Origin of the sequence: Solibacillus silvestris (assembly GCF_051967575.1) — a bacterium.
Lineage (GTDB): Bacteria > Bacillota > Bacilli > Bacillales_A > Planococcaceae > Solibacillus > Solibacillus silvestris_B.
In genome coordinates this window covers 1-57,671 of sequence record NZ_JBQCJW010000018.1, presented here as the reverse complement: position 1 = coordinate 57,671, position 57,671 = coordinate 1, and the positions used below count along the sequence as shown (strand labels likewise).

The following is a 57,671-nucleotide window of genomic DNA, read 5'->3' as shown; positions in this document are numbered from 1 at the left end:
ATATCGTCCGCAGCTTATTGCGTTAATGTTCGGTCAGTTTGTTCCGATGCTGACGGCGTTTCTGTATTTGATAGGAGCGACACCTGCAGGAATTGACCCGGTTCCAATGGTTTTATGGCTTTCTTCGCTGCTGTATTTATGGTCTATCAGCACATCCCGGCTGTTTACAATTATGCCGATTGCCAAAAACACGATATTCAACAGCATAAATGATGGCGCTATAGTGGTGGATGAATCATACAGGCTTATTGAGTTCAATCAAGCTTGCAAAGCAATATTGCCACAGTTGGATAAATCAATGCTCGGCAGGAATTTCGGTGAGATTTGGACGGAGCAGACAGGAGATGCCCTGCCATTCAAATTAGGGACCGATATTGTGCACAATCAGGAATTAAGACTGGCATCCGATGATTCAGAGCGTATTTATCAGGTGCGTACTACATCATTGGACCAAGCGAACAATAGCAAAGGTCTGTTATTAGTCTTTACCGATATGACAGAGGTCAAAAGGCTGCAAGTACAATTGGAGCAGCAGGCTTATTATGACGAGCTTACAAAGATTTATAATCGGCGCGCATTTTTGCAGCAATGTGAGCAGGATTTTATGGCGGCAAAAGAAATGTCCTCTCCATTTACAATCATGTTAATGGATATCGATTTTTTTAAGCGGGTGAATGATACGTATGGCCATCATGTTGGTGACCAATTGCTCGTGCACGTCGTAAAGGTTTGCCAAACTCAATTGCAGGAAGGGCACTTCTTCGCTCGTTACGGCGGGGAGGAATTCGTCATTGCAATGAAGGGATACAAAGAATCAGAAGGCGAGGCATTAGGAAACCGACTTCGCAGAACCGTGGAGATGGAGCCGCTTATTACTACAGAGGGAAGTATTTCGGCTACTTTAAGCATTGGAATTGCTGAAGTAAAGGAATGGACAGGGGAAACACTCTATCAGCTGCTGCATAAAGCAGATACAGCTTTGTATGCAGCGAAGCAAGAAGGGCGCAATCGAGTGAATGTCTATGCGGATAGCCATTGAAAAAATGAAACCTCGCAGTAAACATAAGTATAGGTACGAGTTTAAACCGACATGGAGTCAATATTCTTCATGCCGGTTTTTTAATAGAGCTATATGACAAAGTTTATAATGCAACGGGCAACAGAATTAAAAAGATTGCAGAAACTGATGAATAAGCTAATATGCACTGATGCGAAATTCATTTACAGCAAATGCGCTTTTCATTAATTAAGCAAATTTAATATTTTTCTTAACGGCTATTTCACATAAGGCAAAGAGTAAACCGGCAACACCAAAAAGAATAATTGAGCTAATAATATTTAAATTGTATGCTTCTATAAAAAGATTATTATATTTTATTGCAAAAACAACCGCTCCTATAAATCCCCCGAATAAAGGAAATAAAAATAATTTCAATTCCGGTTTTCTGACGTATTTACTTGCGATAAATGTTAGCGGGAAAAACGAAACGGGATAGACGATTATGACGAAAGCTGCCTCAATGAAGAAATGAAAGACGGGCGCATCATTCAGTCCTATATATTCCGACGTCTGAATTTTATCGCCTTCTAATAATTCTACTCCGATTGTTGCTAAGGAAAAGAATACTGCAAACGGTATCCACATTATTAAACAATGATAAACAGTTTTCATCTGATACCTCTCCTTATGTGATTGACGCAGTTATTATAACAGCTTATTCAAAGCACCATCAATTCAAAATAGCGTTCGAATTAGTTTCCTTAGTAAATACAACGAAAAAAGTGGAATAAAGTTACGCTTCAACTGCCAGGGGTCATTCTGCATGAAGGATCAGCACATACGATAAGAGGCTGAAAAAATGCATCGATGGAGAAGAGATTGTTTAGTAAGGATGATAAGAGTACTGCGCTCGAATAAAATGAAGAATAAGTATAACAATTGGAATGGGAAAAAATGCTATGATTATATTTGTAGCATCATTAGAAAATTGCTGCTTCGAACATGGACAGCAGAGGTTTAATTTTTGAGGAGCCGCTATTTTGATTATGAAGGATTTTCATTGCAGCTTTTGCGCGTTGTTCAAGTTGGCCTTTTTTTCTCGGCCCGCTACAATAAATATAGCGGCATCAGCACCTTTAATTAAAGAAAAAGAGAGGTGGAAATTAATGAGGAACATATTTATAGGGATTGGCATATTCACAGGATTGATAACTGTATTTCTATTTTATAATCACAAACAACTACCTGCAGAAGAGGATGTATTTCAAAATACGGAAAACTGGTCTTCAGTAACAGAAGAGGTCTATTTTGTAAAGAAAATAGACGGGGACTGGTTAACGATATTTAGAAATAGAGATGCAATTATGATGGGCCGGCTAGAGCAGAATTGGTTAGGGTATTGGGAACTAAGAGGTGATGAGGGATATAAATCTACATTAATTTCAACATATTATCCACCTATGGAAGATGATGAATTTACTTGGAGTGCATCAGGTTCAAGCGGAGAAACCAGTTCATACTATTTTGGTCAAATCATCAATCCTATGATTAACAGGATAGAGGTTGAAACGAAGAAAGACTTCTTTGAAGATGCTTTAATCATTAGTGATGGAGGTGCACAATTTTTCTTTGTTGAATCAGAAGACGAGATGCTAATGCCTGTAAATATTCGGGCATTTACTGAAACTGGAGAGTTAATATATTCCACGATTAAACCAATATATCGTTAGTGTTCGACCGCTGTATGAAGAGATGTAAAAATCCTACCCCCATTGTTAATATTACCCTAAAAAGTGATTTTTTTATTGGATTATGAATATAGTAACCGATAACTAGGGTAAGGAGAAGTATGATCTATAAAATAAGAAAGCGGGAGGGGGCGTACACGGAAAATCCATGAAATATGTTTTTCCGTATATGAAGATCGTTCATAAATATATTTGAAAAGGATGTAGATAATATGAATCAAATTTTTAAAAAAGATGAGTATATTATTATTCCTTTCTATAAAGGGCGCAAACAGGAATTTATGGTTGTCAATACGAAGAAGGAGTTCAAAAACGGACATACCCACTTAAAGTCATTTAAGATGGCCAAGTATTTGATCAGTCTTGCGCGATGCAAAAAAATAAATTCCGGATTGAGACCATATTTATTAACGAGCCTTACAAGAATATCAACGGATTCTGAATATATTCAGAAATTGGAAGAGCTTCTTGCTGTAAAGAGATGTAAAGGAAACAAGGCCTCTTATTATAATAGAGCGATTTGAAAAAAGAATGTGATTATACCTGAAAATAGACAATGAAAAAATGGAGACCGCTTTTTCGGGTAAATGAAAGAGCGGTTTTTGTCATGAAAGAATTTAACGTAACTTTAGGCCAGGCATTTTTGCGGAGGGAAATTTGCAGATAGCTCCGTATTTGGCTATCCAACCATTTTAGATCATTTTTAATAACGCTTCTTCACCAGTCATGCCTTCTTCGATGCCGTACGCTTTCGCCTCGTATGTGACGGATTCCAATGGCGCTTTTAGCAAGTCATCGATTGTTCTCACACCAACTGCACGGCCAGCAATGATTTTGCGATCGGCCAATTTCTCATTTAACAGCCCGACATCCAGTGCGCCACACATAATGTAGCCACGTTCATTCGAAATCGTCAGCAATGTTGTTTTAGGTAATTGAACGGTCACGGCAGTAAATGAATGACCTTGAAGATCAATCGTTTCCGTATAGACGATAACCTTCTCCCCCTTTCATATAAATCATATGAAACAATTAGAAATAGGTACTTGTTTTTCGGTGAAATTGTGTAGAGTGTATCAAAAGAGCCGCTCTGTTCCACTTTCGCCGGTCTTTGTTCCACATTCAAGGCGCTGAGTTCTACTTTCGGCCTGGCGTATTCTACTTTCAAGCGGAAATCTTCTAATATCGCGGAAGCGTTCTACTTTTGAGCCGCTTTGTTCCACTTTCTCCGGTCTTTGTTCTACATTCAAGGCGCTGAGTTCTACTTTCAGCATGCCGCGTTCCACTTTCAAGCGAAAATCTTCTAATATCCGGGAAGCGTTCTACTTTTGAGCCGCTCTGTTCCACTTTCTCCGGTCTTTATTCTACATTCAAGGCGCTGAGTTCTACTTTCGGCCTGGCCGGTTCCACTTTCAAGCGAAAATCTTCTAATATCCGGGAAGCGTTCTACTTTTGAGCCGCTCTGTTCCCCACTTTCTCCGGTCTTTATTCTACATTCAAGGCGCTGAGTTCTACTTTCGGCCTGGCCGGTTCTACTTTCAAGCGAGAATCTTCTAATATCCGGGAAGCGTTCTACTTTTGAGCCGCTCTGTTCCACTTTCTCCGGTCTTTGTTCTACATTCAAGGCGCTGAGTTCTACTTTCGGCCTGGCCGGTTCTACTTTCAAGCGAGAATCTTCTAATATCCCGGAAGCGTTCTACTTTGAATGAGGATTGATGTATGAAGCTTTAACTTACTCATCGCCGACCTTTATCAAATAAATCCCTTTCTCAAATCCGCCGCGCTTCTCTTTCTTTGCAATCCGAGTTTTTTCAAGATCTTCAAAAGTGGCTTCGTGAATAAGAAGAGCAGCATGGATCAGTTCCAAAATATCGGCTAGTTCCTCCAGGGCATCCCGGGCATTTGTTGTCTCTTGATATTCATGCACTTCTTCTTCGAGTTTCTTCTTGATTTCAGTTAAATGTTCAGAAGTGTGTAGAATACGTGCAGTGAATTTACTCCCTGATTTTTCAATGATTTGTGGTATTTGGTCGCGTACGAGTTTGTTGTAGACTGGCATTGGACATCCCCCCCTTTTTATTAATTATAGAGAAAATCAGAAAGTTTCCAAAGTATGATTTAATATTATTCTGATTATTCTCCCGAAATTTCCATGTTAAAATAGTAAAATCAACGCTCGAAAAGGGGGACCACTATGGTGACTCGTCTGAAGCAGTCTTTAACGGCCCGACTCATTATTACGATCAGCGGGATTGTTTTTGCGATTTGTGTGCTGTTTTTATTACTGATCAATCATTATTTGAATGAATCAATTATAGAAGAGATGGGGGAAAAGGCGTTAACGAGCGCGTATTTGATCGCTGAACGCCCGGATGTCAATACCGCGTTTTCAATGAAAGATCCATCTTCAATTCTTCAGCCGATCGCAGAGGATATACGGCAGCAAATCGGAGCTACATTTGTTGTGATTGGGAATAGGCAAGGGATTCGCTATACACATCCGGACCGTGAAAAAGTCGGCCAGTCGATGGTCGGCGGGGATAATGATTCAGCGCTTATTGATAAAGAGTCTATTGTTTCCAAAACAACGGGTTCAATGGGAGAATCCATCCGCGGGAAGGTGCCAGTTATCGTCGATGGTAAAGTAATAGGGGTTATTTCGGTCGGATTTTTAACGAAAGATATTAAGAAAGCAATTGATACAGCCTTTTTGGGATGGCTTCAAATAACGGTACTTGTAGCGATTTTAGGTATTATTTGCGCAGTGCTGCTATCACTTTATGTAAAGAAGCAATTGCTCGGTATGCAGCCTGCACAGATCGCAAAGCTTTATTCGGCCTATCATACAATTCTAGAGGAAACGACAGACGGGATTATATTAACGACGCGGGATAATGATGTGGTCATATGCAATTCCCGTGCAAAAGAGCTTCTTTCAGCATTAAAAGAAGATTTATCGCTGGAAAAAGTGCTTCCTGAACGGCTTTTTGATGAAGAGGTTATTCGGGCCCTGGAAATTCCTCTGCAGCAGCAGGAAATTATTATTTCAAAGGCACCTTTAAAGCATGGGGAGCGACTCGGCTATTTATATTTTCTGCGTGCAAAGCTGGAATATGAAACAGTGACGAATGAGCTGATGCTTGTGAAGCAGCAAGCGCAAATGCAACGTGCGAAAACACATGAATTTGCCAATAAACTGCATGTAATCCTCGGGCTGTTAAAGCAATCCCACACGGAAGAGGCAATCGCGTTTATAAGGCAGGAGCAGCAGGATACGACGAAACAGCAGCAGGCACTTGCAGCACAGCCTTCCATCCTGATACAGGCATTATTAGAAGGAAAAATTTCGGAAGCAAAAGAGCGCGGTATTGTAATTGCAATTGAAACAGACGACGTTTTAATTGATTATAATGATGAAGAAGTTGATGCATTATTGACAGCGTTAGGCAATGTGCTTCAAAATGCGATGGATGCGTTGCATAATGCGAACATATCGAATAAGCAAATCAACCTGTCTATTCATCAGTACAAACATGAGCTCATCATTGAGGTGCATGATAATGGACCAGGCATCGATGCGGAAATGGCAAAGCAAATTTTTACGCTCGGCTATACGACAAAGGATGGCTATGAACGAGGCTATGGCTTAACGATAAGTGAGCAGGCACTAAAAAAAGTTGGCGGCTCATTATTATTGGAAGAAAGTGATTTAGGCGGGGCTTGCTTTTTAATCATTTTGCAAAGGAAGGGATTCAATGGATATTTGGCTAATTGAAGATGATTTTCGCATTGCGGCTATTCATGCCGATTATATAAAGGCGATTCAGCCGGAAGCACAAGTACAGCAATTTTTAAGCGGTGCCTCATTAAAAGAAGCACTCCTTCATACAGCAACACCGCCAACTGTTCTTTTTATGGATTTATTCATTCCGGATGTAACAGGCTATGAACTCGTTGCCTATGTACGGGCTCATTTTCCGGGCATATGCATTATCATGGTGACAGCAGCGGCAGAGCGTGCGCATGTTGAAGCATTATTTTCATACGGGGTTTTTGATTATATTGTGAAGCCGTTTGATGAGGCAAGACTTCAAAAAGCATTTCAGCAGCTTCACCTTACACGGTCGGCTTTGCAAAAGAAAACACACTTTACACAGCAAGATCTGGATTCGCTGTTTTACCGGCAAAATAATTCGGCGCCAGAAAAGGCGTTGCCGAAAGGGATTGACACATTTACGCTCGAACGGGTCATTCACTTATTTAATGAACAAATGTACACTACTTTAACGGCTGCACAATTAAGTGAAATCATCGGGACAAGCCGATCCACTGCAAGAAGGTATTTAGAGTATTTAGTTGAAATGAATATTCTTGAAACGAAGCTGCTTTATGGAACAGTCGGTCGTCCGGAACGCAATTATGTCCTCTGTGAAACTTATGAACAAAATTGATTTTATTTTACTTATTGAATAAATGAACACATTATTCCTCCATTCTTGTAATTGTCATAAAATTATAAGAATTCTAAGCAATGGGGGTTGTTTAATGTTAAGTATTGTAGGAATTATAACGATTTTGGTTATTGTCGGCCTGTTGATAAGCGGGCGTGTATCACCGATTGTTGCAATGGTCGTTCCACCTGTGATTGCCATGTTTATTGTCGGGTATTCGTTTGATGATTTGGGCGTGTTTTTCGAAGATGGGATTAACTCCGTAATTAGTGTCGCGATTATGTTCATTTTTGCGATCATCTTTTTCGGGATTATGCAGGATGTCGGGTTGTTTGAACCAATCATCAATAAAATGGTAGCGCTATCAAAAGGGAATGTCGTGCTTGTTGCGATTGTAACGGTAATTATCGCTGTCATTGCACAGCTGGACGGTTCTGGTGCATCCACATTTTTAATTTCGATTACAGCACTGTTGCCGCTGTATGTCCGACTTGGCATGAACCCGTACTTGCTTTTATTATTGGTCGGTGGTGCTGCGGCGATCGTAAACATGATTCCGTGGGGCGGGCCTTTAGGGCGTGTTGCGTCAGTTCTTGATACAGATGTGACAGAGCTTTGGCATCCATTAATAAAGATCCAGATTATCGGCATTGTGCTCATGCTTATACTCGCTGTATTTATGGGTCTCCGTGAAAAACGCCTAATAGCAAAGCGAGCGAAGACAGGGGAAGTGTTAAGCTTTGATTTAAGCAACAGTATACTAAATAATGAAACTGATGAATCTTTGAAACGTCCAAAGCTGATTTGGGCGAATGCGATTCTGGCAATTGTTGTTCTTGCTGTGTTAATGTCGGGGCTTTTACCTGCTGGACTAGCATTCTTAATCGGTGTTGCAATCGCTTTACCGTTGAATTACCGTACACCGAAGGAACAAATGGGGCGCATTCAGGCACATGCATCGAATGCCTTAACGATGGCTTCGATTATCATTGCTGCCGGGCTGTTTTTAGGAATATTAAATGGTACTGGAATGCTGACGGCAATTGCGAATAATGCCGTTAATATTCTGCCAAGCTTTTTAGCGCAGTATTTACATATTATTATCGGGGTGCTGGGCGTACCATTTGACTTATTGTTAAGCACAGACGCCTATTACTTTGCCTTGTTCCCGGTCGTGGATCAAATCGGCTTAACTTATGGAATCGATTCGTTATCGACAGCCTATGCGATGATTATCGGCAATATTGTCGGAACATTCGTATCTCCGCTTGCGCCGGCTGTGTGGCTTGCGCTTGGTTTATCAGGCTTGGAAATGGGCAAACACTTGAAATTCTCGTTTTTATGGATGTGGGGATTGAGTATTGGATTACTGGTGATCGCGATTTTATTAGGTGTTGTGCAAATTTAGGGTAGTGGTTTTGGGCAGGCTGGCAAATGGCTTTCTGAAGCAGCCTGAACCATATGAATAATGAATGCTAAGTGAAGTTTCTTTTATAAGGAGCTTCATTTTTTTATGGGAACTGTCGTATTGCTTGAATGGAAGAGACCAGGATTATCTCGAAATAATACAATCCGCAATATATTTCAGAAAATGAACGAATATGAGTGCCTTTGTCGATTTCGAGTCATAATTGAAGGAGCTGGTACGGTTATTTTAACAGGATATCGGGAAGTCGCAAAGCCTGGGCCTGGCCTCTAGTATCGAGACATTTGAATAGCTTGTACAACCGGAGCAAATCCCGATAGAATAATAGAAACCATCCGAAACGAGGCGTTGTCATGGAAGAGCAATTATTTGGTGCTTTAAAACATAATTCAAAAGAAGCAATTGAACATGGACAGTCAACGAGCGAGGTTACAATCAGAAAGTTGAAGAATGAAGAAAACGAGCCAATGGAATTGCTGTTGCTGGCGGATCCTTCCGAAGAAAGTATTTCAAAATATATAGATATTAGTGAAGTATATATCGCCATTGAAAGGGAAGAAATCATCGGTGTGTATGTTTTAAATGAAATTGCGCCATCAAGAGCTGAGCTGATGAATATTGCGGTTGCAGATTCGCATCAGGGGAAAGGCATAGGAAAAGCTTTGGTTTATCATGCAATTCGAGCAGCAAAGGAAAAAGGCATGGAGTCGATTGAGCTTGGCACGGGCAACTCAAGCATTCAACAGCTAGCGCTTTACCAGAAATGCGGTTTTCGAATGAAAGGGATTATCCATGATTATTTTGTTCAAAACTATGAGGAACCGATTTTTGAAAATGGGATTCAGTGCCGGGATATGGTGAGGTTGGTGCTCCGTTTCATCTAGTTTCCTTAGTTTTTTCTTGATTTTGCGTGTGGCATGACTGTTACAGAAGGTTTGAAACATATTGGATAGCCATAAGGAAAAGTAGAGTACATTATTCAATAGATTTGAAATCAAATTCAAGAAACTTTAACAACCAGGAAAGAGGGGAAAAAAGTGACATTGCAGCAATTAAAATATGTGATCGAAGTAGCGAAGAGTCGATCGATCAATAAGGCGGCACAGAGGCTGTTCATTAGTCAGCCGAGCCTCTCGAATGCTTTAAAAGAGCTGGAGGAGGAAGTGGGGATAACGATTTTTCTGCGTTCCAATAAAGGGATTGTGATTACTCCTGAAGGATCAGAGTTTTTAGGATATGCCCGGCAAGTGGTGGAACAGGCTGAACTTCTCGAGAACCGGTATACGAATACAAGTTCCCCGCAGCAGTTTTTTTCTGTATCTGCCCAGCATTATGCATTTGCGGTGAGTGCCTTTGTACGGCTGTTAAAGGATTATGATATCGAGGAATACGAGTTTAGTTTACGGGAAACAAAGACATATGAGATCATTGATGATGTCAAAAACCTAAGGAGTGAGATTGGGATTTTATATGTCAATGAATTCAATAAAAAGGTAATCCACAAGTTTTTGGGGGAAGGCAATTTACAATTCCATGAGCTTTTTACAGCAAACCCGCATGTTTTCATCAGCTCGACAAATCCGCTGTCTACAATGGAGTATGTCACCTTATCTGATTTGGATCCCTATCCGTATCTTTCCTATGAACAGGGGGATTATAGTTCGTTCTACTTTTCGGAGGAGATTCTCAGCACGCTTTCCAGACCGAAAAATATTAGGGTTACCGATCGCGCGACTTTATTTAATCTGCTGATTGGGTTAAATGGCTATACGATTTCAACTGGTGTCATTAGCCATAAATTGAATAGCAAGGACATTATAGCCGTGCCTTTAAAAGTGGACGAGAAAATCCATGTCGGATATATTACACATAAAAATGTAGCAAACAGTACATTGGCCAATACGTATATCCAATATTTAAAAGAATCGATTGCCGAAGAATTACTTTAGTTATAGGAAGAAGCTATAACGAGGGATAGGTTTTATGTGTTACGTTATAACAGTTTCCCTGTGCTAACCTTACATTAAGAAAAAAAGTTTTAACAAAAAGGAAAGCAGGGGATTGTATATGACAAAAACATTAGTAAAAGCACCGTTTAGAGCAGATCATGTAGGTAGTTTATTGCGTCCGGACAGCATCCATAAGGCAAGAAAGGATTTCCGGGAGGGCACTATAACGAGCCAGCAACTGCATGCAATCGAAACAGAGGAAATCAGGAAAATTGTTGATAAGCAAATTGAAGTCGGTCTTCAAGCTGTAACGGACGGTGAATTTCGCCGAAGATTTTGGCACACGGATTTCCTTGAACATCTAAATGGGGTAGAGGGTTACGTTCCGGATTCGGGCTTTGCATTCAAAGGTGAAGAAACAGAAAGATATGATGTTCGTGTAATCGGAAAAATCTCGTTTAACCCAAATCACCCGCATATTAAAGATTTTATCGAATTTAAAGAAATTGTCGGGGACCGGGCTGTTGCGAAACAAACAATTCCAAGCCCAAACCAATTATTTAACGCAGGAATTCGTAATGTGGATATTTACCCGGATATTGAAGAATATACAAAGGATATTATCCAAACATACCGCGATGCCATCCAAGCCTTTTATAATGCAGGCTGCCGTTATTTACAGCTCGATGATGTCTATATTGCAGGCCTGAACGCTCCGGAAATTCCGTTCAATGATAGCGGATATTCCCGTGAAGAGTTAATAGATCTGGCTCTGCGTGTTGTAAATGGAATACTGGAGGATAAGCCGGAAGATCTGATTGTAACGACGCACCTTTGCCGAGGAAACTACCGCTCAAAGTGGGCATTTGAAGGCAGCTATGCGAAAATTGCACCAATATTATTTGCAAAAGAAAAAGTAAACGGATTTTTCCTGGAATATGATGACGACCGCTCTGGCGATTTTGAACCGCTGGATTACATTCCGAATGGCGGACCGCAAGTAGTGCTAGGTGTATTCACTTCGAAACATGGTGAATTGGAGGTGAAAGAAAATATTAAAGCGCGTATTGAAGAGGCGACAAAATATGTGCCGCTGGAGCAATTATGCATCAGCCCGCAATGCGGATTTGCCTCTACGCACCACGGAAATATTCTGACTGAGGATGAACAATGGGCAAAGCTGAAATATATTGTTGAGATTTCGAAAGAGATTTGGGGATAATTTCTAAGGCGAGCACGATTAATTCATAGTTACAATAAATTTTGAACCGGTTTAATTTTGCTGCAATTTCAAATTGATCAGCGAAATGTAAATAAGGCAAGATAAAATACCCATACTAACAACAATTCATTGACTTCTGAATTTTTGAAGCATACAATGAAGGTAGTAAGATTCCATCCGGGAATCGCATGCAGTACAGCGCTTGGTTGACCGCCAAGCGTTTTTTTTTATTTTATTTGAATAGGTAGAGGCATTGATTCTAAATGGAACCAATGCCTCTTTTTGCATTACAGCATCATACGAAAGAATCGATAAATGGTATCAGCAAATCGGAATAGATCCGCTGCGTATCGGAGGATGACCAGTCCTTCGATACGCTTTTTCTTCCGCTCAGCCTTTACTCTTTCCATCCGGGAAAAGCGTTGCATGCAGTACACCTCCTTCCGAAAAAGGAGTCAGCTGAAAATGCTGCCTACATATTGTAGCATGAAACCCATTGGGGAAAATAGGAAGGCATAAAAATGGGGCCAGTAAATTTTCAATGGGTGATTTTATCTTATTATTTTATCTTATTATTTTATCTTATTGAAGGAATGATTGAAGCAATGTTTGATGCGATTGAGCATTCGTTTTATCGGGCAGCATGAGTATGGCTATCTGATTGATACGGGAGAGCACATCCACTACTTGAAACTTAATGTGGTGAAGCAGTAGGGCAGAAGGCAACCTTGAGATGGAAACTGATATACAGTCGCCAATCCAACAAAAGTTCGGCAAAGTCGCTTACACAGATCCTTGCATTTGCGGCAGTGGGAAAAGTACGAGAAGTGCTGGGAATAGGTTCCTTGAAAACTGTTTGTTGCAGTTGTCGCTTGGCATTGTGAAACATGTCATTTACATAAAAAGAGTTTATACTATCTATAAGGAAGGTGATTGCATGCTGCGTCCAGAGATAAAGGAACAAATCATTGCAATATTAAAGGAAAAATTAAAGCCTGATTTTATTATTCTTTTTGGTTCTTTCGCAAAAGGTACGGTTCATAATGAAAGTGATGTTGATCTTGCTTATTTCTGTAAGCAGCAGCTTTCATCGTATGAGCGATTTTTGATAGCTGGGGAGCTTGCGCTAGTTTGCGGGCGAGAGGTGGATTTAATTGATTTAAAGACAATCGATACAGTATTTGCGATGCAGATTTTTGACCAGGGGATTCCGATAGATGTTCAAGACGAAAATGAGTATACACGTCAAAAAATGAAGGCATATAGTATGTATGCAACATTGAATGAGCAGCGTGCGCCAATTATAGAAGCCATTAAAGAACGGGGAAGTGTATTTGGATATGAATGATGTTTTGCTAAACAAATTAACGACAATCGAACGCTGTGTGAAACGAATTCATGATGTGTATGATGGAAAACGTGAAAATTTAAACGATTTTACAAAGCAGGATAGTATTATTTTAAACATTCAACGTGCTTGCGAGTCAAGTATCGATATTGCGATGCATTTAGTAAGTGTAAGGAAATTAGGCGTTCCAAGGGCAAGTCGAGAGGCGTTTAAGCTTTTGCAGGATGCAGAAATAATTGATGCAAATTTGGCAAAGACATTGATGAATATGATTGGATTCAGAAATATTGCTGTGCATGATTACCAAGAGCTTGAACTTGATATTTTAGAGGCGATTTTAGATAAGCATATTGAAGACTTCAAGCAATTTGCAAAGGTGATTACTCAGTTAGAACAGTAATCGAAAAATAGTTATAGCAGTTCACATTGGTGAAGGCGCCATATATGCATATAAAGAAGACCGAAGCCGTTAATATGTAAGGGTTTCGGCCTTTTTGTGCTATGGGTGATTTTATGATGTAGCATTCAATAGTATTTGTGTATGGGTTTCGATTTATAAAACACTTTATTGATAAAGGACTAAATTCCCATGAGAAATCGAGAAAAAAGTTATCTATCTGGTAAAGCCATTCTTGAGCGTAATACGATATGCGAGAAGGGAATGTGGTCAAGATATTTTACGGGATAAGTTCGGCAAGCGCTGCCGCAATGATCCTTGCATGTGGGGCAGCGGGAAAAGTACAGAAAGTTCTGCGGCAAACCTTGTTTCCATGTAACTGTAATAGTGACGGCACCGTTCCACGCTGAATTTTTTGAACGATAGCGCCTGAACCTGGCTATTGGCGTCAGAAGATGAAATCCAGTTTTATAGGCTGCGAAGTATGGCAATATGCTAGTGCTTCGCGCTTTTTTAATGGCAGATCAAACTCCCTCTTTTGCCTTAACAAATGCCGCGGATTATAATAATGAGATAGTAAGGACTTAGAAGGAGTGTTTTTGATGAATACACGATACAAAATTACACGTCATGATGCACAGGGAAATCCAACGTTAAGCTTGGAGGAATGCCGAAATTTCTTTGAGGCTAAATCGGATTTCGAATACAAGGATTTCTTTAGTGCGAGCCAGGATGGTGTGAATATGAAGATTAAAGGCCACTTTTTTATGTGGCAATTGGAAAATGCGCAAGTACCGTTCCGATTTTTTGATGGCGAAATTTATGTAGCAGTTTCACATCCCGTCATTTTAGAAAAAACAATGGAAATTGCCCGCCAGCTAGAAGCCAATTATATTGAAGGATAATTGGAACATAAACAAGGCCAGGCATTGCAATGCATAAGTTTTCAAATGCTAAAGTACTTCGTTAAGCCGCTATTTTTTTAATCTTTGAAATGGGGAGATTGTGCCGATGAAGAAACGTTTTTCGAATTTAGACCAGGATGATAAGCTTGCTTCGTTTTTGGACGTGTTTAAATGGCAATTCACTAAATCCAAGAAAGTGGTGGATTGGCATGTGCCGCAGTGTGCGCAAAAAGATACGGATTTTCTGAAATCAAATCGTTCGAAGCAGACAATTACATGGATTGGCCATTCGACCTTCCTTATACAAAAGGAGGGGATGAATATTTTAACAGACCCTGTATGGGCAAAGACGATGGGTTTTTCAAAACGACTGACGGAGCCTGGCTTAAATATCGATGAGCTGCCTGATATAGATGTGGTGCTCATTTCGCATGCCCACTATGATCATTTACATATCCCCACATTAAAGCGATTAAAAGGAAATCCGCTCTATCTTATTCCGGAAGGGCTTGGCTATTTACTGAAGCGGAATCAACTTCACAATTTCGTGGAGCTGGCATGGTATGAAATGCATAAACTTGGGGATTTGGAAGTTCATTTTGTGCCGGCGAAACATTGGACGAGACGCCTGCTGTGGGATACGAATACATCGCACTGGGGCGGTTTCGTATTGCAAGCTGCCAGTGACGAAAAAAGCATTTATTATGCGGGGGATAGCGGATATTTTAGAGGTTTTAAAGAGATAGGCGAACGCTTCAGCATTCATACTGCATTGATGCCAATCGGCGCTTATGAACCGGTGTGGTTTATGCATCCTTCACATGTTACACCTGAAGAAGCGGTTCAAGCGTTTCAGGATGTCAGGGCGATTGTGTTCATACCTATGCACTACGGCGCATTTATGCTTGCTGATGACACACCAAAGGAAGCGGTTGACCGATTGCAGATACACTGGAAAAATAGCGGCTTGGCAGCTGAGAATCTTAAGGTTTTGGCTTTAGGCGAGACAGTCAGAAGCGGAATATAGGGTAATTACATGTATTTGGAGGATTATGTATATAGTTGTGTAAAAGTGAAAAGTCATATCCATTTCTGAATAATTGATTGTGCAATTAAATATGCTGTGGAATATATTGTTGATTGTGAGGGTCAAATTTTGCAGATTGACGATTAAATTACAATTTTAGGGAGTTCTATAAGCTTTACTGTCCTTCTGTTTCAATTAAATGGGGTTAGTAACAATTCCTTGAATATTTGAGATGAGAGCTTGTATATAGTTGTTAGTTGCTTTTATATTAAGCCTGAAATTATCCTATATTTGGCATGTAGAAGTGTAAAGCTGGGTGTTTTTGATTTATAAAATATCGAAAAAAGAAGGAGATGAGCTTACACTGAAACAAAGATTAAAGAAAAAGCTAGGTAACCGGTACAATGTATTAAAGAGAGCAAAGAGAGAAAAGTTTAAAAGACGAGGATACAAATGCATTAAGTATGCCATAGAACCGATTGGAATCAATGATAAGCTAGAATTGGATCGGGAAGGATATTTACTCGATTATCCTTATGCAACACACTGGCTTATTCAACTTACCTATACGAAAGAAAAATTCCCAATTAAAAACGAAAATTATTCATTTCACTATATTATTACTGTATTTCCTTGTAATAAAATTGGCGGAACCCATACAAATGGTCCAATACATATTTACTTTTCTCAAGCAGTAGAGCTAGATAGAATTATTTCTGTTTTTAATCAGTATTTGGATAATATGATAAATGATTGTTTTTGGAAGAATACTATTTAAATATAGGTATTAGAGATTATGTAATTTAAATGAAAATAATATATTCCATAAAGCGAGCGCGATTCTGCAATAAGGATCAGCGCTTTTAGTTGTCCAGATCAAGTAAGTTTATTACTTTTTATTCAGTCATGTCCTTCATATGGGAATTGATTAAATAACCTTAGATTCTCCAATGCTTTTTGCTAAAGCATCTATTTCGTTTTCAAGTAGGAATAGATGTTTTTTTGTATTCAATGAGTCTATGAATGTATATATTACCTGGAAATTAACATATTCAAGGGGAACTGGGCCTCATTTTGCCATGCGTTTGAAAAAATGAAGATTAACTCGTGTTTTTTCGGGAAAATTGAAAAATATGAGCGAAAATAAATAGGCCTTATAACTGGCAGGTTAGAAAGGTCTATCAAGGAGGTTCATATGTCATGGAAAAGAAAGAGCGAACTGTTGCTGAACTGATGCTAGATCAATTGTATTTATTCGGCGTACGACGGATATATGGAGTAGTGGGTGATGCTACTTTCGGGCTCATCGATGCACTGGCCAAGCAGGATAAAATTAAATACATTGCAGTCAAGCATGAGTCGACAGCTGCTTTTATGGCGTCTGCGGAAGCAAAACTGACAGGTGGTCTTGGAGTTTGCACCGCGACGATGGGGCCTGGTGCGGCTAATCTTTTAAATGGGCTCGGTGATGCGCATGCAGACAGAGCGCCAGTACTCGCAATCACCGGACAAGCCCCGAGTGATAAAATCGGCACGGAATTTCCGCAATATATTGACCAGCAGGAGCTTATGAAGCCTTTTGCTGCTTATTCTGCAAATCTGGCGAGCCCCGATGCGACGGTTGACGTCCTGCAAAAAGCAGCGCGAACATCACTCGGTCAGAGGGTTGTAACACATTTGTCTATACCAAAGGATATTTTAATGATGCCGGCTAAAGGGGAACCGCGTCCATTGCCGGATGTTATTGAAGGTGCTTCCAGCTTCACGAAAGAAAGCTTGGAACAGGCAATAGGAATTATGAATACAGCCAAGCGACCAATGATTCTGGCAGGCTTAGGTGCAACTTCTATATCAGGGGAATTGGAAAAGTTAGCGGATCTTTGGGGAGCGGGCATTCTAGCAAGCTTGGGCGGGAAAGGTTTATTCGATGAATCTTCACCGCTTGTTTTGCAAGGGATTGGCGAAGGCGGCAATCCTTATGCGGCAGATTTATTTAAAGAGGCAGATGTGGTCCTTCTTGCGGGCACGACTTGGTGGCCGGAAGGGTTTGTGCCGACTGATGCGCGGATAATTCAGATCGACCGCCAATTCGATAAGTTTGTAAAAGAAATCCCGACAGAACTTGGAATTATGGGAAAAACCGAAGAAGTTGTTCCAATTTTAGCAGAGAGCATGCAAGGATTTTCCCATTCTGAAGATTGGGTGGACCGTTTACGGAAAGTTAAAGAAAAATGGGAGGAGCAAAATGAGAAGGAGGGCAATACGCCGGGTTATCCTGTCCACCCTTCCCGGATTATCCGTGCCCTTGACCGGACAGTGGCACCGGATGCCATCCTTGCACTCGATACAGGGGATAATACAGTATGGACGAATCGTAACTTCAAACAAAAAGAACAATCTGTCTTATTTTCCGGCTACTGGCGGACAATGGGCTTTGGTCTTCCAGCCGCGATGGCAGCCAAGCTAATAAAACCTGAAAAGCAAGTGGTGGCGATAGTTGGCGACGGAGGGCTTCAAATGGTGCTTGCAGATCTATTGACAGCTACCCGCTATGCACTTGATATTACGGTTGTTGTCTTAAATAATGAGAGTCTGCAGATGGAAAGGGACAAGTTGAAAGTAGCAGACAAGAAAGAAGTGGGAGTAGACTTAACCAACCCGGATTTTGTGAAACTGGCAGAAGCTTGCGGCTGGAAAGGACTGCGACCCGCTTCAGATAACGAGCTGGAAGAAGTGATGGAAGAAGCACTCAATACGAAAGGTCCTGTACTGGTGAATATCAGAACGGCACAGGTGTTCTTCCCGGAAACACAATAAAAAAATGGATGATCGAAAAACCGGTCACTCCTCTTTTATGATATTGCTGCGCATACCTCTGATACAGTGTATTTTCTGAAATAAGGAAAGCGTCTTTGTTCATGAATAGAGCTAAAATTGTAATATATAAAATCTTTAGTTTAAAGAAATACTATATGTCATTACAAACGCAAAACTTGAACTCGGCAATAAAAATGGCAATATCGATTATTCTTAAGTTTCTGAAGAACAACTGAAGGAAATTAAAACGGCGATATATGGCATCCAGCCTTACTTTGACATATTAAACGATCAACCATCTAGTAAAGAGATATTAACCGCTGAGGAATATGAGTAATATATTCAGGCTTTATACCTTTGAAACAGTTATGGCGCAAGTTGGTGTTTCTTCACCACCAGAAGTTGAGATGACTCCTGCAGATTTACAGGAAGAGTATATAAAGGCTAAGGCAGTTTTGGATTATGTGAATGAAAAACAAATGGGAATTAATTGTGTAAATCAGCTTGGAATTTTAAAATCAGGCTGATTTATTTTTCCCTGACTTGAATAGACAACTGGATGCATTAGCTGATAGAATAATTAGAAATAAATTACAGGTGGAATGAATTGAAAAAGAGACTAGGTTGCCTTCACGCCCATTATTCAAATATTGAATATATAGAGAATGCCCTTGCCCCATTTGACACCGAATTAGTCCATTTTGTTGATCCGGGATTAATGGATCGATTGACTTCAGACAAGAATTTCCAAGGAGTTGATGCACAGCATAAAGTGAAAGCGCAAATTGAATGGATTGCCCAATCTAAGGTTGATGCTGTATTGATCACGTGTACAAACTATATTGTCATTTTACAGGAAGTCCAACTATCTGTATCAGTACCAAAGTTTATGGGGAAAATTATGTATGGTATTAGCTTTATTATAGTATTATTTGGATTGAGTGAGTTGTTAGAAAATCAAATTATTTTTACTATTGGTCTTATTTTAATTTTATCACTTATTATTTTTGCATTGATTTACTCCAATACAAGAAACAGATTCAAAAAGTAAGATTAATGATAATCGAAAGAGGACTTCGCATCTTGAAGTCCTAAATTTATTTATAAAATCAACAATATTAATTAACAGAGCCTATATAGAAGAAAACACTTTTGTAATTACGTGATGGGAGATGCGAATCTATGAAAATTCGTCTTACAGAATATAGCGAAGATTGGTCTGAAAGATTTCAGGTTGAGGCAGAGTTCCTTAAAACAATATTTAGCGACGAGATAATCAAATGTGAGCATTTTGGGAGTACCGCGGTTTATGGAATGAAAGCAAAACCTGTAATTGATATGATGTGTATCGTTAAGTCCATAGAGAAAGTTGATTCATACAATAAACAGATGGAGAATCTTGGATATGATGTTGCTGGAGAGTGGGGCATTGCAGGTAGAAGGTTATTTAGAAAGGGGGGCGAGAACAGGAGTCACCATATCCATTTTTATCAGCTTGATAATCCTGAAATTGAAAGGCATTTGATCTTTCGGGATTATCTTAAATCTCACCCTCAAGAAGTAGCCAAGTACAGTCGCTATAAAGAAGAATTGGCTCAACGCTTCGATACTACCAGCCATTACAGTCCGGCAAAAAAGGAATTTGTAAGTGAAATAGAGCAAAAAGCGCTCAAGTGGTTCAGTGAAAATAACTAGGGAACATACGTATTTCATTAGATATCTCAAATTTTTATTAATCGAACATGATTTTTTAAGTTTCTCTACAAATGCTAAGCAATGGAGGAAGTAATATGTTTATAGTGAATACAATTATTTTATGGGTAATTATATCAATCTCCATTAATACATATTTAATGACTTTACCTGTACCTGCTTTACGCAAAAAAGATTATCCGTCTTCCTATATTATTAAACAAAAAAATCGAATAGATTTCCAAAAAGATACGGAATGTGCTGCATTTTCAACAGCATATTTGTTGCGTCACTTTGGTATGGATGGTGAAGGTGAATATTTATATAAGCATTTTCCCAATAAAACAAGAGCGGGCAATGTATATCCAAAAGGAATTCGTACGGTGTTACGAAACAAAGGCTTTAAGACAAACTATTATAAAGGAAATATCAATACATTAAAATGTGAAGTCAGTAAAGGTATTCCCGTAATTGTTTTTATAAAAGTACAGAAGGAACGCAAAAATTTGCATTTTGTTCCTGTCGTAGGTTACGACAAGGAGTATATTTACATTTCAGAGTCATTAAAACATCTTGCGAATTGTGAAGATGAAAGTAAGGACTATAATCGAAAAGTTCCGATTAAAGAATTTAAAATTCTATGGAATGTAAAGAGAATTCATATGCTTCCTTATAGCAATACATACATAGCAGTAGATACTAAACAGAGTTAATAAACAATATTAGCAGTGAAGGTGAGAAAAAAGTGAGGATATTTCGGAAGAGATTTGGGGATAATTATTTACGAGAGTACGATTGATTCATTGAGTACAGCGCTTGGTTGACCGCCAGGCGTTTTTTATTTATGTGAAATCGGGGGTTTGGCTAAATTACGGATTTCCTTTCTAGACTATACTTAAACTATCCAGCTATATCATTATAATAAAATAGTTTACAAGTAGATTTTAACATGTTACTATCAAAAATGAACGGAGGTTCACGCATGCAGTATTTAAAAGAAGAAGTGAAAAATCGTATTATTGTAGCTGCGTTGGATGAATTTAAAGAAAAGGGATATTTAGGTGCATCCATTAGAAATATAGCAAGTAACGCAGATATTGCATTAGGAACAGTGTACAAATATTTCAAAAACAAGGAGGATTTATTTAATTCTATATTAGAAACGGTTTATAATGACCTTTTCATTGCCATCAATAAAATCATTGTTACTGATGTCAACCCAAATGACAAATTGATTGAAATTAAAAATAAAATATTGGATATTTTTAAAGAAAACAGTAAAGAACTCCTGATTCTTTTCGGCAAGAGTAAGGGATCTAAATTTGAGAACCTGAAAGTTGAGATTGTGGATAGTCTTTACAATATTCTGAAAAAAGAAGTATTCTCCCGGTTTGAAGATAAAAGCCTTGTAAAGGATCCATTTATTTTCTATATCCTTTCAACTACCTTTATAGAAGGGATATATACTATCTTAAAGACTCAGGAAGAAGGGGATAAAATCGGTATTCTTATTGATAAGCTGATTTTTCTATCATTTCACGATATTGAAAGCCGGTTTAAAGAAATGTCTCAAAATAACTAAAAATTTTATTTTTGCATAAAAATGAACGAATGTTCACCTTTGATTGGGTAGAGAGAGTTTTAACAACAACAGGAGGAGATTACAATAGCAAAGTATCTTTATAAACTAGGAAATTGGTCAGCGACACATAAAAAATCAGTGCTGTTCAGTACAGTGGGGATTTTGATTGTATTCGCAGTCCTAGTAATGTATTTAAAACCGGCTTTTAATGGAGAACTTACAATTCCGGATACGCCAGCTGACAAAGCAGCTGAATTAATTAAAGAAGAATTTACTGGTGCATCAGAACAATCTACCGTAAATATCGTATTTAAAGCACCGGAAAATAAAACATTGGAATCCGAAGATATACAAAGCAATATTAAGGACGTCCTTAATGAGATAAGCAAAGATTCCAAAGTAGCAAGTGTTTTATCACCTCTGGAATTAAACAATTTAAATGCAGATAAAACAATCGGTTATGCACAGGTTACGTTTGCAGCAGAAGCGGATAAGGTTTCAGAGAAATCGAAAGATCATATTGTGGATAGTATTAAATCAGCAAGAGATGCAGGCATACAAACAGAAATAAGCGGGGGAGAGATTGAATTCTCCAGCCTGGAGTTTGAAGGGATTTATGAAGTGATCGGAGTAGTAGTTGCCTTTTTTGTATTAGCAATTACTTTTGGTTCATTTATTGCAGCAGGATTGCCGATTCTTATAGCATTATTAGGTTTAGGAATTAGCTTATTGGGTATTATGCTCGTTGCCTACTTTATTGATATAAATTCTATTTCAATCATTTTGGCAGCGATGTTAGGATTAGCGGTAGGTATTGATTACTCTCTATTTATTATTACACGATTCAAACTTGAGTTGGCAAAGGGTAATACCATTAATAATTCAATTGCCATAGCATTAGGAACATCCGGGAGTGCTGTAGTATTTGCAGGTTTGACTGTTATTATCGGCCTGTTAGGTTTATCTGTGGCTCAAATACCTTTCCTGACGTTTATGGGTGTTTCTGCAGCTATTAGTATATTTGTGGCAGTACTTATATCTATTATTTCTTTACCGGCAATTTTAGGCATGATTGGCCATAGAATCTCACCGGCCAAAGAAAATAAATATCTTCAGAAGATTAACGGCAAGAACAAGGACGAAGCGAAAGCAAACAAGTGGGGCAAATTAGTTACTAAACATCCTATCATCGTATCGATAGTATCTATAGCATTCCTTGCAATTCTTACAATTCCGTTCTTCCATATGAATTTAGGGTTGCCTTCAGACGGGACAGCGAAATCAACGGAACTGACTGAAAGAAGAGCATATGACCTATTAACCGAGGCATATGGTGAAGGCTTTAATGCACAATTGGTTGTTGCCGCAAAAGTTAGTAAGGCAACAGAAGAAACACCACAAGTGATCGCAGAAATAGTGCAGGAAATCAGTGGGTTAGAAGATATTAAATTTGTATCGCCGATTATCCCCGGACCATCCGGAAAAATCTTCATGATACAAATTACGCCGGAATCCGGACCAGATGATATAGAAACAAAGGATTTGGTAAACCTTATCAGGGACAAATCCATAGCATCCGAGAAAGAACACGGTATTGAGCTAATGGTAACAGGCAGTACGGCCATGAACATCGATATATCCCAAAAATTAAATGATGCGCTGCCATTATTTGCTTCCTTAGTGGTAGGGCTTGCATATATCCTTTTAGTAATGGTCTTTAGATCACTGTTAGTCCCATTAAAAGCTGTTTTAGGCTTCTTGCTTTCTTTAGGAGCCACTTTAGGATTTATGGTATTTGTTGTACAGGACGGAAATTTTATCACTTTCTTCGGATTCCCTGCTGAATCACCATTATTAGCTTTTTTACCTGTTATTACAATAGGAATTTTGTTTGGACTAGCCATGGACTACGAAATATTCCTTGTTAGTAAAATGAGAGAGATTTACATGCATACCGGGGATAGTCATAAAGCTATTTTACTTGGGATGAGAGATAGCGGAAGAGTAGTAACTGCTGCTGCTCTAATCATGATGTCAGTATTTTTCGGATTTATGATGAATCCGGATGCGATGATCAAATCTATCGGAATGGCTCTAGCCTTTGGAGTATTCTTCGATGCATTTATAGTTAGAATGACAATAGTACCGGCTGTAATGACTCTTATGGGAAAAGCAGCTTGGTATATTCCGCAATGGCTGGATAGAATTCTTCCTAATATTGATGTAGAAGGAGAATCTATTATGAAGGAAGACGAAAGAAAATAATAGTTTGAATATATTACCCATAATTCTTGTGAAATCTGCATTTATCCGAAAAGGATGAATGCGGGTTTCTTTGTGTTTGGGAATAGGGGGTTCCAGGTAGGAAGAGCTAGGGGATACATCCATGACTTGGTAGCGATAAAATGCGATATCATCCGCTAATTCTGATAAAAAACTGCTATGATGAAAGAGTTTAAGTTTATAAATTTACTGGAATAGGGGAGTTGCAGAATTGGCAAATTCAATAAGAGCAGTCATAACGCTTATCATTTTTTTACTATTTTTAAATAGTAACCCAATATCCTCAAGTGCAAATGGTGTTAATCTCCTGCCATTTGAAGATGAAAAGTCAGGAAGAAATAGTCATGCTTATTTATCTACATACGAAGCTCCTTCAGCCAAAATAAAAGAAGATTTTGTTAATGAAATCTCTACATATGCAATGAAAGCAAATGAAAAGTGGGGAATTCCCGCTAGTGCGATTATTGGAATGGCAATTATTGAAAGTGGCTATGGAACAACAAGAATCGCGGTCAATGCCAATAATCTTTTCGGAATCAAGGTATGGGGCTATCATCCGAAAAATGCTTGGCAACTAAAAGGACAACCTGATGAAGATTATGAACCGGTACCAGTTCTGGCTAATTACGGGGAAGACCGAAAAATATACGATGAAAGCAAAAGAAGAGACAACTGGTATCGTGCATTTCGTTCCTATAAAGAAGCGGTTGATTATTTAGCAGGAGACTTGCTGATAAATCAGAGATATCGTTTCGCAAAAACAAATTATGAAGAAAGAATCAAAAATGGATGGAGTTTTGAGCGGGCATCCAAAGAATATCTCTACGACATTGCCAATGCGGGATATATCCATTTGGGCGGTGAATATTACCGAAGTAAAGTTGGCGGCGTAATGGACGAACGGGATTTATATCAATATGACACTAGAAAATTCAAAGACATTGGCGGTCATTGGGCTGAGGAACAGATCATGTTCTTAGCAGAAAAGGGCTGGATTTCCGGCTATTCTGATGGTACATATAAACCGAATAATTCAATAACAAGAGCTCAAGCTGCTGCTATAATAAGCAACTTTTTAGCACTGACTCCAACAACTGAAAATATTTCCTTCAGTGATGTGGAGAAGAGCTTTTGGGCATCAGAATCAATTTGTTTAGCAGCACAACATAAAATAATCAACGGTATTGGCGGTGGACGATTTTCCCCTAATACTATTTTAACAAGAGCGCAAATGGCTCAGATTTTCTATAACGCCGGGTTTTATAGCCAATCTGCGGGTAATCATGCGAATTCATTCAAAGATGTAGACCAGAACTTTTGGGCTTATATTGCGATTGAAACAATGAAGCAAGAAGGAATTATGTCCGGCTATACCATTAGCCGATTTGGCCCTAATAATCCTACAACAAGAGCACAAATGGCAGCCATGATTTACCGGATACATGAAAGAGGCTTAAACAAATAAATACCAATAAGTAAATGATCGGTTGGAAAAGCAGGTTAAGCATCTTCATATCTGATGAATAGACGGAGAAATTCCCCTTATTTAGAAAACAGTATAAAAAATAGGTTAAATAGACGGAAAATTTCCGCTTATTGACCAGAAAAACGCGAAAATAGTTGATTTTGCATCTATTAAGCGGAAAAACTCCCCTTATTTATCCCCGAAACGACCTCCATTTCGTAAATAAGCGGAAAAACTCCGCTTATTTTTTCTGCCCTAAATTGAAATAGTCGTTGGTGAAGCAACTTATTTAAGAAAAGGCAATTTACAGTATACAAAATCGGGACATCTTTAATTGATTTCTGGATTTTCGAAATCTTTAGCTTTTCATTGCCATCAAGTTAGAGTTGATTAGTAAAACTTATCGCGGAAATGTTAGCTCACTTGAAGCAGACAGTGACCGATTGTCCACTTTTGAAAAACTGATATTAACCGAGCAGTACGTTTCGCTGCTGCAATGCTTTTGGTTTAATGCAGACTGGGAAACACTGCAAGGGGCACTTTATGCCAGACAGCCGGCTAATGTGGATATCCTTTTTGGACAATTAAACCGTCTGCCTGTCAATGTGGAAATTAAGCTGGAGAAAGAAGAGTCTCTAAAAAATTTATTAGGTTCGTACGGGCATTTTCTTCTCTATTTCCAGTATTTTGGGTTTTGGGATGTTAAATTGGACGGTACACTGGAGCCTAAAACAAAGGTGAGAGCGAAGTCATTTACGATCAAACCCTTTTTGAAACCGCTGATCCCGATTTTGCAAAGAGGTTTTGAATGTCGCTTAGAGCAGTATGAGATTGGCTATTGGGGTTCATTTGAGCCACATCAATTTCCAAGAGAAGAAGTACCGTCCTTTGATACAAAGGCTTTTGTTTCCATATTAAAGCCATATTTCGAAGAGGGACAGCTGGAAAATGTGCTGCAAAAAAAGGAGAAGGTTGTTATACAAGGCGAATATATTTTTAAAGTAGCTTATGCAAAAAGTTGTTGGCGCACGATTGCCCTTCATGATTCACATACTTTGCTGGATTTGCATGTATGGATTCAGAAAGCTTTTTCATTTTTAGACGATCATCTTTATGCCTTTTATATGGACAATCAGCCTTTTAGTTCGAATTGCTACAACTCGCCTCATGATACTGAAGGGCCATTTGTGAATGAGGCAACTATTGGCGGACTTTATTTACAGGAAGGTCAGCGGTTTCTTTATTTATTTGATTTTGGCGATGAGTGGACATTTACCGTTACGCTTGAAGAAATCAGGGAAGGAATTGAGGCCGTTCTTCCTAGTATCCGTGACGAAAGAGGGGAATCACCGAAGCAGTATGGGTGGTTTTAAAGAACTGAGGCTAAGAGAATATATAATCCAATCGACCGCAACGATCCTTGTATTTGCGGCAGCGGGAAAAAGTTTAAAAAATGCTGCGGAAAATAATAGCCGACCTTAACTCAAAGCTACATGCCATGCTAACTAATTCTAGCATGGCATGTTTTAAAATGCAGACGATAAATTATTATCAGCTTCTACAAGTTGCGGATCCGCTTAGCTAACCTGCTGTCACTTCAATTCATCGATTTAACAATAGGGTACTGTATGCTATTCGCTTTTGAATTCTTTGTGAATTCCTTTGCCATATCAATAAAATTACGTTACTTATTTTCCTTTATTAAAGCCATATCTTCATCTTTACGATAAAGAATTTTGTAAAGATAAATATTCTGTAGGATGGAAATGAAACTGCTGACGATCCAATACAATGTAATAGCTGTTGGAGCCATAAAGCCAAATATCATAATCATCACTGGTAATATATAGTGTAGGATAGACATTTGAGGGTTTGTATTTAATGTTGGACCCGTTTTTAATACGAAATATTGCATTCCACCTGCTATCATCGCAAAAATGATGCTTGAGGTTGCTAAAGGCACATTAAAAATTGAACCTAGCTCATACATGGGTGTGACATTCATTCGACTAATTGCATGATAGAGTCCAATTAATATCGGCATTTGTATGAGTACCGGCAAACATCCGGCTATTGGATTAGCACCTTTACTTTGCATTAATCTCATCATTTCCTGCTGATATTGATGCTGTGTCTCTGCATCCTTTGATGAATACGTCTTTTGGAGTGCCTGTAATTGAGGCTGCAGTGACTGCATAGCCCGCGAACTTTTAATTTGTTTTAAAGTTAACGGTAATATACAAATCCTCACCAAAACTGTAACGAATATAATTCCCCCCGCATAGCTTCCTGTAAATTCAGCTGAAAATTGAATCATACTTACAATAGGCCAAACAATAATTCTATTCCAAATGCCTTCATGTTCGCTTGAAATGGGCTGGTTGAATTCTGAACATCCAGCTAATATTAAAACGCTACCTAAAAATAAAATGTACTTCTTCATGTACTCACCTTGTTTCTATTGAATTCTCTTTACATTTTTAGTATAAAGTCGTTCAATATGTTTAAAGCAATTTATTCCATATAGAATATTGGGAGTTGAGGAAATGAAAATCGGAACTACACTTCAAGGAATCAGAAAAAGCCGGCAGCTCACACAGGCGAACATTGCTGAAAATATTATGACACAAGGTGCTTATAGTAAAATAGAAAAGTCACAGCTATCAATAAATTTGGACCAATTTATCCCAATCATTATAAAAATGAATATTGATTTTCAAGAGTTCTCTTATATTTTAAATGGCTATCAGTTAAGTAAAAGAGAAACATTGATTAAAACGTTTACCTCTCTGGAAATAGCAAATACTGAAGATTTACAATTGATGTTAAAAGCAGTAAAAGACTACTTAGTTAATAATCCTGAAGATCAATATATTTACTTTTTACAGCTTGTTTATGAGGCATTTATAATATTGCAACAGGAAAATGACTTGGAAAAATCCCGACAAATGGTAGCGCCTATATGGCAACAATTGCAAACTTTAGATGACTGGTATATGAATGATTTTGAATTATTAAATGCTATCCTATTTCTTTTTCCGTTCGAAATTGCAATTGAAATGACAAAAACGGCAGAGCGACGGCTCGAAAAATATACCGATTTTCCATATGATGTGTCGTATTTACAAGCTTATTTTCGAATCGATCTTTCGTTACATTACATTGAAATGCGTCTGTTTGAAGAATGTCTAGCTTACCTTGAGGAAACTGAGCGTAAGTTTTTACATAAAATGCGCACTAAAACTGCAGCCATTCTTTTTGAGAGAAAGGCAATTTGTCTTTTTTATTTACAACGCCCTTTTGAAGTTGAAATAGAAAGAACTCAACGATTACTGTCCATCTATAAAGATGAAAATACGAAAGAACTGTTATTAAAAGAATTCAACTTGTTAACCGGTAACTTTTAACAAACATTTTATAGCTTTTAAAATCTGCCGGAAAAGTGGGCAAACGCCGATTTGGGAACCATTGAATTACAATTTATGTCTATATTAAAAAAGCAGAAGTATAATGGAGGCATCAGGATGTGGTTAATAATAGGTCTTATTGCAATTGCAGCAACCTTTATAAATCTTTATATGTATGCAACAGGTAAAGATTACAAACTTGCGATGGCAATGGGGTTATCATTTACAGCATTAACACTTTGTGCAGAATACAGTCTCGTATCAGGATGGGCAAAAAAAGAAAATTGGCCAGCTTTATGGGAAGTTCCTAATTATGGAAAGGTATTATGGTTTTTGACAATTGTTTCTATTTTATTAAATATTGCACCTATACTTTTTGAACGGAAAGGTAAAAAACAATAACTTATCGTCGCATTAATTAGATAATATGCAATTATTGTGTAAGTCCTTATGTATAACTGATCGGAGCTTTAGTTAAATAGAGATCCTCAACAATGAAGCATAATCCTGTAACAAGATTCAGCGCTTGTTTTCATTAAAGGATCATATTATCGAGTAGCTCATGTATTATGCAGTAGGCCAAGTACTGTGCAACGGGTTATTTCCATAATTGCATAACCCAGCCGTTTTGCATAAGTAAAGGATTATAGAGAGGAGGCGGCTCAATCTATAATCCTTCCATATATTTCCGGAAAATTTACTCTCCTCCCGAATATATGATGAGTCACGATGTAATTCGAAGATGCCTATTTTTCTCCTTTGACAAACATTGTTAACAGGAAAAACAGCAGGAAGCTCAGAAGTAATGCAACCCCTCCACCGATATAAATGAATAAGGTAACACCCTCAGATAGATTAAATGGTTTAACCATATATAGCCACATTCCGACTGTTAATCCTACAGAACCAATAATTGCGCTCCAAACATGCAACTTTATCAAAATGGTTTCCGTTGTTTGGAAAACCTTATAGAAAACTGCCCATCCGAAAAGGGTTAACCAGCCAACGACAAGGATATGCGCATGAACTGCACGAAATGCATATGAGCCGGAGCCAGCCATATGTGCGCCCAATATTGCTCCAATCACCCCAAAAACTCCTGCAAAACGCAATAGAGTTTTGCTACTATTATTCATACAGAATTTCCCTCCATTTGTTCATCATACTTTATTGGATCAACCATCTATAATGTACTTCCTGAACATGAACGGAATATGAACAAATGATTATAAAAAAGGGATGCGAACCAATAGATTGATTTGCATGTTCTGGCTTGACATAAATAAAAGATCATACTAACTTACAGGCAATTCGATAACAAAGATAGTTCCTTCATTTTCCTTACTTTTCACATGAATCAGTCCACCATGCAGTTTAACAATGGCCGCAACAATTGATAGTCCCAATCCTGTTCCTTCCACTAAGCGCGTCCGTGCGGAATCCACCCGGTAAAAACGATCAAAAATTCTTTCTTTTTCTTGATCATTCAATCCGATCCCCGTATCTTCAAACGTCACCGCTACCGAGTTTTCTTTCTCTTCCATCCATATTTCAATACTGCCATTCGGTTTATTGTATTTAATCGCGTTGGTTAACAGATTATCCCAAACTGTATTTAGTAAAGACGGGTCACCTGTGATTTCTATATCCGGCAATTTAAAGCCGAGTGTTATACCTTTTTCTCCTATTTGCCACTGATAATTTCGTACGAGTTCTTTAATTTGCTTTCCAACATTAAATTGCTTAACTTTCATAAGATCTTCATCCCGATCCAGCGAAGCAAGAAGCAACAATTGTTTCGTTAATGTAGAGAGCCTTTTAATTTCCCCGTTGATGATGGAAATGTAATTGCTTTTTTCTTCGGGACTTATCGATTCACTTTCCAATAGATTTGTATATCCTTTTATATTGGATAAAGGTGACTGTATATCATGGGAAATATTCGAGATGAACTCTTTCCTCATTTCATCCGTTTGCTCCAATTTATTGGCCATCCGCAAAAAACTATGAGAAAGTTCACCTAACTCATCATGACGTGCAATATCAAGATCAACATTGAAATTACCATTCGAGAGTGATTTTGTAGCTGCTGTAAGTTTTGAGATTGGATGAATTAAATATTTTGTACTGACAATAACCATGACAATGCTCACAATAATCGTTAATGCCAGCAGCCATCCAAATAAAATATGCATCTCGTTAAAAAGGAGTTTAATATCCGGTCTCAGGAAAAGAGCATACTTCCCCTCGTTATGTGTTAACGGTACACCAATCGAGTTCTTCAATTCATTTGCAAAAAAACCTGTGACAAATGTTTCCTGCGGGAAATTGAGGATACCATGAAAAATATCGCCGTTTATTACTTGTTCTTTAGTGGAATCAGACAGCGTATTTTCCCGAAAAGGTGCACCAAAGTAAGATTCCTTCCCAGAACTGTCAACGAGGAAAATCTGGTATCCAATGGAGGAGATATTCTCCAAATATTCTTTAAGGTTTAAATCGGGATGGCTACTCGTAAATTCTGCAATGTCCAATGCGATTTTTGTGTTTTTCTGATCGTTATAAGGTTTTAATTTTTGCTGATAGTACGTATTGGAGATTAAAAAAGCGAAAATCCCACTAAAAATCATAATGCCAATGGTAATCACAACAAACTTTACATATAGAGATTTCACCTGCGATTCACCTCCAGCGAATATCCGATTCCACGCACCGTCTTTATTTGAAAATCATCCGTCAATTTAGAGAAACGCTCCCTTAACCTTTTCACATGAACATCGACAGTTCGTTCGTCCCCTTCATAATCCAAACCCCAAATATGTTCAATCAGGTGATCGCGGGAAAGTACTTGCATCCGATTTAAGGCCAGAAAATAAAGCAGCTCGAACTCCTTTAAGGGTAAAAGAATCGTTCGTTCCCCAATCTGAACCTCATAGTTTTTTTTGTTTACAGTCGTACTCCCTAAGCGAATAATAGATTCATCTGATTGTTTATCATATCGTCGCAATAAAGCCTCTATTCGAAAGGTCAATTCTTTTGGCTCAAATGGCTTGACCAAATAATCATCCGTCCCTGATCTAAAACCTTTTTCTTTATCCTCAATTTGATTTTTAGCTGTTAAAAGGATGACCGGGATATCATATTCCTTTCGAATCTCCTGTGTTAACGCATAGCCATCCATAAAAGGCATCATCACATCCACTACCGCTAAATCGCAACCTTCTCTTTTAAGGACTCCCAATGCTTCAACCCCGTCTTTTGCTTGAAATACTTTATACCCGGCTTTGGATAAGTGGATATTTACTAGCTGTAAAATATTGCTGTCATCATCTACAATTAAAATAGTTGTCATTTTGTAATCTCCTGTTTTTTAGGATTAAAATATTCGCTTTCTGTTTCAAGTAAACATACATTGAATAACTAATTGCAAATAAACAGCCCCGTAAAAATATGCAGGCTGTTTACTTTCATTTTCCTTATAAATATATTCTCTGGCATTTGCAGAGATTTAAACTTCATTTTGCAAAACCATTCCATCACTCATTTTGATGATATTGTCGACATATGAAAGCATCTCTTCATCATGTGTAACCATTAATGTAGTAATATTCAATGTTTTGGTTAACTCTCGAATTAATGCCATCACATCTTTGGACCTCTTTGAATCGAGGCTTGCAGTTGGTTCATCAGCAAAAAGAATTTTAGGTTTATGGATGATTGCACGGGCGATTGCAACTCGTTGTTTCTCCCCGCCCGATAATGAAGAGGGATAAGCCTGTTTCCGATGATCCATTTCAACTGATTTCAGAATTCTGCTAACTTCCCTTTTTTGTTCTTGTTTGTTCAATTTTGATTCGGAAACATCCAGCATGAGCATCAGCTGTTCTTCAACCGTGAGAAAAGGAACAAGGTGGGCAAATTGAAAAACAAAACCGAATTTGCTTGCTCTTATTTTCCGGACCTCTTCAGAACTCATGGCAGTCATATTATTGCCCTCGAATATAACTTTCCCATCTGATGCAGGCTGCAGTCCTGCTGCTATTGTAAGGAGGGTACTTTTACCGGAACCCGATGCACCTACCAGCGCGGTTACCTCTCCTTCTTTAAGAGAAAGGTTTATTCCTTTTAGTATTTCCTCCTCAATTTCACCGTTAGTAAATGTTTTTCTTATTTCACTAAGTGTAAACATTGTCATATTAAGCCTCTCCTTGCTGTATTGCTTGTAATGGTTCGATTTTTTTAATCTGTATACCCGAGAGTGTAGAGCCGATAAAACCGATAATCAGGAAAACTATAGATAATTGTGCTGTCGTTTCGAATGTTAAATAGAAGGGCATTCCTTCAGGTGCAATCATATTAAACACTTGGCTAAGTGAAATAGACAGCATAAGGGCAATTACTGTAATAACAAGCATCTGTGTCCACATCATTTTGAATAGGGTACTTGTTTTTATGCCAATCGCCTTTAAAATACCGTATAAACCGATTTTTTGAACGTTCATCATGTAGAAAAAGATAGCAAATAACATTCCGCTGATAACAACCAAAAACCAGACAATCATATTTAAAGACATTTGTTCTGCATTATAGCTTGGGATTGTATTGAGAAACTCTTTATTTGAAAATGATTGTAATCCCGTGAATTCTTTTGAAGAATCTCCATCTGGGATAAAAACTAATTGCATTTCCTTGACTCTGTAAATTTCCTTGTAATTTTCCATATTGATATAAGCAACGGGAGCATGACTATATTTCTTTTGATCAACAAAATCTTTTACAATAAATTCGCCGCTAAATTGATTGTTCGTTAAAATATCTCCAACTTTTATGCCTTTATTCTTCAATGAGCTGTCTAATATAATTTCCCCTTGTTCAACATGTTTAAATAACTTTGAATCGGTGGATGCAACAAACGCAACACTTTGCTGTTTATCATCCTTGTCATTCAGAAAACCCATTTGAATGGAAAATGCCGCAGCCTCTTTTTGTTTGTTTAATATTTCATTTTGCATATCACTGTCAATTCTTGATAGGTTATAAGTTTCATCTGCATCTTTATTCATATAAAATTGCCCTTCTGGTAAATCTTTAATGAGGGCAGCATTGTCTTGGGACAAGCCGTTCGCCAAACCGGATATTATAAATGTTAATAAACTGACGAGAAAAACAATTGAACCTAAAATCAAAAATCTTACTTTATTTTTCTTGATTTCTTTCCATGCAATGTTCATCTTTAATTTCCTCCAATCGCTTCTTTACATTCATAGTTTATAAATCGAATATGAACGGAAGATGAACAGTAAATTACATTTGTTCTGATTGGTTTTCTTTGGCTCATTCATATACAGCTTTTTATGCAAAGTGATTTGGGCATAGCTGCAAAAAAAAACGGCACATATGCTATCTGAATAAAAACATGCAAATATAGACGATTAATTGAAGCTGTAAATCCGCATAGTTTGGGAACGGTGTTAATCACAATAGCTCTTATTAATTAGCGGGGTTGAAGGGGGATAGATCTGAAGCTGTTTAAAGTAAATGGTCACAGGGTATTCAACAAAGTGTAATAACGTTTAGTTAGTGCAAATTTGCAAAGTGTTTAAAGAGCCTTTCTGGACTCATAAGAATTAACCAAGATAGGAGATGATTTTTGATGGGAAATCCAAATCTAAACGATCCGCGCAAGAAATTTCATACGGAGAAATTCCCGGATCAAGAACAGGACACTCCAGCACTTCAAAATGAAATGACCCCAAAACCTGACTGCGGAGAAGAATTATATAAAGGGCATAATCGACTTGAAGGACGCAATGCCTTGATTACCGGCGGCGATTCCGGGATTGGACGTGCAGCCGCTATTGCCTATGCACGAGAAGGCGCAAATGTGGCCATTCAATTCTTCCCTGGTGAAGAGAAAGATGCCAACGAAGTGAAAGCATTAATTGAAGAAGCCGGCAAAAAAGCATTGCTGCTGCCATATGACTTGCGTGAAGATGGCGCGGCGACAGAAATGGTGAAAAAAACAGTGGAAGCATTTGGAGGATTGGACACGCTCGTCTTGAATGCGGCACAGCAAATCGCACAGCCAACACTAAGCGATTTAACAATCCAACAAGTAGAGGATACGTTTAAAGTAAACATCATCAGCATGTTTGAAGCCGTCAAAGCTGCCGAACAGCATCTGGAACCGGGAAGTGCGATTATCACTACCACATCGGTTCAATCGTTTAATCCATCCACATCTTTAATGGATTATGCCGCTACAAAAGGGGCAATAAGCAACTTTACGGTAACTCTTTCTTCGTACTTTGCTTCTAAGGGAGTGCGTGTCAATGGGATCGCGCCAGGACCAATTTGGACGCCGTTGCAGCTGGATAACGGAAAACTGGATGGAGAAATCCCTGAATTTGGTCAGAATGCTCCTCTTGGTCGTGCAGGACAGCCGGTAGAGCTTGCGCCGGTGTATGTTCTTCTGGCCTCCGATGAAGGAAGCTATATTACCGGCCAGATTTATGGGGTGACGGGCGGCGAGCCGATCGACTTGTAATTTTAAGTGTGAGGTAAATAAAAACACCTATCGTGGAGTCAGTGATGTTGCACTGACTCCTTCCTTAAAGAGGCAAGGGAACATGTAATAGATGATGGACAAACAGCTTAAACATAGCTAATGAAAAAAACAATAGATATATGCCCCCTGCAGTTGGTATTTTGTATCCAAATTTAGGAGGCATCTAGACTTTTTTCTTTCATAACAGTTTTCAACGATCAGGCGCGATTCTGCAAAAAGAATCAGCGCTTGTTTTCATTATAGGGCTGGATGGCTAAGTAACTCATTTCTTTAGAGGGGATAATATAACCTTTGAAACACTCTGCACCAGATATACATACAATTTTAGAGCTATGCAAAAAATCCAGCACCTATTGAAACTCTTCCTGTAATATGAACGTATAGAAATACAAAAAGGAAGTGTTTAGATGTTTTTTGATGATATGATGTTTTCGATTGTTCCAGGATTTATTGGCATTATATTTATTATTATTTTTGGCTTAATAATCTACAGCGTAATATCGAGCGTCAAACAGGGGATTAAAAATAATAATTCTCCGCTTCTTACGGTCCCGGCAGAAGTTGTCTCAAAGCGGATTCACGTTCAAGGTGACCATTCGCGCACTACATATTATGTGACTTTTGAAGTACAAAGCGGAGATCGGATGGAATTAATCGTTGATGGCTCAGAGTATGGGATGCTGGTTGAGCGAGATCTTGGTTTATTATCATTTCAGGGTACGCGTTATATATCCTTTGAACGCCAAAAATAAGCAGAAACTTTTAATGCAGCAAACGAAATGACGAAAGCACGTATGCTCGCTTATTCTGTTGACGGACCGGGAATAAGAAAATTGATGAAATGATTGACATTATCTGCATAGCATTTTTTGCTTTTTATTGCTTAAGCTAGTATAAAGGGAGTGATAAGATGGCAAAGAAAAACCGGAATAAAATTATCGTACCCGAAGCTAGACAAGAGCTTGATCAATTAAAAGCGAAAGTAGCAGGTGCTAGCAAACCAGAAGATGCAGCATTAGAGGTAGCTAAGGAATTGGGAATCCCTATGAAAGACGGATATAATGGTCAGCTTACATCTGCAGAAGCCGGTAAAGTAGGCGGGAAGATTGGTGGGGGCATGGTCAGAGAGCTAGTGAAGATGACGCAGGAAAGCATAAAGAAAGATCGGTAAATGGTGAAATGAATCAAATAACAGGTCTGGATTTACGAAGCCTCATGGCGCATTAATGCGTGTTTAGACGTACCTAAAATAATAATAATAATAATGACAGGTTAGTTATAAAAAGAGGTGAAAGTATATGAATGGAGGGACCCACTATTTTTGGGCAGTACGTCTCCCGGATGGTGTTAAACAAACAATTCACGATGAACTGACAAAAGTTAAACCAATATTCCAGTTTAAGCGTTGGGTGGACTTAAATGATTATCATATCACCCTTGCTTTTCTTGGCTCAGTAACCCCACAACAACTTCCATCCGTTATTGAATTAGTTGGCGACGCAATTAAGAGGCAAAAAGCTTTTATGTTAGAAATCGAAGGACTGAATGTGTTTGGTCCTCAACAAGCCCCTCGCATATTTTGGGGAGCCGTGAATGAAGTGAATCAGCTATTTCAGCTTCAAAAAATTGTTCATCAAACTTGTCTTGCAGCAGGCTTCTCTTTAGAAACACGTCCCTATCATCCTCATATCACCTTGGCCCGGAAATGGGGGGGAAATGAAGATTTCAAAATGGCCGATTTAGTTACGTATAACCCTTTTAGAGGAGAGACTTTATCTTTTCCGGCAAGTGAAATTATCTTATATAAAACAAATCTGGAAAGTACACCAAAATATGAATCAATTGCAGCCTTTTCTTTAGTAGGCTGATGGCTGAAATGTACGCTGAAAAACTGCGGTTACTAAAAATCCATTTTCATTTTTAATAAGGGAAGCTCCTCTTATGTAATGGTCAAAATTCACTTTTACAGATAGTGACTATGGCTTTTAATTAAGCGATAAGGGATAATAAGCGGAGTTTTTCCGCTTATTTGCGCAAAAGGGCTTGTTTCGGGGGAAATAAGCGGAGATTTTCCGGTTATCCAATGAAAAATCCTCCATTTTTATATTTTTCGGGTCAATAGGCGGAATTTCTCCGTCTATTTGGGTCATTTTTGAGTGTATTTTTTAAATAAGGGGAATTTTTCCGTCTATTGATTAAGTGGGCACTTAAACGGCATTCCAAACCGTTAATAGCGGCCTCCTTCATCTCAAATCGCGTGAATCAGCCTGTTTTTTACTGTCCTGCCGCTTCGCTTAAAATATGCCTGGATTTCTCTTTTTCTTTAGAATATTTCCGCCTCTGTCAACAAAAAAACTTAATCCAATTAATACTATTGACGATTTAAATTAAAATTGTTATCATTCTCCTATTGTTTTTAAAAGAAAAGATATACCTTGTATAAATTCAAGAAGATGGCTTGAAAGTTTCTACCAGCTACCGATAATAGCTGACTACAAGGAATGGGAAAATAATAATATATTTTTCTTCCATTTTGTAGAAAAGCTTTGGCCGACTAGTGGTCAAAGCTTTTTTATATTTTAGGAAAATAAATGAAGTACTTCTAAAGTGACAGTTAGACTTATTCCCGTTCAATCTTTATATTCGCAAATACGAGGAGATTACAGCATGAAAAACTTTTTTAAATTTGCAGAACGGGGCACTTCCTATAAAATGGAAACACTTGCAGGGATTACGACCTTCTTATCGATCGCCTATATTTTGATCGTCAATCCGATTATACTGAGTCAATCAGGAATGGATCACGGGGCTGTATTCACTGCAACTGCGCTTACTGCGATTATCGGCACACTGCTGATGGGCTTACTTGCAAACTTTCCGATCGCGATTGCCCCGAGTATGGGATTAAACTCATTCTTCACTTTCTCCGTATGTATCGGAATGGGCATCGATTGGCAAGTCACTTTAACGGGTGTATTTGTTGCCGGCATTATTTTTATGCTATTAAGTTTATTTAAAATCCGTGAGAAGATAATTAATATCATTCCAATCGATTTAAAATATGCGATCGCTTCAGGTATTGGATTTTTCATTACATTTGTCGGGCTGAAAAATGGCGGCATTGTGGTTGGTAATCCAGATACATTTGTGTCGATTGGCGATTTAACATCACCAATGACAATACTAGCCGTTTTAGGTCTGATTCTGACAATCGTTATGTTAGTACGCGGCATTAATGGCGGTATTTTTTACGGAATGGTTATTACAACGATTGTTGGTATGATTTTCGGATTAATCGAGGTACCTTCATCGATTGTAGGAAGTGTACCGAGCTTAGAGCCGACATTTGGTGTTGTGTTCGGTCATTTAGACGAGATTTTTACACCGGAAATTCTGACAGTTATTTTCACGTTCTTAATTGTAGCCTTCTTTGATACAGCGGGTGCGTTAATTGGGTTGACGAGCCAAGCAGGCATGATGAAAGACAATAAGATTCCAAATATCGGGAAAGGTTTGCTTGCCGATTCAGCTGCCGGTGTAATTGGCGCTGTTTTAGGTACTTCAACACCTGCGACAAGTGTTGAATCTTCTGCCGGTATTGCTGTCGGAGGAAAAACCGGCTTTACGTCAGTTGTAATTGCAGCTTGTTTCGTGGTTGCTTTATTCTTCTCGCCGCTTGTTAACGTTATTTCAGTGGAAGTAACATCAGCTGCTTTAATTATTGTAGGTGCACTAATGGCGATGGAAATCCGCAGAATCGACTGGACGAAGTTGGAAATTGTGATCCCATCATTTTTAACAATTATTATGATGCCGCTAACTTCCAGTGTGGTTATCGGGATTGGGTTAGGTTTTGTTATTTACCCAATTTGTTTAGTCACAGAAAAGCGTTCTAAAGAAGTGCATCCGATTATGTATGTGCTTTGCCTGTTATTCCTTTTATATTTTGCTTTTATCGTATAAAAAAGGATTAGGCAGATTATAGTTGCGCGTTTAGAGCAACGCCTGAAGCCACATACAACAGTGAGTTTGAAGAAGAAAAATTATATAAATAATAAATCTTCTCCTTTTACAATGAAGGCTGGGGTAATTTTATTGTTGAAAAAATACTGAGGAACATTTAATTCATGGTATTTGATTACTTTTATACTGCAACCGTGCGCCATTATTGAGGAATTAGCGCACGTTTTGCAGTTTTGGATATTAATTAACCCCTAAAAAAGCCATTGATTATAAATATACTGTTTATTTATTTGTTAGCTCTGTGTATTGTTTGAAATTATCTAAAATTGCCTGCCATCCTTGTTGTTGAAACTCAATTGGATGTTCGGTTTCGCCGTCAAACGTTTCAACTACTTCCGTTTCGTTTCCATGTCCTTTAAAGCTGATTTTAACTCTTCTTCCATCTCCCGTTGTATAATAAATGACTTCATGCAATTTTACTTCATCGTATATTCCACCAAAATCAAATCCCATACTTTCATCTTTTGCTTCCATTCTTGAAACGAATTTCCCGCCCGCTCTAAGATCATTCTAAGCAGATGGTGTATGCCAATCATCTGAAGGACTGTTCCATTTTTTAATATGTTCTGGCTCTGTCCAATATTACCATACTTTCCTAACCGGTTTCTGAACAACTGTTTTTACTGTTACTTCCTTAAATTCTCTCATTCATACCATCCTTTATTATAAAGTTTTTACTGATTTATTCTCTGACGTTAATATATAGTAATATCCATTATTTACAATAAGCGTATACTAAAAAATAATTAAAATAAAGTACAAACATTTCTATAATCTTTGCCTAACCCGCTTCGTTAGATTTCTTCTTATATTTACATGAAGCAAATGATACACTTAGATGTGAAATTGAGGTGACTGTTAATGCATTGGTACCCAGAAGAAAATGAGCTACCATCATTATTCGAATGTGAGCCAATTTTTTTGGAATCTCCGTCTGATGCAATCGATTTTTTCTATAACGAAGCAGCTTATATATTTTCAAATGGGATTGAAAATTTTATTGTTACGATTGCTCCATCTGATGGTGAAGTTACTATCCGAGTAACTAATCGTAGCTCAGAAAACTTAATCACTTATTTAAGCTTTAAAAGAGTGTACAAATTCGAAATTACAGATGATAAAAAGGACTCATCAAGTATTTTGATGAGAGTTGAAGATGATACACTGACACAAACCATTGAGGTTGATTTTAAGCCTAACTTCAAACTAATTTTCAAAGAACATTAAATTAAACCTTTAGATGAACAGTTTAAAGTTCTTTCTTTTATAGAATCCCCTCAATAGGTAGCAAAGGGCAATTTAAAAACTAAATGTCTACAAGGTATGAGGGAAAACTTTTTAAAGCCACATTGTAAATTATTTAATGAAATGTGACTAAATATTATTCAAAGGTGAATGGAGGAAAAATGATGGAAACTAGTAAAATTCAAAAAATTGGACAAATCGGTATTCCAGTAAAAAATGTTGAACGTGCAATTGAATTTTATAAAGAAGTATTGGGCTTACCGCTGCTATTCAGTACAGAAAATATGGCATTCTTCCATTGCAATGGGCTACGCCTGCTTCTTTCAATACCAGAAAACAATCAGTATGCAAATTCAAGTTCAGTTTTTTATTTTCAGGTACAAGATATAAAAAGATCTGTTGAAGAATTGACTGGAAAGGGAGTTTCCTTTATCGACCAGCCTCATGTCGTTGCAAAAATTGGAAATACAGAAACGTGGATGACCTTCTTTAAAGATACTGAAGAAAATACACATGCTTTAATGAGTGAACTGCAAAGCTGATTTATAGTCATTAGAATGTTGTTAATTAAAATGAGGAACGGAACGCCTGAAAAGTAGAACACGACCATTTTTTGCAAATTAGGTGAAAATTGGGAATCGGAAATTTAAATGTGGCTTTATTAGGTACGTTTTAATTTTTCAAACATCCCTTCTAGCTCTCATTTATAATAGAAATTAGTAATAATGCCTTAAAGGAGAAAATTTAAATTTATGCAATTATCTATTTATACGAAAAATCCTCATGTGAAAGCAATTTCACATCTACTGGCGAAAAACCCGGCAACCGTTTATGAGCGCCAAGTAAAAGGTCATGCGGTCCGATTTGTTTATCATAAAATGACAGATGACGAATTACACGCTTCAATTTTTGTTACACCCGATTCATTAGCGCTCGTTAAAGAAAATGAAGCGTTTGATATCACCCATTATATTAATGACCGTGAATTTGCTGTAAGTACAATTTTCTTATCACTTATTCGCTCAGCTTTAGGCACAGCGCTTAACGGAAAGCCTAAGGAAGAATATATAACATATGCATCAATGGAATTTCCATTTACGTTTGAGTTTGGCCCAATATCATCAAGCCTATCAGACGAAGAAATTCAAAATTTATGGGAACCACTAGGCTATGATGTGACATTTGATACAATGACAGCAGCAAAACGGGCACGTTTTTTAACGCTCTCTAATAACATTACTTTAAAGATGGCATTACAACAAATTTTTATTCTAATACCTGTAATGGATGACTATAAGCATTACTTTATTGATGAAGCAGAGCGTGAACGTCTGCAACACTACGGTCAGGGATGGCTTGAAAACCATCCAATGCGTGATTTTATTTATAAAAAAGCATTACGCTTTAAGCAATTGTTCTTTAATGAAGAAAATGAGCAAAAAGTAGAAAAGCCATCACTAAATACGCATCGCTATGAAACTATAGCTCGTGCAGTTGCCGCTTTTAAGCCTAAAACAGTCATCGATATGGGGGCAGGAGAAGGGAAATTATCGATGCTTCTTGCGCAAATGAACACAATTTCAAAGCTATACTCTGTGGATCCAAGTAATCATGCACTTGCTAAAATGGAAAAACGTTTTGCTGATAAGCAATTCGCCACGACACCTATTATTAAATGGGGATCGCTTTACTATGAGGACAAAGAGTTTACAGAGGCGGATGTATTTATTTTATGCGAGGTCATTGAGCATATTGATGAGGAAAGACTGCCTCAAATTATGCAGCTCATAACACAAAACTACACGCCAAAGCATCTAATTATTACGACACCAAACGCGGAGTATAATACAGTTTACAAACTTGAGGATATGCGTCATGATGATCACCGCTTCGAATGGGACCGCAAGCAGTTTGAGGCGTGGTGTATAGCTGTTGCGCCAAACTATGATTTGCAATTTGAAGGGATCGGTTCTGTACATGAGCAATACGGTGCTCCTACTCAAATGTGTATCATGACAAGGAGAGATTCACATGCAATTTAAACTTCCAAATGGGGCGATTGTACTTTTAATTGGACCCTCGAATAGTGGGAAAACAACATTACTGCAATCATTAGTTGATTCAGGTCAGCTCCTTGAAAGCGAGATTATAAGCTCTGACTACTATCGTAAGCTTGTTGCGGATGTTGATTTTATTGATATTTCAGCTATATCAAAGGATGATGAGGACATTGTTTACGAAGAGTATCAGCGCATTACAGAACAGGCTTTTAACGCGCTTCATACGATTGTGGAAGCCCGTGCAAAATTAAATAAAGTATCGATAATTGATGCAACAAATTTACGCGGTTTTGAACGCGCCAAATATTTTGAAATTGCTAAGCGTCATCATGTACCGGTTCTAGCGCTTATTTTAACTACACCAAAAGAGCAACTGCTAGCCCGTGATAGGTTACGCGATCACCCACGAGGTAATAAACGTGTGTTGCAGCAATTCAATACGTTGAAGTATGAGCTGAAAGCAATTAAAAAAGAGCCGTTCGCTAAAGTTTATAAAGTAGATGACGAAGAAGTCGAAATTATTCGAGATTCAAATGAGTTTTATTTAGAAACAGAAAACGGCTTTGATATTATTGGGGATATTCATGGCTGCTACGATGAGATGATTGTGCTCCTGAAGGAACTTGGCTATGAACAGCGCGGCGATGTATATGTTCACCCAGCTGGACGCCGGTTAATTTCTGTAGGCGACATCATGAGCCGCGGCCCTAAATCAATTGAAACAATGAAATTTTGGTTAAATCAAATTGAAGCTGGATTAAGCTATATGACAGACAGCAATCATGGCTGGAAAATAGCGCGCTGGCTAGAAGGGAAAAACGTTTCGCTCAACCACGGGGATGAACTTGTTGAGCAAGAATTTACCGAGTACGCAAAGGTGCATGGCGAAGAGACTGCTAAAGCACTAAAAGAACGTTTCGCAAACATGCTATTAAAAGCTCCGTCACATTATATTTTAACGAGAAATAATATTACCCAAGCTGTTGTTACACATGCCGGTATAAAGGATCATTACATCGGCAAGGAATCTAAACGTATTTCTGACTTTTGCCGTTACGGTGATACTCAGCAAACGGACAGTTCCAGTAAGACTGTACGTGGTGATTGGTTTACACAGCATAAAACAAGTGAGCTGATTATTTGGGGACATGACGTTAAAATACTGCCGTTTAAAGCAAACCGAACAATTAATATTGACCAGGGAGCTGTATTTGGCGGCGAGCTTACGGCATTTCAATATCCTGAGCAGACATTTAAAAGTGTGAAAGCATTCGCAAACTATGCCGGCACTGAGGACAACCCTATTTTAGAGGCGAAAAACAAGCGATTTAGTCCGCCAAATGTAGCACAATTTATAAAAGGTTTTGCTGTTCATACAACGAGTGGGGATCAAATAACAATTCCGAAAGAAAAAGCTTTGGCAGCAATGGATACATTCTCCCACCATACATTGCCTTTAGAGCAGGTGATCTACATTCCGCCAACAATGAGTCCAACACCACAAACATCTGCACTACCGGACTACTTGGAACACCCTGCAGAGGCATTTCATTACTATAAGAAAAACGGTATTCAAAAAATGATTGCTGAGAAAAAGCATATGGGCAGCCGCGCAGTCATCTTTATTGCAAAAAATAGAGCCGTGGCAAAAGAGTTCATTAACAGTGACAGCCTAGGCTACATTACAACACGTACAGGTCGAGCTTTCTTTGAACATACACAGCAGGAAAAAATGGTTGAAAAAATCCATGCTGAGCTAGCCGCTAAAAATTACTTTGAGCAATTCAAAACAAACTTCGTCTTAATGGACGCCGAAATTTTACCTTGGAATTTAAAAGCACATCGCTTAATCGATCAACAATATGAAACGGTCGCTGAAAATGCAATAATGGATCGCTATAAGCTCATCGAAAAGTTTAAGGCAACAGAGCATGTGGACGTGACAAGCTGGCTGGAGGAATACACACAAAAGTATAAAAACGCTGCACGCTTTGATGCGGTATTCAAAAACTATTGCTGGCCAACAAATGAGCTATCGGGCATACAAATAGCCCCATTTCATATTCTTGCACATAGCTCATCAACAAACTTCCATCAGCCTCATAGCTGGCATATGCAAATGAATGCGCATTTAGCTAAAGATAGCGAACTGTTTATTGCAACAGAATATCGTTTAATCGAAAGCGAAAAGGATGAACAGGAAGTAATGAACTGGTGGCAGGACATGACTGAAAATGGTCACGAGGGCATTGTCATTAAGCCATTGGATTTCCTAGCCTACTATAAAGGAAAATTACTGCAGCCAGCTATTAAAGTGCGCGGCCGTGAATATTTACGCATCATATACGGCATGGACTATACCAATGAAGCATTTATGAAAAAGTTAAAACAGCGTAATCCTTCTCGTAAAATGAAAAACGCCTTATTAGAATTCAAATTAGGCTTAGAAGGTATTTCACGCTTTGTAAGTTTAGAAAGTAGCACTCGTGTTCATGAATGTGCACTTGCAACTCTCGCGTTAGAAAGCGATACAATCGATCCTCGTTTATAAAAAATAATCGAAAAATAATTTTGAAAAATACACGGTAAATTCCTTTCAATTCATTATTTGAGTTGGAGGGAATTTTTTGCTTTACTGCAAGTTGGACAAGACATCGAATAAAATTGACCTGTAAAGAGAAATGGAATATTTATGGGAATGCTGTTAAGATATTTTTAAGCAGGAAATCAAAATATAGGTGAAGTAGTTTTCAAGATTCGGGCAAATATTGTATAAAGCAACAGCGCTTGCCTGTATTGCAAAAGGAGTTGAGGGGGGACTGATTTTGAAAAAAAGAAAAGTAGGGACAATTTTTGGGATTCTATCTATGTTGCCTGTGATGGCAAGTATTTTTTTCTATACAGAAAGAGGATCGAACACGGATTGCTATTCTATTATTAGCCATGGGGATTAGCGAACCATAATTATTATAAATTGAGTTAACTTCATGTATACAAGGTATTGAACCTCAGCATGCAGAATAATTATAGGATATTTTCTATTATATAAATTATCTAAAATAAATAGCTAGATTGGAGATTTACAATGATTAAATTGTTTGAATATAACTGGCAGGTTAGAGATGAATGGTTTGAATGGTGCAATCAACTTACAATTTACGAGTTGTCAAAAGACCGAAGAGGTGGAGTGGGAAATATATTATATACACTTTTTCATATAATAGATGTGGAATATAGTTGGATTCGTGGGATTCAAGGAAAAGAAGATATTGTCTTTCAGTTTGATGAATATAATACACTTGAAAAAGTTAAATCTCTTTCAGATAAAGCACGGAAAGAAATCGTTGAATTTTTTAAAACTAATTCAGATAGCAAAGAAAAATTTGTTCGGGTTTCTTGGGATGAAGAAAAATACACTTCAGAAGAAATATTACATCATATAATTACCCATGAAATTCACCATGTAGGTCAAATTTCTATTTGGGCAAGAGAACTAGAAATAAGCCCTGTACCAGCTAATTTTATTGGTAGAGAGATAAAATCACTGCAATCTTATTGAAGTAATGGTCCTTTAAATGAATGGTGATTTTACACGGTCGGGCGCGATTCTGTAAGTAGAATAGCAAGTTTAGTAATAATCTATTTATATAGGCGGGAGAAAGCTACTATGGAACAACAAATACTAGAATTGTTTAACGGTATATATCCAGTGGATTTTATAAAAGTCGAAGCAGTAACAAATGAAATGTTTCGGTGTACCGGAGCACAAGGCAAATATTTTGCAAGGATTACTAACTACAAAGGTTAAAATGAACAAGTAGAAGAGGTTACCTATACAAACTACCTATATAAAGCAGGACTAGGGGTATCTCCTGTAATTGTTTCGATAAATGGTCAAGAGGTAGAAAAGATCGCCATTAACGATAAGGAACTCTTAGCGGTTCTTTATGAAGCTGCCCCAGGTAGGCACTTATCAAGAAATCAATGGAATGCAGATGTATTAAAAGAGTTAGGCAGGCAAATCGGTCTATTGCATCGCCTCTCCAAAAAAATATGAAGAAAACCATCCGATTAGGTATATAAAGGATTGGCATCAAAATGAGGAATATGCTTTCTTGAAATATATTCCTGAGGAAGAAACTATAATTAGAGAGGTTGCACAAGAAAATTTAACAAAGATTAAAAACCTTCCAAAAAACAATGCCAATTATGGATTGTTACACGGGGATTTATGGTTGGAAAATGTTGTGGTAGATCGTGATTTAAAACTGTCAATGATTGATTTTCAGGATTGTGAGAGGCATTTTTATATCTTTGATTTAGCTGTTCCCATTTATAGTGCAATCGAGTATTCATTTGTCGGTGGCGGAAACATCATGGAATATGGAAGAGGTATTACAAAAGCAATCATCGAGGGGTACCAAGAGGAAAATAATATGACCAAGGAAATGTTAGATTTACTTCCTTTGTTTATAAAACTAAAAGAAGTCTTTGAGTATAGCTTGATGCATATGTACTGGAGAAAAGAACAGTTAACTGAAGAACAGATAAGAATAATGAATCACTTTAGAATGAGAATTGAAAAAGATCAATGTGAGCTTCCAAATAGGATTGTAATTGATGACTATTATGTACACGAATATTCTGATTGGGTAAATGCTGTAGTTATAACGAAAGAGAACCAAATTGTACTTGTTGAACAGTATCGTTATGCTGGTAAAGACTTTTTCATAGAAGTTCCTGCTGGAAAAATAGAAGAGAATGAAACATACGAGGAAGGGATAATCCGAGAAGTAAGAGAAGAGACAGGTTATATTTCAGAAAGAACGCCTATTTTTTTGGGCGACTTTATGATTAACCCAGCCACACAAACCAACAAAGTAATTACTTTCCTGATGCTCGATGCCTATAAGGAGTTTGAACAAGACCTAGATCATACTGAAGAGATTAATATTAAATTGATAGATTTTAATGAAATGGATAGTTTAATTAGGGCAAAACAAATTAATACACAACTATTCACTGCACATGCATACTTAATGGCTAAATTGTACCTTCTGGAAAAACAATTGAAAATCTAATTATTTTAAAGGATGAGGTGGAAAATTGTCACATGTAAGAATACGATGTACAGGGCTTATAATCGAGAATAATTCGATACTTTTAGTTGAGTATGATCATAATGGGGTACATTATAATTTACCTGGTGGAGGACTTGAGCCGGGGGAAACGATAATAGAGGGTGTCGCGAGAGAAGTGTTTGAAGAAACTTCGGCACATGTTGATGTCGGACCGTTAGCATTAATTTATGAGTTTTCCCCGCATAAGCAATCCGGGGATTATGATGTTAATGTAAAACATGGACTTCATCTTATTTTTGAATGCATTTTAAAGAATAACTCAATATCCAAATCATCCCTTTGTCCAGACCCTTTTCAAACTGCGGTGAAATGGGTTCCTTTAGAAAATTTGGATTCAATTTTGTTGATTCCTAATATTAATCAGCAAATAAAAAACTATTTGGGCAATAAAAGAAATCTTGAATTAATTGAAGATTATCGACTGGACAGACTTAATTTAGAACCAAGTAAGTGCCAACAATAGTAACGTCTTCCGGAATCCAATAATTATTGGGATCTAATTGAATGAAAGCGTTACAAGCGAAGTAAATGACTTGCAATTTTTAGTTTAAAGCGTTAAGATAAAGCCAAGTTAATAGACCGGTTTGAGTAAAAGAGAGACCTTATAGAGCGCACAAGACCATTTTTGTGTGTTCCTTAAGGTCTCTCTTTTTTTGTCTACATGAAGGAGGAATTATTATGTCAACAGCTTCATCTTTACAACGTTCAGTCATCATTAATGATTTACAGAGCAAGGAATATGACGTTTTAGTTATTGGCGGCGGTATTACAGGTGTGGGAATTGCGCTTGATGCCATTACACGCGGATTATCAGTCGCATTAGTGGAAATGCAGGATTTCGCGGCAGGTACGTCAAGCCGCTCGACAAAATTAGTGCACGGCGGCTTACGCTATTTAAAGCAATTTGAAATTAAAGAAGTAGCCGAGCTAGGGAAAGAGCGTGCGATCGTGTATGAAAATGGGCCGCACGTAACAACACCTGTATGGATGTTATTACCGTTCCATAAAGGCGGTACATTCGGCAAATTCTCAACATCCCTTGGCCTGCGTGTGTACGATTTCTTAGCTGGAGTTAAAAAAACTGAGCGCCGCTATATGTTAAATAGTGCGCAAACATTGGAAAAAGAGCCGTTAGTGAAGCAGGCTGAATTATTAGGCGGCGGTGTATATGTTGAATACCGTACAGACGATGCACGCTTAACAATTGAAGTTGCAAAAGCCGCGATTGAAAAAGGTGCTGTTTTAGCGAACTATACGAAAGCTTCAGGTTTTTTATATAATGATGCGAAAAAAATTGTCGGCATTGAAGCGACCGATTTCCTATCGAATGAAACAATCCAAATTCATGCGAAAAAAGTGGTGAACGCAGCAGGTCCATGGGTAGATGATGTACGCAAAATCGAAGGGGAAACAAGCGGTAAACATTTAATTTTATCAAAAGGTGTGCATATCGTATTTGATGAATCAAAGTTCCCGTTAAAGCAGGCGGTTTATTTTGATACACCGGACGGCCGCATGGTATTTGCGATTCCGCGCAACGGTAAAGCATACGTAGGTACGACAGATACATTTTATAAAGGGGACCCGCGCGATATGGATATCGAACAATCTGATCGAGATTATATCCTGAACGCCATTCACTATATGTTCCCTAATGTAAAAGTGACGGATGCGGATATTGAGTCAAGCTGGGCTGGTGTACGTCCGTTAATTCATGAAGAAGGGAAAGGACCGTCAGAAATTTCCCGTCACGATGAAGTGTGGGAATCCGCTTCAGGCTTAGTAACCATTGCGGGAGGTAAATTAACAGGCTATCGTAAAATGGCTGAAGCAGTTGTAGATAAAATTGCGGCGAGCTTAAAAGCCGAATTTGGCGTAGCGAGCAAGCCGTGTATTACAAAAAATATAACGATTTCCGGTGGTGAAGTAGGCGGCTCGAAGCATATACAAACGTTTATTTCGAAAAAGACAGAGCCAGGAGTGAAGGCGGGCTTAACGAAAGAGGAAGCGGCTTATTTGGCTCAGCATTACGGCTCGAATGTTGAAAAAGTATTCAGCTATGTGGCGCAAGCAGACGACACGATGCCAAAAGCTTTATTTGCACAGCTGCAATATGGCATCGAGCACGAACTTGTAGCAACGCCGGCAGATTTCTTCGTGCGTCGTACAGGTGATATGTTCTTTAATATCGCATCTGTTTTGGCGCATAAAGAGGCAGTTTTAGCACATATGGCCCAGCAGTTAAAGTGGACGGATGCACAATTATCGGAGTTTACAGAACTGTTAAACATTGAAATTACGCGTGCAACAACGGCGAAATAATGTAAAATAAATAAGATAAAATAATTTTGGCTCATCGAAACGCGCGGGAAATTTGTATTAGCGCAGCCGATGAGCCATATTACTATATAGGTATTTCCAAATTAGGGAGGAAGCTATGTCGTTCAATAATCAAAAAATTATTCCCGCTGCCCGAACAATTAAACAGTTTGATAAAGTTGTAAAAAGTGAATTCGAATATATCGTATTGCTTGAAGTGCATTTAAGTCATTTGCGGGCGCTGAAGCAAGAAGCCGATCGTCACGGGAAAAAATTAATTATTCATGCGGATTTAATTCACGGCCTGAAGACGGACAATTTTGCCGCGGATTATTTATGTAACGATATTCGTCCGGCAGGCATTATTTCTACACGCTCCAATATGATTTTAAAGGCGAAATCCCGCGGTATTTTAGCGATTCAACGTGTCTTTTTAATCGATACAATTGCGCTTGAAAAAAGTTATTCGCTGCTTGAACAAACTGCACCGGACTTTATTGAACTGCTTCCAGGTGTTATCCCGGAAATGATTGAGGAAGTATGTACGCATACAGGCATTCCTGTTATTACAGGGGGGTTAATTCGGACGGATGAGCAGATGAAGCAGGCATTTGATGCAGGGGCAGTTGCCATTACTACCTCAAATAAAGAGTTATGGAACCGTTTCCAAAAAGCTATTGACTAATGGATAATTTCAAACTATTATGATTCTTAAGTCAATAAATACGTGGTTGAGTGAAGGAGTCCGCATGTAGCATTGTTTTACGTAAATCGTAAAACAATAGTTGCTTGCGGACTTTTTTTATTCTTCTAAGTATGTAATTAACAGAATATAACATAACTAAGGAGGTTTTGGAATGTCAACATTTACAGCCGAATTAGTCGGCACTATGCTACTAATTTTATTCGGTGGCGGCGTTGTAGCAGGAGTTTCCTTACACAAATCGAAAGGTCAAGGTGGTGGTTGGGTCGTGATAACCATTGCATGGGGCTTTGCCGTAGCTATGGCGGCTTATGCAGTAGGCGGCATTAGCGGGGCACACTTAAACCCTGCATTAACAATCGCTTTAGCGACAATTGGCAACTTTGCATGGGCTGATGTACCGATGTTTATCGCTGCACAGCTACTTGGCGCATTTTTAGGTGCTGTGTTAGTGTACTTTGTTTATTTACCGCATTGGAAAGGCACAAAAGACAAAGGGGCAAAACTTGGCGTATTCTCTACAACACCAGCAGTAAAGCATATTCCTTCCAACATGATTGCTGAGATGGTAGGCACATTTGCATTAGTATTAGGGATTTTAGCGTTGGGCACAAACGAAATTACAGCAGGATTAAATCCATTTTTAGTCGGTGTACTGATTATTGTGATCGGTATGGCGTTGGGTGGTCCGACTGGTTATGCGATTAACCCGGCCCGTGACTTAGGTCCACGTATTGCACACGCGCTTTTACCGATTCCTGGTAAAGGAGATTCAGCTTGGTGGTATGCATGGGTACCTGTAGTTGCCCCAATTATCGGTGGTGTTTACGGGGCAGTATTCTTTAGCTTCATCTGGAATGGTGCAGATGCAACTTTATTCTGGATTTTCAGTGTAATAGTAGCGGCGGTTTTCATAGCTGCACAAATGACAGTATCAACTGTAGAAGAGTAGGAGGATATGGAAGATGGCAGAAAAATTTATGATGGCGCTAGACCAAGGTACAACAAGTTCTCGAGCAATTTTATTTGATAAAAATGGGACGGTGTATCACTCGGCACAGCAAGAGTTCCCGCAATATTTTCCGGAATCAGGCTGGGTAGAGCATAACCCGGAGCAAATTTGGTCTTCTGTGCTTTCATGTATCGCAGCTGTATTATCGGAAAAAAATCTGGACGCCACTCAAATTGCAGGGATTGGTATTACAAATCAGCGTGAAACGACGGTAGTATGGGATAAACATACAGGTCAGCCAATTTACAATGCAATCGTTTGGCAATCACGTCAAACAGCGGATATTTGTGAAGATTTAAAAGCGCGTGGCTTAAATGATATGTTCCGCGATAAAACAGGTTTACTCATTGATGCGTACTTCTCAGGTACAAAAGTGAAATGGATTTTGGATAATGTAGAAGGTGCTCGTGAAAAAGCGGAAAATGGCGATCTCCTATTTGGTACGATCGATACATGGATCATCTGGAAATTAACGAACGGTAAAGTGCACGTAACCGATTATTCAAACGCATCACGGACATTAATGTTCAACATTTACGATTTAAAATGGGATGAAGAGCTACTCGATATTTTAACAGTTCCAGCTTCGATGCTTCCAGAAGTGCGTTCTTCTTCTGAAGTATACGGCCATACGGATGCCGATAAATTTTTCGGCCAGGAAATTCCGATCGCAGGTATTGCGGGTGACCAACAAGCAGCATTATTCGGGCAAGCTTGCTTTGAGCAAGGAATGGTGAAAAATACATATGGCACTGGTTGCTTTATGTTAATGAACACAGGTGAAAAGGCGGTAAAATCTGATCATGGCTTATTAACGACAATTGCATGGGGCCTGGACGGCAAAGTAACATATGCGCTGGAGGGAAGTATTTTCGTAGCCGGTTCTGCTATCCAGTGGCTGCGCGACGGCTTACGTATGTTCCGGACAGCAGAGGAAAGTGAAGCGTATGCAGCACGCGTTACATCTTCTGAAGGCGTGTATGTTGTGCCGGCATTCGTTGGTCTAGGTACACCTTACTGGGACTCAGATGTGCGCGGAGCAATATTCGGCCTGACACGCGGCACGGAAAAAGAGCATTTCGTACGTGCTACACTGGAGTCGCTTGCATATCAAACACGTGACGTTTTAGGTGCAATGGAAGCGGATTCAGGCATTCCGTTAAGCACGTTACGAGTAGACGGGGGTGCAGTTAGAAATAATTTCTTGATGCAATTCCAGTCAGACCTTTTAAATGTGCCCGTGGATCGCCCTGTCGTAAATGAAACAACTGCTTTAGGCGCTGCTTACTTAGCAGGCTTAGCGGTAGGCTATTGGGATACATTAGAAGACATCTCAAACTACTGGAATCTAGACCGCAAATTCGAGCCGGCGATGGGCGATGATGAACGCGAAGCTTTATATGCAGGCTGGGGCAAAGCTGTGAAGGCGGCGCAAGCTTTTAAGTAGTTGTTGGGACACTTGAGCGGATTTTTCGGCGCTTCAAAACGATGATTAATCGGAAAAGCGGTTGGGAAATCTGTTTAAGTGCCTCAATAGACGGAAAAATTCCCCTTATTTTAAAAATACAACATAAAATGGCGTAAATAGACGGAGAAATTCCGACTATTGATCAAAAAAATATGAAAATGGGGGATTTTCCTTTGCATAACCGGAAAATTTCCGCTTATTTATCCCGAAATGAGCCCTATTGCGCAAATAAGCGGAAAAACTTCGCTTATTTCTTCATCACTTAATTAAGAGCCAAAAACCCTATCCGTAAATGTGGATTCATTCCAATGCGAGAGGGGCTGTTACTAAAAATGAAATCGGATTTTTAATAGCCGTAGTTTTCAGCGCCCTCCGATAGACATTGGGGACCCGATGCAAAATTAGACGTTCCATCACTGTTGCACGGAGGATAGTGTGAGGAATTGGCGCGGTTTGCCTGGATGGGAACAACAATTTGTTACAAAGTTACCACTAAGGCTAAAATCCGTAACTTCTTTAGCAAATTAAACAGAACGAGGAGAGCACACTAAAAAAGATCCTCGGGCACGAGTGAGGGAGCACAGGAACGAATTTTCGTTCCTGTGCTCTTTTTTCTACGATGCCATTGTTAATCCACAAACAAATGTTATTCGGATCTGAATAACAAGGCCGGTCAATGCTACACCAGCTTCTGAACCGCTTGCAGCAACACTATGTGGATTATCAATTATCATATGCACCAATGTGTTGCCGCCTGTACTCGGATCCATTTTGAGGCTGCAACGTAATAGGGGCAATGATAGTAAATGAATAATGGCTTTGTTGAAAAACCTTCTGTGAATCCCAGCCTCTATGCTATTTTAATTTCAACTTTTAAAGGGCTAGTTTGACTTATTCAATTCCTTATACAAAACATATTTTAAAGCAGAAATTTCATCTTCAGACAGTTTACTTTCAATTTCGGATAATATTTCATCCTTATTGATTGAATCATTTTGAGCTTGTTGCTGAATATCTAGTAAACGATTAACGCCCACTTTTTTTATTAACACACGTGTCGCTTCTTCCTTAGTTTGGAAGGGAAGCGTATCGGGATTAGTAGTTGCTGCCTCGCTTACAATTTCCTGAAGCTTCGAATCGTTCGCGATATAGGAATTCACTTCTTCTAGATTTTCGTCATCCAAAGTCGTTTCCATTTTTTCGATTATTTTTTCGGAAGCGATATTTGTCCCGAAATGCCACACAGCATAGCCAGCTGCTCCAAGTAAAACAAGAAGTATTGCGGTAATTGTTAAAAACTTTTTCATCTACTCACTCCTGACACTTTGAATATAGCACAACTTCTCAAAAACGACGATGAAAAAACGCTTTCTATAATTGGGTTAATTTCGTCTATTTGTTAACGGCGGGGGTAAATGGACGTTTATCCTGTATTGGTAAAGTAGTTTTACTAGGAGCTATCATTATAGAAGTTCTAAGGGTGGAGTACCCATCAGCGGTTATGGAGCTCACAACTTTAGATGAATTTCTTGATGAAGATTGGGGAGCGCCAGAAGAGCTTAGAGAAATGGTAATTAATTTTTTGAAAAACGGTGTAATCTATCCTAAATAATAACTTGTTCAACTTTCGGCGCAAAACTGTATTAAGGATCTGCGCTTGTTTTCATTCTTCTTGAATCCAACGAAAATGGCGTGACATCATCAGCCGATGTAAATACATTCGAAACGCTTTTCAAGGATGTCGAAGGAAATCCGACTAATGAAGGCTTACCGGGGTCTATCTACTCAATTTACGAGGCCTGCTGAAGAAATTGGTTACCAAAAGTATTTCGATCAATGGAAAGAGCGAGGGGTATTTAACTGAAAAAATGCTTAAATTCAGAAAGCATATCCATAATCGTTCTCAGACACCGCTTTGGGAACAATCCCTTGCTCTTTAACGTCTTCTAAAATATGGAATATATGAATTTAGGAAATGTAAGTAGTTATGAAAAGAATGGTGTATGTAATTTTAATGATTGCTGCTCTAGGTTTGTCCGTTACTTTATTTGGAAGAAATGAAGCTAGCCAAGACGCGGTTTTAGCTAGGGAAATTGGTTCCCTTTTAGAAAATGGTGAAATACAAATTGATTTAACGGATCTTACCGATTTTAAATGGGCCAAAGTCGATGTATTTGGACCTTATACATCAAATGAAGTTATTGAAGATTCAATGGCTATTAAATTTAAAGGCAATAACGGGGGAATTGATATTTTAGATGACGGTTTTCTATTAGTATTCGCCGATGAAAAATTTGCCGTAAAAACAGTTGTACTTTCAAGGAAATACGGTAACTACGACATAAAAGATAATAAATTTTTAAGTGTTGAGCAGTAACTTGCTATTTTGTACCCAATTTGCAATTTACATTGAAATTGTGTTTTTAAATAATATTTTGGAAACAAAGAAAACCAATCTTCAGTAACGGGCGTGATTCTATAATTGATATGCTTCCCAAAAGCTAGAAAATGTTATTTCAGACAACTAATTGGAGATGAGTTCGATGTTGTATCTGGCTTATGCCTTTTATCATTGATGCAGTGGCTGATACTAATTTATCCTCTAAGCTCATTTTAGCCATAGAAAAACTGCACCGCCTTGTTGGGCTCTGTCTAACAAATGGGATGAAATTCAAGCTTTCGGGAACCATATAATTACAATTTATGTCTATATAAAAAACAGAAGTATAATGGAGGCGTCATTATGTGGTTAGCGATAGGTCTTATTGCAATAGCAGCAACTTTTATAAACTTGTACATGTACACAACCGGTAAAGATTACAAACTTGCGATGGCAATGGGACTATCATTGACAGCATTGACACTTTGTGCAGGATACAGCCTTGTATCGGAGTGGGTGGAAGTAAAAGATTGGGCAGCTATAGAGGATGTAGTGCCTAGTATGGAAAGGGCATTCTGGTTTTTGACAATTGTTTCTATCTTACTGAATATAGCACCTATATTTTTAGAACGAAAAGGTAAGAAACGATGACTTATTATCAGATCACTTAACATGCAATTAATGTGTAAGTCTTTATGTATGACTAACAGGGGCGTTAGTGTAAGAGCAATGAAGTGATTTTATTGTAAAGGGCGTGATTCCGTAATAAGGATCAGCGCCCGTTTACATTATAGGATCATATTGTAGGGCGAGATAAATTTATTGATAGCCCATAATCGAAAAAGATGGAATAGTGTTACTAATTCAAATAATAAAAGGTAAATCCAACCCTAATATCGAAATGTCTATATAAATTTATGTTGCGGAGTTGATGTTATTGAAAATGGCAATCTGCAAAAGAATACATATTATTGGATCAGTTGGAAGTGGTAAAACAACTTTAGCAAAAGAAATATCTTCAAGGTTAGATATACCGCATTATGAATTAGATAATGTAGTTTGGATAAGGCATAAGTCCGGAGATATAAGAAGAACGGAACAAGAAAGGGAAGAGTATTTAAACAGTATATTACAATCAGACAGTTGGATAATTGAAGGAACACACAATGAAGAGTGGGTAAGCAATTGTTTTCATAGCGCAGAAGTGATTTTCTTTTTAGATACAAAATACTCAATAAGAACTTATCGGATTATAAAGAGGTTTCTAAAACAAAAACTTCGATTAGAAAAAGCAAATTACAAACCAACAGTAGAGATATTTTTTAAAATGTTTAAATGGAATCGTTATTTTGAAGAAGTTGGTAAGGTTAATTTTTTTAACAAATATGGAATTCATAAAGATAAAATAAAGGTTATTAATAATGCAAAATATATTAAGAAATATTTTAACTAATGCAGCAGTTAGTTAAGGAGGAATCATTAATTCGCTTTTATTTTGGAAGCCTAATTGGGTAGGTGTTCCTAAAGATGAACAAAAAAGGGCTATCATCTTAAAAATACAAAAGGAAGTTGAAAGTTTCTTGAAAAAGTCAAATAATCTAGGGGTGCCAATGAGAAAAACTATAATACTTCCTTGGACAGAAGATTGGGGAAAACAGTACTATAAAGAAGAAAAAATTCTTAAACATACTTTTAAAAATGAGATAATTGGGATTTACCATATAGGGAGTACTTCTATCCCAACAATAGGTTTTGCAAAGCCTATTATAGATATATTGATAGTTGTAAAGAATATTGAAAAGTAGAAGAGGTTATACATAATACATTAAATAGTAGGGAGATTTAGATGGATACGAGAATAGAGGAATTAGTTGATTTTGCAAAAGAAAAATACGGCTTACACGAATATTATTTACATACATTCGATATCAGCCGAAGTACAACATTTTTTAAAGATCGGTGTTTGTCAATATAGTTGTCGCATCAAGCTACTTAACTTTTCTATCAAAATCAAAATCTGTTCTATTAAAATC

Annotated in this window: 61 protein-coding genes, 4 pseudogenes and 1 riboswitch (1 of these 66 running past the window's edge); of the genes and pseudogenes, 50 read left to right on the top strand and 15 right to left on the bottom strand. The window is 38.1% G+C overall.

Annotation, left to right across the window (positions count from 1 at the left end; translation table 11 throughout):
- On the top strand, positions 1-1,039 hold the 3' portion of the coding sequence (locus ACTHOQ_RS12210; protein WP_440496420.1) for a histidine kinase N-terminal 7TM domain-containing diguanylate cyclase. Its footprint begins 524 nt before the window's first position; the window shows 1,039 of its 1,563 coding nt (coding positions 525-1,563); its start codon lies beyond the left edge, outside the window; the stop codon is at positions 1,037-1,039.
- A 207-nt stretch (positions 1,040-1,246) separates the two neighbouring features.
- Here ACTHOQ_RS12210 and ACTHOQ_RS12205 read toward each other — a convergent pair whose 3' ends face one another.
- On the bottom strand, positions 1,247-1,672 hold the full coding sequence (locus ACTHOQ_RS12205; protein WP_440496419.1) for a hypothetical protein: 426 nt from the start codon (positions 1,670-1,672) through the stop codon (positions 1,247-1,249).
- Between the two features lie 368 nt (positions 1,673-2,040).
- Between ACTHOQ_RS12205 and ACTHOQ_RS12200 the strand changes: the two genes are divergently transcribed.
- Together ACTHOQ_RS12200 and ACTHOQ_RS12195 are read left to right on the top strand one after the other, a co-directional pair.
- Complete coding sequence (locus ACTHOQ_RS12200) at positions 2,041-2,730, top strand: hypothetical protein (RefSeq protein WP_440496418.1); 690 nt, start codon at positions 2,041-2,043, stop codon at positions 2,728-2,730.
- Between the two features lie 230 nt (positions 2,731-2,960).
- Positions 2,961-3,272: a hypothetical protein gene (locus ACTHOQ_RS12195; protein ID WP_440496417.1), complete on the top strand. Its 312-nt coding sequence runs from the start codon at positions 2,961-2,963 to the stop codon at positions 3,270-3,272.
- 168 nt (positions 3,273-3,440) lie between these two features.
- Here ACTHOQ_RS12195 and ACTHOQ_RS12190 read toward each other — a convergent pair whose 3' ends face one another.
- From ACTHOQ_RS12190 to ACTHOQ_RS12175, 4 genes are all read right to left on the bottom strand, one after another.
- Positions 3,441-3,695: a YunC family protein gene (locus tag ACTHOQ_RS12190; RefSeq protein WP_440496416.1), complete on the bottom strand. Its 255-nt coding sequence runs from the start codon at positions 3,693-3,695 to the stop codon at positions 3,441-3,443.
- 129 nt (positions 3,696-3,824) lie between these two features.
- Positions 3,825-4,040, bottom strand: a complete 216-nt coding sequence (locus ACTHOQ_RS12185) for a hypothetical protein (protein WP_440496415.1) — start codon at positions 4,038-4,040, stop codon at positions 3,825-3,827.
- A gap of 11 nt (positions 4,041-4,051) precedes the next feature.
- Positions 4,052-4,414, bottom strand: coding sequence for a hypothetical protein (locus tag ACTHOQ_RS12180; protein WP_440496414.1), 363 nt, complete (start codon positions 4,412-4,414; stop codon positions 4,052-4,054).
- A 66-nt stretch (positions 4,415-4,480) separates the two neighbouring features.
- Positions 4,481-4,807: a nucleoside triphosphate pyrophosphohydrolase gene (locus tag ACTHOQ_RS12175; RefSeq protein WP_440496413.1), complete on the bottom strand. Its 327-nt coding sequence runs from the start codon at positions 4,805-4,807 to the stop codon at positions 4,481-4,483.
- Positions 4,808-4,942: 135 nt separating this feature from the next.
- Here ACTHOQ_RS12175 and ACTHOQ_RS12170 point away from each other — a divergent pair, with 135 nt between their 5' ends.
- From ACTHOQ_RS12170 to ACTHOQ_RS12145, 6 genes are all read left to right on the top strand, one after another.
- Complete coding sequence (locus ACTHOQ_RS12170) at positions 4,943-6,523, top strand: ATP-binding protein (RefSeq protein ID WP_440496412.1); 1,581 nt, start codon at positions 4,943-4,945, stop codon at positions 6,521-6,523.
- Positions 6,504-7,199 (top strand): response regulator, encoded by a 696-nt coding sequence (locus tag ACTHOQ_RS12165; RefSeq protein ID WP_440496411.1) that lies wholly within the window; start codon positions 6,504-6,506, stop codon positions 7,197-7,199. The genes ACTHOQ_RS12170 and ACTHOQ_RS12165 overlap by 20 nt, the downstream gene beginning before the upstream one ends.
- 94 nt (positions 7,200-7,293) lie before the next feature.
- A complete protein-coding gene (locus ACTHOQ_RS12160) occupies positions 7,294-8,607 on the top strand; it encodes a CitMHS family transporter (RefSeq protein ID WP_440496410.1) in 1,314 nt (437 codons plus the stop codon).
- A gap of 485 nt (positions 8,608-9,092) precedes the next feature.
- Positions 9,093-9,509 carry a GNAT family N-acetyltransferase gene (locus ACTHOQ_RS12155; RefSeq protein WP_440496435.1) on the top strand — a complete coding sequence of 139 codons (417 nt, stop codon included), beginning with the start codon at positions 9,093-9,095 and terminating at the stop codon, positions 9,507-9,509.
- Between the two features lie 153 nt (positions 9,510-9,662).
- Positions 9,663-10,574, top strand: a complete 912-nt coding sequence (locus ACTHOQ_RS12150; protein WP_440496409.1) for a LysR family transcriptional regulator — start codon at positions 9,663-9,665, stop codon at positions 10,572-10,574.
- A gap of 118 nt (positions 10,575-10,692) precedes the next feature.
- Positions 10,693-11,796 carry a 5-methyltetrahydropteroyltriglutamate--homocysteine S-methyltransferase gene (locus ACTHOQ_RS12145; RefSeq protein ID WP_440496408.1) on the top strand — a complete coding sequence of 368 codons (1,104 nt, stop codon included), beginning with the start codon at positions 10,693-10,695 and terminating at the stop codon, positions 11,794-11,796.
- A gap of 287 nt (positions 11,797-12,083) precedes the next feature.
- Here the strand turns inward: ACTHOQ_RS12145 and ACTHOQ_RS12140 are convergent, their stop codons facing one another.
- The gene (locus ACTHOQ_RS12140) at positions 12,084-12,224 is read right to left on the bottom strand and encodes a hypothetical protein (RefSeq protein WP_440496407.1); all 141 of its coding nucleotides are present in this window, start codon (positions 12,222-12,224) and stop codon (positions 12,084-12,086) included.
- 93 nt (positions 12,225-12,317) lie between these two features.
- On the opposite strand from ACTHOQ_RS12140, the gene ACTHOQ_RS12135 reads away from it, so the two are divergent.
- The 17 genes and pseudogenes from ACTHOQ_RS12135 (at position 12,318) to ACTHOQ_RS12055 (ending at position 26,781) form a co-directional block, all read left to right on the top strand.
- The gene (locus ACTHOQ_RS12135) at positions 12,318-12,443 is read left to right on the top strand and encodes a hypothetical protein (RefSeq protein ID WP_440496406.1); all 126 of its coding nucleotides are present in this window, start codon (positions 12,318-12,320) and stop codon (positions 12,441-12,443) included.
- A 290-nt stretch (positions 12,444-12,733) separates the two neighbouring features.
- Positions 12,734-13,144 (top strand): type VII toxin-antitoxin system MntA family adenylyltransferase antitoxin, encoded by a 411-nt coding sequence (mntA, locus tag ACTHOQ_RS12130; RefSeq protein ID WP_440496405.1) that lies wholly within the window; start codon positions 12,734-12,736, stop codon positions 13,142-13,144.
- On the top strand, positions 13,137-13,544 hold the full coding sequence (hepT, locus tag ACTHOQ_RS12125) for a type VII toxin-antitoxin system HepT family RNase toxin (protein ID WP_440496434.1): 408 nt from the start codon (positions 13,137-13,139) through the stop codon (positions 13,542-13,544). The genes mntA and hepT overlap by 8 nt, the downstream gene beginning before the upstream one ends.
- Before the next feature lie 599 nt (positions 13,545-14,143).
- Positions 14,144-14,446, top strand: a complete 303-nt coding sequence (locus tag ACTHOQ_RS12120; RefSeq protein ID WP_440496404.1) for an excinuclease — start codon at positions 14,144-14,146, stop codon at positions 14,444-14,446.
- 106 nt (positions 14,447-14,552) lie between these two features.
- On the top strand, positions 14,553-15,473 hold the full coding sequence (locus tag ACTHOQ_RS12115) for an MBL fold metallo-hydrolase (RefSeq protein ID WP_440496403.1): 921 nt from the start codon (positions 14,553-14,555) through the stop codon (positions 15,471-15,473).
- A 322-nt stretch (positions 15,474-15,795) separates the two neighbouring features.
- Entirely contained in the window at positions 15,796-16,251 is a 456-nt protein-coding gene (locus tag ACTHOQ_RS12110; RefSeq protein ID WP_440496402.1) for a hypothetical protein, read from the top strand.
- 422 nt (positions 16,252-16,673) lie between these two features.
- Positions 16,674-18,290: a thiamine pyrophosphate-binding protein gene (locus ACTHOQ_RS12105; RefSeq protein ID WP_440496401.1), complete on the top strand. Its 1,617-nt coding sequence runs from the start codon at positions 16,674-16,676 to the stop codon at positions 18,288-18,290.
- A 148-nt stretch (positions 18,291-18,438) separates the two neighbouring features.
- Positions 18,439-18,627: pseudogene (locus ACTHOQ_RS12100) on the top strand (DUF3600 domain-containing protein).
- Positions 18,620-18,817 (top strand): DUF3600 domain-containing protein, encoded by a 198-nt coding sequence (locus ACTHOQ_RS12095; RefSeq protein WP_440496400.1) that lies wholly within the window; start codon positions 18,620-18,622, stop codon positions 18,815-18,817. Before ACTHOQ_RS12100 ends, ACTHOQ_RS12095 begins: the two are co-directional and overlap by 8 nt.
- 80 nt (positions 18,818-18,897) lie before the next feature.
- Positions 18,898-19,173: pseudogene (locus ACTHOQ_RS12090) on the top strand (hypothetical protein); the annotation flags it as partial.
- A gap of 299 nt (positions 19,174-19,472) precedes the next feature.
- Entirely contained in the window at positions 19,473-19,985 is a 513-nt protein-coding gene (locus ACTHOQ_RS12085) for a GrpB family protein (RefSeq protein WP_440496399.1), read from the top strand.
- A gap of 95 nt (positions 19,986-20,080) precedes the next feature.
- Complete coding sequence (locus tag ACTHOQ_RS12080; RefSeq protein ID WP_440496398.1) at positions 20,081-20,695, top strand: C39 family peptidase; 615 nt, start codon at positions 20,081-20,083, stop codon at positions 20,693-20,695.
- Between the two features lie 269 nt (positions 20,696-20,964).
- The gene (locus tag ACTHOQ_RS12075) at positions 20,965-21,564 is read left to right on the top strand and encodes a TetR/AcrR family transcriptional regulator (RefSeq protein WP_440496397.1); all 600 of its coding nucleotides are present in this window, start codon (positions 20,965-20,967) and stop codon (positions 21,562-21,564) included.
- A gap of 84 nt (positions 21,565-21,648) precedes the next feature.
- Positions 21,649-23,829 (top strand): MMPL family transporter, encoded by a 2,181-nt coding sequence (locus ACTHOQ_RS12070; protein WP_440496433.1) that lies wholly within the window; start codon positions 21,649-21,651, stop codon positions 23,827-23,829.
- Positions 23,830-24,058: 229 nt separating this feature from the next.
- The gene (locus ACTHOQ_RS12065) at positions 24,059-25,312 is read left to right on the top strand and encodes an S-layer homology domain-containing protein (protein WP_440496396.1); all 1,254 of its coding nucleotides are present in this window, start codon (positions 24,059-24,061) and stop codon (positions 25,310-25,312) included.
- 386 nt (positions 25,313-25,698) lie between these two features.
- Positions 25,699-26,685, top strand: coding sequence for an IS1096 element passenger TnpR family protein (locus ACTHOQ_RS12060; protein ID WP_440496395.1), 987 nt, complete (start codon positions 25,699-25,701; stop codon positions 26,683-26,685).
- A gap of 18 nt (positions 26,686-26,703) precedes the next feature.
- Positions 26,704-26,781: an SEC-C metal-binding domain-containing protein gene (locus ACTHOQ_RS12055; RefSeq protein WP_440496432.1), complete on the top strand. Its 78-nt coding sequence runs from the start codon at positions 26,704-26,706 to the stop codon at positions 26,779-26,781.
- Between the two features lie 215 nt (positions 26,782-26,996).
- Here the strand turns inward: ACTHOQ_RS12055 and yidC are convergent, their stop codons facing one another.
- On the bottom strand, positions 26,997-27,755 hold the full coding sequence (gene yidC, locus ACTHOQ_RS12050; RefSeq protein WP_440496394.1) for a membrane protein insertase YidC: 759 nt from the start codon (positions 27,753-27,755) through the stop codon (positions 26,997-26,999).
- Between the two features lie 103 nt (positions 27,756-27,858).
- Between yidC and ACTHOQ_RS12045 the strand changes: the two genes are divergently transcribed.
- Both ACTHOQ_RS12045 and ACTHOQ_RS12040 read left to right on the top strand, forming a co-directional pair.
- Positions 27,859-28,719, top strand: coding sequence for a helix-turn-helix domain-containing protein (locus tag ACTHOQ_RS12045; protein ID WP_440496393.1), 861 nt, complete (start codon positions 27,859-27,861; stop codon positions 28,717-28,719).
- Between the two features lie 117 nt (positions 28,720-28,836).
- Positions 28,837-29,121 (top strand): hypothetical protein, encoded by a 285-nt coding sequence (locus ACTHOQ_RS12040; protein WP_440496392.1) that lies wholly within the window; start codon positions 28,837-28,839, stop codon positions 29,119-29,121.
- Positions 29,122-29,465: 344 nt separating this feature from the next.
- Here ACTHOQ_RS12040 and ACTHOQ_RS12035 read toward each other — a convergent pair whose 3' ends face one another.
- The 5 genes from ACTHOQ_RS12035 to ACTHOQ_RS12015 form a co-directional block, all read right to left on the bottom strand.
- Positions 29,466-29,855 carry a hypothetical protein gene (locus tag ACTHOQ_RS12035; RefSeq protein ID WP_440496391.1) on the bottom strand — a complete coding sequence of 130 codons (390 nt, stop codon included), beginning with the start codon at positions 29,853-29,855 and terminating at the stop codon, positions 29,466-29,468.
- Positions 29,856-30,014: 159 nt separating this feature from the next.
- A complete protein-coding gene (locus ACTHOQ_RS12030; protein ID WP_440496390.1) occupies positions 30,015-31,394 on the bottom strand; it encodes a sensor histidine kinase in 1,380 nt (459 codons plus the stop codon).
- On the bottom strand, positions 31,391-32,071 hold the full coding sequence (locus ACTHOQ_RS12025; RefSeq protein WP_440496389.1) for a response regulator transcription factor: 681 nt from the start codon (positions 32,069-32,071) through the stop codon (positions 31,391-31,393). The genes ACTHOQ_RS12030 and ACTHOQ_RS12025 overlap by 4 nt, the downstream gene beginning before the upstream one ends.
- Positions 32,072-32,227: 156 nt before the next feature.
- The gene (locus ACTHOQ_RS12020; RefSeq protein WP_440496388.1) at positions 32,228-32,914 is read right to left on the bottom strand and encodes an ABC transporter ATP-binding protein; all 687 of its coding nucleotides are present in this window, start codon (positions 32,912-32,914) and stop codon (positions 32,228-32,230) included.
- A 1-nt stretch (position 32,915) separates the two neighbouring features.
- The gene (locus ACTHOQ_RS12015) at positions 32,916-33,950 is read right to left on the bottom strand and encodes an ABC transporter permease (RefSeq protein ID WP_440496387.1); all 1,035 of its coding nucleotides are present in this window, start codon (positions 33,948-33,950) and stop codon (positions 32,916-32,918) included.
- Positions 33,951-34,372: 422 nt separating this feature from the next.
- On the opposite strand from ACTHOQ_RS12015, the gene ACTHOQ_RS12010 reads away from it, so the two are divergent.
- The 5 genes from ACTHOQ_RS12010 (at position 34,373) to ACTHOQ_RS11990 (ending at position 39,250) form a co-directional block, all read left to right on the top strand.
- On the top strand, positions 34,373-35,266 hold the full coding sequence (locus ACTHOQ_RS12010) for an SDR family oxidoreductase (RefSeq protein WP_440496386.1): 894 nt from the start codon (positions 34,373-34,375) through the stop codon (positions 35,264-35,266).
- Positions 35,267-35,694: 428 nt separating this feature from the next.
- Positions 35,695-36,039, top strand: coding sequence for a DUF2500 domain-containing protein (locus ACTHOQ_RS12005; protein ID WP_440496385.1), 345 nt, complete (start codon positions 35,695-35,697; stop codon positions 36,037-36,039).
- Positions 36,040-36,197: 158 nt separating this feature from the next.
- Positions 36,198-36,458 (top strand): alpha/beta-type small acid-soluble spore protein, encoded by a 261-nt coding sequence (locus ACTHOQ_RS12000; protein ID WP_440496384.1) that lies wholly within the window; start codon positions 36,198-36,200, stop codon positions 36,456-36,458.
- Between the two features lie 127 nt (positions 36,459-36,585).
- Positions 36,586-37,155 carry an RNA 2',3'-cyclic phosphodiesterase gene (gene thpR / locus ACTHOQ_RS11995; protein WP_440496383.1) on the top strand — a complete coding sequence of 190 codons (570 nt, stop codon included), beginning with the start codon at positions 36,586-36,588 and terminating at the stop codon, positions 37,153-37,155.
- Positions 37,156-37,702: 547 nt separating this feature from the next.
- Positions 37,703-37,802: riboswitch (purine riboswitch) on the top strand.
- 152 nt (positions 37,803-37,954) lie between these two features.
- Positions 37,955-39,250 (top strand): NCS2 family permease, encoded by a 1,296-nt coding sequence (locus tag ACTHOQ_RS11990; RefSeq protein ID WP_440496382.1) that lies wholly within the window; start codon positions 37,955-37,957, stop codon positions 39,248-39,250.
- A gap of 282 nt (positions 39,251-39,532) precedes the next feature.
- Here the strand turns inward: ACTHOQ_RS11990 and ACTHOQ_RS11985 are convergent.
- Positions 39,533-39,958 (bottom strand): annotated as a pseudogene (locus tag ACTHOQ_RS11985) (SRPBCC family protein).
- A 213-nt stretch (positions 39,959-40,171) separates the two neighbouring features.
- On the opposite strand from ACTHOQ_RS11985, the gene ACTHOQ_RS11980 reads away from it, so the two are divergent.
- From ACTHOQ_RS11980 to glpK, 12 genes and pseudogenes are all read left to right on the top strand, one after another.
- Positions 40,172-40,537, top strand: coding sequence for a hypothetical protein (locus ACTHOQ_RS11980; RefSeq protein ID WP_440496381.1), 366 nt, complete (start codon positions 40,172-40,174; stop codon positions 40,535-40,537).
- A 182-nt stretch (positions 40,538-40,719) separates the two neighbouring features.
- Positions 40,720-41,097, top strand: coding sequence for a VOC family protein (locus ACTHOQ_RS11975; protein ID WP_440496380.1), 378 nt, complete (start codon positions 40,720-40,722; stop codon positions 41,095-41,097).
- Positions 41,098-41,307: 210 nt separating this feature from the next.
- The gene (locus tag ACTHOQ_RS11970) at positions 41,308-42,597 is read left to right on the top strand and encodes a methyltransferase domain-containing protein (RefSeq protein ID WP_440496379.1); all 1,290 of its coding nucleotides are present in this window, start codon (positions 41,308-41,310) and stop codon (positions 42,595-42,597) included.
- Positions 42,587-45,166 carry an AAA family ATPase gene (locus tag ACTHOQ_RS11965; RefSeq protein ID WP_440496378.1) on the top strand — a complete coding sequence of 860 codons (2,580 nt, stop codon included), beginning with the start codon at positions 42,587-42,589 and terminating at the stop codon, positions 45,164-45,166. Before ACTHOQ_RS11970 ends, ACTHOQ_RS11965 begins: the two co-directional genes overlap by 11 nt.
- 534 nt (positions 45,167-45,700) lie before the next feature.
- Complete coding sequence (locus ACTHOQ_RS11960) at positions 45,701-46,174, top strand: DinB family protein (protein ID WP_440496377.1); 474 nt, start codon at positions 45,701-45,703, stop codon at positions 46,172-46,174.
- A 108-nt stretch (positions 46,175-46,282) separates the two neighbouring features.
- Positions 46,283-47,198: pseudogene (locus ACTHOQ_RS11955) on the top strand (phosphotransferase enzyme family protein); the annotation flags it as partial.
- Positions 47,172-47,696: an NUDIX hydrolase gene (locus tag ACTHOQ_RS11950; RefSeq protein WP_440496431.1), complete on the top strand. Its 525-nt coding sequence runs from the start codon at positions 47,172-47,174 to the stop codon at positions 47,694-47,696. The pseudogene ACTHOQ_RS11955 and the gene ACTHOQ_RS11950, both read left to right, overlap by 27 nt.
- Positions 47,697-47,721: 25 nt before the next feature.
- On the top strand, positions 47,722-48,219 hold the full coding sequence (locus tag ACTHOQ_RS11945) for an NUDIX domain-containing protein (protein ID WP_440496376.1): 498 nt from the start codon (positions 47,722-47,724) through the stop codon (positions 48,217-48,219).
- Positions 48,220-48,434: 215 nt separating this feature from the next.
- The gene (locus ACTHOQ_RS11940; protein ID WP_440496375.1) at positions 48,435-50,078 is read left to right on the top strand and encodes a glycerol-3-phosphate dehydrogenase/oxidase; all 1,644 of its coding nucleotides are present in this window, start codon (positions 48,435-48,437) and stop codon (positions 50,076-50,078) included.
- 115 nt (positions 50,079-50,193) lie between these two features.
- A complete protein-coding gene (locus ACTHOQ_RS11935) occupies positions 50,194-50,760 on the top strand; it encodes a glycerol-3-phosphate responsive antiterminator (RefSeq protein ID WP_440496374.1) in 567 nt (188 codons plus the stop codon).
- A gap of 172 nt (positions 50,761-50,932) precedes the next feature.
- Positions 50,933-51,730, top strand: a complete 798-nt coding sequence (locus tag ACTHOQ_RS11930) for an MIP/aquaporin family protein (protein ID WP_440496373.1) — start codon at positions 50,933-50,935, stop codon at positions 51,728-51,730.
- Between the two features lie 13 nt (positions 51,731-51,743).
- The gene (gene glpK, locus ACTHOQ_RS11925; RefSeq protein ID WP_440496372.1) at positions 51,744-53,237 is read left to right on the top strand and encodes a glycerol kinase GlpK; all 1,494 of its coding nucleotides are present in this window, start codon (positions 51,744-51,746) and stop codon (positions 53,235-53,237) included.
- Positions 53,238-53,872: 635 nt separating this feature from the next.
- Here glpK and ACTHOQ_RS11920 read toward each other — a convergent pair.
- Both ACTHOQ_RS11920 and ACTHOQ_RS11915 read right to left on the bottom strand, forming a co-directional pair.
- Entirely contained in the window at positions 53,873-54,028 is a 156-nt protein-coding gene (locus ACTHOQ_RS11920) for a hypothetical protein (RefSeq protein ID WP_440496371.1), read from the bottom strand.
- Between the two features lie 111 nt (positions 54,029-54,139).
- Positions 54,140-54,565: a hypothetical protein gene (locus ACTHOQ_RS11915; RefSeq protein ID WP_440496370.1), complete on the bottom strand. Its 426-nt coding sequence runs from the start codon at positions 54,563-54,565 to the stop codon at positions 54,140-54,142.
- 173 nt (positions 54,566-54,738) lie between these two features.
- Here ACTHOQ_RS11915 and ACTHOQ_RS11910 point away from each other — a divergent pair, with 173 nt between their 5' ends.
- From ACTHOQ_RS11910 to ACTHOQ_RS11890, 5 genes are all read left to right on the top strand, one after another.
- Positions 54,739-54,870 (top strand): hypothetical protein, encoded by a 132-nt coding sequence (locus ACTHOQ_RS11910; protein WP_440496369.1) that lies wholly within the window; start codon positions 54,739-54,741, stop codon positions 54,868-54,870.
- Positions 54,871-55,245: 375 nt separating this feature from the next.
- On the top strand, positions 55,246-55,635 hold the full coding sequence (locus ACTHOQ_RS11905; RefSeq protein WP_440496368.1) for a hypothetical protein: 390 nt from the start codon (positions 55,246-55,248) through the stop codon (positions 55,633-55,635).
- A gap of 366 nt (positions 55,636-56,001) precedes the next feature.
- The gene (locus ACTHOQ_RS11900; RefSeq protein WP_440496367.1) at positions 56,002-56,289 is read left to right on the top strand and encodes a hypothetical protein; all 288 of its coding nucleotides are present in this window, start codon (positions 56,002-56,004) and stop codon (positions 56,287-56,289) included.
- Positions 56,290-56,575: 286 nt separating this feature from the next.
- Complete coding sequence (locus tag ACTHOQ_RS11895) at positions 56,576-57,091, top strand: P-loop NTPase family protein (RefSeq protein ID WP_440496366.1); 516 nt, start codon at positions 56,576-56,578, stop codon at positions 57,089-57,091.
- 127 nt (positions 57,092-57,218) lie between these two features.
- Positions 57,219-57,443 (top strand): GrpB family protein, encoded by a 225-nt coding sequence (locus ACTHOQ_RS11890; protein ID WP_440496365.1) that lies wholly within the window; start codon positions 57,219-57,221, stop codon positions 57,441-57,443.
- The last annotated feature ends 228 nt before the right edge of the window (positions 57,444-57,671 follow it).

Excerpts from the sequence above, each read along its gene's own strand:
- ACTHOQ_RS12205 (WP_440496419.1), bottom strand. The coding sequence starts at position 1,672 with ATGAAAACTGTTTATCATTGTTTAATAATGTGGATACCGTTTGCAGTA.
- ACTHOQ_RS12195 (WP_440496417.1), top strand. The coding sequence starts at position 2,961 with ATGAATCAAATTTTTAAAAAAGATGAGTATATTATTATTCCTTTCTAT.
- ACTHOQ_RS12175 (WP_440496413.1), bottom strand. The coding sequence starts at position 4,807 with ATGCCAGTCTACAACAAACTCGTACGCGACCAAATACCACAAATCATT.
- ACTHOQ_RS12170 (WP_440496412.1), top strand. The coding sequence starts at position 4,943 with ATGGTGACTCGTCTGAAGCAGTCTTTAACGGCCCGACTCATTATTACG.
- ACTHOQ_RS12165 (WP_440496411.1), top strand. The coding sequence starts at position 6,504 with ATGGATATTTGGCTAATTGAAGATGATTTTCGCATTGCGGCTATTCAT.
- ACTHOQ_RS12160 (WP_440496410.1), top strand. The coding sequence starts at position 7,294 with ATGTTAAGTATTGTAGGAATTATAACGATTTTGGTTATTGTCGGCCTG.
- ACTHOQ_RS12155 (WP_440496435.1), top strand. The coding sequence starts at position 9,093 with ATGGAATTGCTGTTGCTGGCGGATCCTTCCGAAGAAAGTATTTCAAAA.
- ACTHOQ_RS12145 (WP_440496408.1), top strand. The coding sequence starts at position 10,693 with ATGACAAAAACATTAGTAAAAGCACCGTTTAGAGCAGATCATGTAGGT.
- ACTHOQ_RS12140 (WP_440496407.1), bottom strand. The coding sequence starts at position 12,224 with ATGCAACGCTTTTCCCGGATGGAAAGAGTAAAGGCTGAGCGGAAGAAA.
- ACTHOQ_RS12135 (WP_440496406.1), top strand. The coding sequence starts at position 12,318 with ATGGGGCCAGTAAATTTTCAATGGGTGATTTTATCTTATTATTTTATC.
- mntA (WP_440496405.1), top strand. The coding sequence starts at position 12,734 with ATGCTGCGTCCAGAGATAAAGGAACAAATCATTGCAATATTAAAGGAA.
- hepT (WP_440496434.1), top strand. The coding sequence starts at position 13,137 with ATGAATGATGTTTTGCTAAACAAATTAACGACAATCGAACGCTGTGTG.
- ACTHOQ_RS12120 (WP_440496404.1), top strand. The coding sequence starts at position 14,144 with ATGAATACACGATACAAAATTACACGTCATGATGCACAGGGAAATCCA.
- ACTHOQ_RS12115 (WP_440496403.1), top strand. The coding sequence starts at position 14,553 with ATGAAGAAACGTTTTTCGAATTTAGACCAGGATGATAAGCTTGCTTCG.
- ACTHOQ_RS12105 (WP_440496401.1), top strand. The coding sequence starts at position 16,674 with ATGGAAAAGAAAGAGCGAACTGTTGCTGAACTGATGCTAGATCAATTG.
- ACTHOQ_RS12095 (WP_440496400.1), top strand. The coding sequence starts at position 18,620 with ATGAGTAATATATTCAGGCTTTATACCTTTGAAACAGTTATGGCGCAA.
- ACTHOQ_RS12085 (WP_440496399.1), top strand. The coding sequence starts at position 19,473 with ATGAAAATTCGTCTTACAGAATATAGCGAAGATTGGTCTGAAAGATTT.
- ACTHOQ_RS12080 (WP_440496398.1), top strand. The coding sequence starts at position 20,081 with ATGTTTATAGTGAATACAATTATTTTATGGGTAATTATATCAATCTCC.
- ACTHOQ_RS12075 (WP_440496397.1), top strand. The coding sequence starts at position 20,965 with ATGCAGTATTTAAAAGAAGAAGTGAAAAATCGTATTATTGTAGCTGCG.
- yidC (WP_440496394.1), bottom strand. The coding sequence starts at position 27,755 with ATGAAGAAGTACATTTTATTTTTAGGTAGCGTTTTAATATTAGCTGGA.
- ACTHOQ_RS12045 (WP_440496393.1), top strand. The coding sequence starts at position 27,859 with ATGAAAATCGGAACTACACTTCAAGGAATCAGAAAAAGCCGGCAGCTC.
- ACTHOQ_RS12040 (WP_440496392.1), top strand. The coding sequence starts at position 28,837 with ATGTGGTTAATAATAGGTCTTATTGCAATTGCAGCAACCTTTATAAAT.
- ACTHOQ_RS12035 (WP_440496391.1), bottom strand. The coding sequence starts at position 29,855 with ATGAATAATAGTAGCAAAACTCTATTGCGTTTTGCAGGAGTTTTTGGG.
- ACTHOQ_RS12025 (WP_440496389.1), bottom strand. The coding sequence starts at position 32,071 with ATGACAACTATTTTAATTGTAGATGATGACAGCAATATTTTACAGCTA.
- ACTHOQ_RS12020 (WP_440496388.1), bottom strand. The coding sequence starts at position 32,914 with ATGACAATGTTTACACTTAGTGAAATAAGAAAAACATTTACTAACGGT.
- ACTHOQ_RS12015 (WP_440496387.1), bottom strand. The coding sequence starts at position 33,950 with ATGAACATTGCATGGAAAGAAATCAAGAAAAATAAAGTAAGATTTTTG.
- ACTHOQ_RS12010 (WP_440496386.1), top strand. The coding sequence starts at position 34,373 with ATGGGAAATCCAAATCTAAACGATCCGCGCAAGAAATTTCATACGGAG.
- ACTHOQ_RS12005 (WP_440496385.1), top strand. The coding sequence starts at position 35,695 with ATGTTTTTTGATGATATGATGTTTTCGATTGTTCCAGGATTTATTGGC.
- ACTHOQ_RS12000 (WP_440496384.1), top strand. The coding sequence starts at position 36,198 with ATGGCAAAGAAAAACCGGAATAAAATTATCGTACCCGAAGCTAGACAA.
- thpR (WP_440496383.1), top strand. The coding sequence starts at position 36,586 with ATGAATGGAGGGACCCACTATTTTTGGGCAGTACGTCTCCCGGATGGT.
- ACTHOQ_RS11990 (WP_440496382.1), top strand. The coding sequence starts at position 37,955 with ATGAAAAACTTTTTTAAATTTGCAGAACGGGGCACTTCCTATAAAATG.
- ACTHOQ_RS11980 (WP_440496381.1), top strand. The coding sequence starts at position 40,172 with ATGCATTGGTACCCAGAAGAAAATGAGCTACCATCATTATTCGAATGT.
- ACTHOQ_RS11975 (WP_440496380.1), top strand. The coding sequence starts at position 40,720 with ATGGAAACTAGTAAAATTCAAAAAATTGGACAAATCGGTATTCCAGTA.
- ACTHOQ_RS11970 (WP_440496379.1), top strand. The coding sequence starts at position 41,308 with ATGCAATTATCTATTTATACGAAAAATCCTCATGTGAAAGCAATTTCA.
- ACTHOQ_RS11965 (WP_440496378.1), top strand. The coding sequence starts at position 42,587 with ATGCAATTTAAACTTCCAAATGGGGCGATTGTACTTTTAATTGGACCC.
- ACTHOQ_RS11960 (WP_440496377.1), top strand. The coding sequence starts at position 45,701 with ATGATTAAATTGTTTGAATATAACTGGCAGGTTAGAGATGAATGGTTT.
- ACTHOQ_RS11950 (WP_440496431.1), top strand. The coding sequence starts at position 47,172 with ATGAATCACTTTAGAATGAGAATTGAAAAAGATCAATGTGAGCTTCCA.
- ACTHOQ_RS11940 (WP_440496375.1), top strand. The coding sequence starts at position 48,435 with ATGTCAACAGCTTCATCTTTACAACGTTCAGTCATCATTAATGATTTA.
- ACTHOQ_RS11935 (WP_440496374.1), top strand. The coding sequence starts at position 50,194 with ATGTCGTTCAATAATCAAAAAATTATTCCCGCTGCCCGAACAATTAAA.
- ACTHOQ_RS11930 (WP_440496373.1), top strand. The coding sequence starts at position 50,933 with ATGTCAACATTTACAGCCGAATTAGTCGGCACTATGCTACTAATTTTA.
- glpK (WP_440496372.1), top strand. The coding sequence starts at position 51,744 with ATGGCAGAAAAATTTATGATGGCGCTAGACCAAGGTACAACAAGTTCT.
- ACTHOQ_RS11920 (WP_440496371.1), bottom strand. The coding sequence starts at position 54,028 with ATGGATCCGAGTACAGGCGGCAACACATTGGTGCATATGATAATTGAT.
- ACTHOQ_RS11915 (WP_440496370.1), bottom strand. The coding sequence starts at position 54,565 with ATGAAAAAGTTTTTAACAATTACCGCAATACTTCTTGTTTTACTTGGA.
- ACTHOQ_RS11905 (WP_440496368.1), top strand. The coding sequence starts at position 55,246 with ATGAAAAGAATGGTGTATGTAATTTTAATGATTGCTGCTCTAGGTTTG.
- ACTHOQ_RS11900 (WP_440496367.1), top strand. The coding sequence starts at position 56,002 with ATGTGGTTAGCGATAGGTCTTATTGCAATAGCAGCAACTTTTATAAAC.